Origin of the sequence: Bacillus sp. XT-2 (genome assembly GCF_025696525.1) — a bacterium.
GTDB lineage: Bacteria > Bacillota > Bacilli > Bacillales > Bacillaceae > Bacillus > Bacillus halotolerans.
Window position 1 is genome coordinate 574,044 of the sequence record NZ_JAHVOC010000001.1, and the last position, 57,671, is coordinate 631,714.

Consider the following 57,671-nt stretch of genomic DNA (forward strand, 5'->3'; position numbering starts at 1 on the left):
TATTCTTCTAAAATTGCAATTTTATTCACCTTTTGACTATGAGGATCGAAAGAAATTGTGACAAACACGCCGAATTCCTTTGAGCCTTCTCTCAGGGTTAAATGATATTGCTTCACAGCTTCGTCTTTTCTTTTGCGGTCCCAAACTTTTTGTTTAACCAGTACCTGTGCGAGAGGGTACCTTTTTTTTGCTTCTTTTACAGCAAGCTCTTCCCATTTTGACATGTGGCGGGCGGTTACAAGCGGCCCTTCTTCTGCTTGAGCGGCACTGGTGCCGAAACCGAGAAGAGACAGACAAATCACACATTGTTTGATCATAAGCCGTCACCCTTTCTTTGTTGTTTATTATTGCCAAATGTTAACCGGATATGCGTTTAATTTCTCACATAACAATCCCAAAAAAATTCTAAAAGTTTAAAAAGGTGAGCAATATTGAGTAAGACTATGCAATATGATGAAAACATTCTTTTAAACGAACAAAATGGCGGATTTTGGTGTTTTTAAATCCTTCGATCCTTAATTATACTCAGTTTGTGTGGTTCTTAAAAAAGAACGATTGTCACGTCAAGTTACAGTGTTTTACAGGGGGTAAGGTATGTTTCGATTGTTCCGCAATCAGCATAAGGCTAAGACAAAATTAAGAGTGCTGCTTGTTTTTCAGCTTTCAGCCATATTCAGTCTGACAGCCGCTATATGCTTACAATTTACCGGAGATACAAGCGCTGCTTTTTATGATATTGAAAACTTTGATGTTTCGCTTCAAACGTGTGAGAACTTTCAGCATACAGATAAAAACTGTCATTACGATAAACGGTGGGACCAAAGTGATTTACACGTGGTGAATCAAACAGATACAAAAGGTACTGTCTGTTCCCCTGTTCGTCTATTTGCCGAGCTGGAAAACAGAGGCGAGAAACTTAAGAAATCGAAATGGAAGTGGGAGCTTCATAAACTGGCAAACACCCGCAAACCGCTAAAAGACGGGAACGTAATAGATAAAGGATACGTTTCCACCCAAATAGGCGAATCACTTTACAAAATTGAAACAAAGAAAAAAGTGAAATCCGGCATTTATGTGTTTAAAGTATATAAACCGGCCGGCTATCCGGCGGACGGAAGCAAGTCTGAGTGGTCGGATCCAATGACAATTGTGAAGTGTGACGAAAAACCGACGACACCGAAAAAGGAAAGTCAGCCGGCTGTGAAAAAACAGCACAATCAAGCAGACAGTGACAGAAAAGACAAAACAGATAAAGAAAAAACAGCTGACAAAGCCGTAACTGAAGACAAAGAAAATCAACCAGTTCAGAAGGAAAGCGGGGAAGAGGATGAAGAAAGCATTAAAGCTGATCAGTAATATCCTTTACGTAATCATCTTTACTCTGATTATTGTGTTAACGCTAGTTGTCATTTCAACACGTTCATCCGGGGGAGAGCCGGCAGTGTTCGGATACACGCTGAAATCAGTACTGTCCGGCTCAATGGACCCTGAATTTAAAACGGGCTCATTAATTCTTGTTAAAGAAATCACGGATGTGAAAAAGCTCCAAAAGGGCGACGTGATCACATTTATGCAGGATGCAGACACAGCGGTGACCCATAGAATTATTGATATGAAAAAGCAAGGCGATCATTTGTTATTCCAAACAAAAGGGGATAATAACGCCGCAGCTGATTCTGCGCCTGTGTCGGATGAAAATGTCCGCGCGCAATATACAGGTTTTCAGCTTCCTTATGCCGGCTACATGCTTCATTTTGCCAGTCAGCCGATCGGCACTGCTATTTTACTGATTGTTCCCGGCGTTATGCTGCTGATCTACTCCTTTGTGACAATCAGCAGTGCGATCAGGGAGATTGAAAGAAAGACGAAAGCCTTGGAAACAGAGACAAAGGACAATACGATGTCCACTTAACATCAGTTGTAAACCTGGCAACAGGTTTCGATAATATAATCATTCAATAAAAGGGGAGTTTACCATGGGTATGAAAAAGAAATTGAGTTTAGGAGTTGCATCAGCAGCACTAGGGTTAGCTTTAGTAGGAGGAGGAACATGGGCAGCATTTAACGACATTAAATCAACGGATGCTACTTTTGCATCAGGCACGCTTGATTTAGCAGCGAAAGAAAATTCAGCCAGTGTCAACTTATCAAATCTAAAGCCGGGAGATAAATTGACGAAAGATTTCCAATTCGAAAATAACGGCTCACTTGCGATCAAAGAGGTATTAATGGCGCTGAGTTATGGAGAATTTAAAGCAAACGGGGGAAGTAATACATCCCCAGAAGATTTTCTCAGCCAATTTGAGGTTACATTATTGACAGTCGGCAAAGAGGGAGGCAATGGCTATCCGAAAAACATCATTTTAGATGATGCCAACCTTAAAGACTTATATTTAATGTCTTCTAAGAATGATGTTGCGGCGACTGAAAAAATTAAAAAACAAATTGATCCTAAATTCTTAAACGCAAGCGGAAAAGTCAATATAGCGACAATTGACGGTAAAACCGCTCCTGAATATGACGGTGTTCCAAAAACGCCGACTGATTTTGACCAGGTTAAAATGGAAATTCAATTTAAAGACGATAAAACAAAAGATGAAAAGGGACAAATGGTTCAAAATAAATATCAAGGCAACTCATTACAGCTTCAATTCTCATTTGAAGCAACACAGTGGAATGGCTTGACAATCAAAAAGGAACATACTGATAAAGACGGTTATATTAAAGAAAATGAAAAAGCGCATAGCGAGGATAAACATTAATAGAAAAAAGAGGTGGCTCAGTACATGCGTACTGAGCCATTCTTATGTTCATTGACAAAAGAGGAGTAAGTGCCTCTGCTCAGGCACTACTCCTCTTTTTGGGATTTTCTCCATTTTTGATAATCTAAAAATTCACGAAATTGTTTTTTCGATACCCCAGATGTCATCGCATCGCGAACCAATTTCTCCCATTCACTATCTAATTGACCATCGTATTCGGTTTCATGTTTTTCATCAAGCAAAGTATGAACCGAGACGTCCAGAACAGCGGAGACTTTTTCGAGAAATTGAATGGAGGGGTTCGTTTGTAGATTTCGTTCTATTGAGCTTAAATAAGACTTCGCTACCCCAGCTTTTTCTGCTAGTTCTGATAGTGAGTAGCCTTTTTCTTTACGGTATTGTTTAATACGCTGGCCAATCAATGTCATCACCTTCCTTGTGATATTATAGCACATTCAGAAAGGATTTATGGTATGACTTCTGGCTGCCGGACCAGGATGAGCAGACTTTTTGTTTAAAAGTAAATATTTGCGTATTTCCTCAGGGCTGATATTTGCTTCTCTGGCTTCCATCATTAATTCAACCCATTCTTGATCTAATTCGAAGTGCTCTTGTTTTGCATTTTTCATGCAGTTTCTCCTCCTAAAATACTTGTTTATGTATTTCAGCCAGTCCGGCCATGACCATTGTACGCCTTCTGTGGTCTCTGGAAGTCATTTGCCAATTGAATAGCCAGAATTTTTTTCCAATATACCTTTATTATAATAGCATTTTTCCAAAAAAAACGAGAACGATGTCGAATCTGAAAAAAGTTAGCTCGAAATATTATTTTGCAGAAAAAATAATCCGCCATTTTCGATCTGAACTGATATCTTTGGTTGATACAAGGCTTTTAACGCTTGTTTTTCAAGATGGTACTCTTCTGGTTTTTCTTCTGTATGCTCATAAAACTGATCAAGCAATTTCATATCGTTTTGCCACCTGTTTACCGCCTGCTCTGCCCAGTCTGACGGTTCTTGCATAGCGGCTTGGGTAATGTAGCTCTCCATCCGCTTAAGACCGCTTTCAGGTTTGATCATAGGCGATATGGTGAAACAATAGTCACATATTTGTGATGTCAATGAAAGCTGTACGAGCTTACTTTGAAAATCTTCAATCATGGTTCCAGAGACAAGGTGAAGACCTAGTGACAATAGCTTATCCTTTTTCATGTCGGACTGGTATGAAATCATGACATTTATACCAAGCCAAGGCTGAAGCGGAATTTTCGCTCCGGCTGATTCAATTTTCTCATACATTCTGGTAAATCTCCCATTTTGTTTAACTGCTTTAAATATTTGAAAAAGGCGTGGCGCCCCGAAGTAAATAAATTCGCCTTCTAGGTCTTTTGGAGTAGATTCCTTATCTGTAATGAACGTCATTTTCATCGGATTCGGGTCGCCGCCGGTCTTCTCACGCCAGTGCCAGTAAAAAGGCCGATTCATGATCTGTTTGTCCATTTCAACTGTAAGCTGAACCGTCATGTAACCGGGTCCTTGGTCGATGATCGGACAGCTGTTTGCCTGGAAAAAACGAAGCAGAAATTGGTGAACCTCTTGCTGTCTCACTTGTAAAACCTCCTTGCGGCTAAGAACCTCTTTTTTCAGCGGGCTGCTGTTTTTTATAAGACAAAAATGAGGTTAAGTTGTCCATTTTAATTTTCATTTCTTCTTCGGTTGCCGAATGGTACAAAATATCGTGCAGGTGCTCTTCAAAATTGTTGACTTGAATTTTTGTTAAAATGTCATCAAGCTCGCCGACCACTTTTTCAAATAAATGAATTTTTTCATATAAAAGCTTTAAAATATGCTCTTCCACTGTATGTTTGGTAGCCATGTTATAAATATGGACGTCACGCTCCTGCCCGAGCCTGTGGATTCTTCCGATTCTTTGTTCAAGCCGCATCGGATTCCATGGCAAATCATAGTTAATCATGTGATTGCAAAACTGCAGGTTGATCCCTTCGCCGCCTGCTTCAGTTGCAATCAGCACTTGAACCTTCCCGCGGAAAAGGTCCTTCATCCAGTCTTTTTTTCCGCGTTTAAATCCGCCTCTGAACGGCACAGAGCTGATGCCGTGTTGCTGAAGAAACCACTGCAGATAAATTTGAGTGGCACGGTATTCTGTAAAAATAATGACTTTATCGTCTATCTTTTTAATCAGATCGATGACTTGATTCGCTTTAGAATTTTGTGTCACTTGATTGATGCGGTCCATTAATATAGAAATGGTGTCTTCATCAATGGCTGGTGCCTGTTTTTCTTTTTGGTCGAGCATTTTTTTCAATGTCATGTACACAGCTTCCCTGCTTGAACAGCATTCTCTTTGGAGTGTCATAATGGAGAACATGCTGGCCGGTTTGTTAATGCTTTCTTTCAGGCGGGAAATCTCATCGTAAAGCGCCTGCTCTGATGGAGAAAATTCAATCGGCACTGTTTCGACGCGGCGCTGCTTCCAATTCAGCCCGGTGTCATGCCGCCTGTTGCGAATCATGACTTTATTCACTAGATCTTTTAAATGATCATGAGCTTCTAAGCTGGATTTCTTTTTAGAAAACATTTCTTGAAAGTGATTCTGATTGCCTAAATGACCAGGCTTTAATAATGAAACCAAATTGAATATTTCTTCAACACGGTTTTGGATTGGCGTCGCAGTCAGCAGCAGGCAGTATTTTTTCACAAGATTCCGGACAAATTCATAGTTCTTTGTTTTGCTATTTTTCAGCTTGTGGGCCTCATCAATAATGACGAGATCATATGGGATTGACAGCACAATTTCCCGGTGGGGCGAGCGCTTTGCGGTATCGATGGAGGACACGACGATATCGCACTGCTCCCACACATAGCTTTTCTTTTGTTCAACAGCCGGAATCAAAAATTTTTCCTGAAGCTCTTTCACCCACTGCGAAACAAGAGAAGCTGGCACAAGGATCAGAATTTTTTTGGCTAACCCGCGAATCATATATTCTTTTAGAATCAGTCCGGCTTCAACAGTTTTGCCGAGCCCCACTTCATCTGCTAAAATCGCTTTTCCGTTCATTTTTTCAACAACCTTCTGCGCAACCTCAAGCTGATGGGGAAGCGGCGTGAAGGAAGGGAGATATAATGGGGCCCGCAAGCCTTCAAATTCAGGAATCGCCAATGTTTCCTGGATTTCTGATGAAAGCTTGTACAGCTCCCAGTTTGACCACGGACCGTCGTTTTTCAGTCTTTCGGCAAATTCTTCAGGCCATTTTGTATCATATGTGATTTCTGCATTCATTGCTGTGAAACCCCTTTCATATTCTTCAATTTTTTAAATGAACAATATAAGAAAAATCCGCCCAAATTGCTGTTGCCCCGCATATAGTGATGATGGTAGGATATGAGTATGTATTTGATGTAAGATATTGCTATAGTATGTCCATAACAGCATGAAAATATGAGCGAATGACAGCAAGGGGAGAGACCTGACCGAGAAAACCGGGATACAGGCGCCGAAGGAGCAAACTGCGGAGTGAATCTCTCAGGCAAAAGAACTCTTGCTCGACGCAACTCTGGAGAGTGTTTGTGTGAAATGCGCAAGCCACCAAAGGGGACGTCTTTGCTATTGCAAAGTAAACTTTCAGGTGCCAGGACAGAGAACCTTCATTTAATATGAGGTGTTTCTCTGTCCTTTTTTGTATGTTTTTTTAGCTGCGCCGTTGAAAAAGGGGAGGAATTTGATGCTGAAAAGAACACCGTTATTTGAATTGTATAAGGAATATGGAGGGAAAACGATTGATTTCGGAGGCTGGGAGCTTCCTGTTCAATTTTCTTCAATCAAAAAAGAGCATGAGGCTGTCCGAACAGCAGCCGGGCTGTTTGATGTATCTCATATGGGGGAAGTCGAAATCACGGGGGATGACAGTCTGTCTTTTTTACAAAAGCTGATGACAAATGATGTATCCGCGTTAAAAACCGGCCGTGCGCAATATACCGCGATGTGCTATCCGGATGGCGGCACCGTTGATGATTTACTCATCTATCAAAAAGCTGAAAACCGCTATTTGCTTGTCATAAATGCTTCAAATATAGATAAAGATCTTGCTTGGCTCAAAGAACACGCAGCAGGAGATGTCCAGATTGACAATTTGTCAGATCAGATTGCGCTTTTGGCCGTGCAGGGCCCGAAGGCAGAAACAATCTTAAAAAATCTGACAGCTTCAGATGTGTCTGCTTTAAAACCATTTGCATTTATTGATGAAGCTGATATCAGCGGCTGCAAAGCACTCATTTCGCGAACCGGCTATACGGGTGAAGACGGGTTCGAAATTTACTGCCGCGCTAATGACGCAGTCCGAATTTGGAAACAGATCATTGAAGCGGGTGAAGAACACGGGCTTATGCCATGCGGGCTAGGGGCGCGTGATACGCTCAGATTTGAAGCGAAGCTCCCGCTCTATGGCCAGGAGCTGACTCGGGATATCACGCCGGTTGAAGCAGGTATAGGCTTTGCCGTAAAACACAAAAAAGAATCTGATTTTTTCGGGAAGTCTGTATTGAGTGAACAGAAAGAAAACGGGGCGAAACGAAAGCTCGTCGGTCTTGAAATGATTGAAAAAGGAATACCGAGACACGGATATGAAGTGTTTCAAAGCGGCAAGTCCGTCGGAAAGGTGACAACAGGCACCCAGTCACCGACATTGGGGAAAAACGTGGGCCTTGCCTTGGTTGATGCTGGAGCGAGTGAGATCGGAACTGTTGTAGAAGTGGAGATTCGCAAAAAATTAGTGAAAGCAAAGGTAGTTAAAACACCATTTTATAAACGCTAAAAATTTTTCTTTGGAGAGGGGTCAACACATGAAGCACCGCTATTTGCCCGCGACAGAAAAGGATAAACAGGAAATGCTTGATGCCATCGGCGCAAACACGATCGATGATTTATTCGCCGATATACCTGAGAACGTCAGATTCAAAAAAGAGTATCAATTCAAAAAGGCAAAATCAGAAACAGAATTAACAAAAGAACTGACAAAGCTGGCGTCTAAAAACTGTGATACCGTTCAATACGCATCTTTCTTAGGCGCCGGTGTATATGATCATTATCAGCCGGTTATTGTGGATCATGTCATTTCAAGGTCTGAGTTTTATACAGCTTATACACCATATCAGCCGGAAATTTCTCAAGGGGAGCTTCAGGCGATTTTCGAGTTTCAAACGATGATTTGTGAATTAACTGGCATGGATATCAGCAACTCTTCTATGTATGATGGCGGAACAGCCTTGGCGGAAGCTGCGATGCTTGCCTCCGGACATACGAAAAAGAAAAAAATTGTGGTGTCAACAACCGTGCACCCTGAATCGAGAGAAGTGCTGAAAACATATGCAAAAGGACAGTATATTGAAGTTGTTGAAGTCCCTGCCGCAAATGGAGTGACTGATCTTGATGCTTTGCGCGAAACCGTTTGTGACGATACGGCGGCAGTCATTGTGCAGTACCCGAACTTTTTTGGTCTGGTTGAGCCATTGAAGGATATTGAGCCGATCGCTCATCAGGGAAAATCCATGTTTATTGTCTCAGCCAATCCGCTTGCATTGGGACTTCTGACCCCGCCGGGCGCTTTTCAGGCCGATATTGTGGTTGGCGACGCACAGCCATTCGGGATTCCTTCCGCATACGGCGGACCCCATTGCGGATTTTTTGCCGTCACAAAAAAATTAATGAGAAAGGTGCCGGGCCGCCTCGTCGGACAAACGGAGGATGAAAACGGAAAAAGAGGTTTTGTGCTTACCTTGCAAGCCAGAGAGCAGCATATTCGCAGGGATAAGGCGACCTCAAACATCTGCTCGAACCAGGCATTAAACGCACTGGCCGCTTCCGTCGCCATGACGGCTCTCGGGAAAAACGGCGTAAAAGAAATCGCCCGCCAAAATCTCTTAAAAGCCAATTATGCTAAGCAAGAAGCGAAAAAAGCGGGGCTCACTGTGATGTTTGACGGGCCGATGTTTAACGAATTCATCATCAAACTTGATGAACCTGTGAAATCGGTAAACAAAAGATTGTTGACAAATGGAATCATCGGCGGCTACGATTTGGGTCTGACGTACCCGGAGCTTGACCGCCATATGCTTATTGCCGTAACAGAGCTGAGAACAAAAGAAGAAATTGACGCACTCATTCAGGAATTGGGGGATCGCCATGAATAATCAGGATCAGGCACTTATTTTTGAGCTTTCAAGAGAAGGCCGTGTCGGCTACAGTCTGCCGGAGCTTGACATACCGGAAATGGAAGTGGAGGACCTCTTGTCAGACAGCTATATCCGTGATGAGGACGCAGAGCTGCCGGAGGTTTCTGAGCTGGATATTATGCGGCATTACACAGCATTGTCCAGACGGAACCACGGGGTTGATTCGGGCTTTTACCCGCTCGGTTCCTGTACAATGAAATACAATCCGAAATTGAATGAAAAAATCGCGCGGATTCCCGGTTTTGCCGCGATTCATCCTCTTCAGGACGAAGACACAGTGCAAGGCGCTTTGGAGCTTTTATATGACTTAAGCAAGCATCTCGAAGAAATTACGGGAATGGATGAGGTCACGCTTCAGCCCGCGGCGGGTGCGCATGGCGAATGGACGGGACTGATGATGATCCGCGCTTATCATGAGGCGCGCGGAGATATGAAACGGACAAAGGTCATTGTCCCCGATTCAGCTCATGGGACAAATCCTGCGTCTGCAACAGTTGCCGGTTTTGAAACGGTGACGGTGAAATCGAATGAAAACGGGCTTGTTGATTTAGAGGATTTAAAAAGAGCGGTGAATGAAGAAACCGCAGCTCTTATGCTGACGAATCCGAATACACTCGGATTATTTGAGGAACAGATCACCGAGATGGCGGAAATCGTTCACCAAGCCGGAGGAAAGCTGTATTATGACGGCGCTAATTTAAATGCCGTGTTAAGTAAAGCGAGACCCGGTGATATGGGATTTGATGTGGTGCATCTTAATTTGCATAAAACCTTCACAGGGCCTCACGGCGGAGGCGGTCCGGGTTCAGGTCCGGTTGGCGTAAAAGAAGATCTGATTCCTTATCTGCCAAAACCCGTTTTAATCAAAAAAGAAGGGCGATTTACTTTTGACTATGACCGCCCTCACGCGATCGGCCGTGTTAAGCCTTATTACGGCAACTTCGGCATCAATGTCAGAGCGTATACGTACATCCGCTCTATGGGCCCGGACGGGTTAAAGGCCGTTACTGAAAACGCGGTGCTGAACGCCAACTATATGATGAGAAAGCTTGCCCCTTATTACGATCTGCCGTTTGACCGCCATTGCAAGCACGAATTTGTATTGTCAGGGAAACGCCAGAAAAAGCTTGGGGTGCGTACGCTGGATATTGCAAAACGGCTGCTCGATTTCGGCTATCATCCGCCTACAATTTATTTTCCGCTTAATGTTGAGGAGTGCATCATGATTGAGCCGACAGAGACAGAATCCAAGGAAACACTGGATGCATTTATTGATGCTATGATCCAAATTGCGAAAGAAGCAGAGGAAACTCCGGAGCTCGTACAGGAGGCTCCGCATACAACAATCGTCAAAAGAATGGATGAAACAAAAGCAGCCAGACAGCCTGTACTTAGATACGAGAAAAACGTAAGCAGCGAACTTGTAAAATAAAAAAACAGCTGTCTGATATCAGACAGCTGTTTTTTTAATTTTTGGCTTTGATTTTTCCGCCCCATTTTTTAAAGCCGCCCTTAAGGTTATAAATCTCAGTGCAGCCGTTTTTGCGCAGGGTTTGTGCCGCGCGTCCGCTGCGGACACTGTTCTGGCAGTACAGATAGACAGGCTTGTCCGGCCGGATTTCATTTTTTCTCTGTTTCAGCTGAGAAAGCGGAATGTTGCGGGCGCCTAAAATATGTCCGCCATCAAATTCATTCGGTTCACGAACGTCGATAAGCTGCGCTTTGCGGTAACCAGCGCGGAATTCTTCTTCCGAAAGTGTTTTCATAATTCGCTGCTGATAGACATATGAAGCAATCATATAGACGATAAACGCAGCAAAAATAATTAAAACGATCATATTAGACAATGTGATTCTACTCCTTTAACGTATAAAATCAAAACCCTGCTTCTTTAAACAAGGGCATAGAGACGTTTTCGACAAATACTATTATAGTAAAGCACGGCGTGATTGTCATCCATAATGGAACTAAAATATTTTTCATTTTCCCTGCAGTTTGTTAAACTGATTCTATTAAAACGGTAAGGAAGGTCTCAAAATGGAAAAAGAAACTTGGCGGTTTATAGACTCAGGAAATGCAAGCCCGGCTTTCAATATGGCGCTTGATGAAGCGCTTTTATATTGGCACAGTGAAAAGAAAATTCCTCCGGTCATCCGTTTTTACGGCTGGAATCCGGCGACGCTTTCTGTAGGTTATTTTCAAAATATTAAAAAGGAAATCAATTTTGAAGCAGTACATAAGTATAATCTTGGATTTGTCAGACGCCCGACCGGAGGAAGAGGGGTGCTCCACGATCAGGAATTGACATACAGCGTAATCGTTTCTGAGGATCATCCGGAAATGCCGGCGACTGTAACCGAGGCATATCGGGTTATTTCAGAAGGCATACTTCAAGGCTTTAGAAATCTTGGTCTGGACGCTTATTTTGCCATTCCGAGAACCGAAAAAGAAAAAGAAAGCTTAAAGAACCCGCGGTCATCCGTTTGTTTTGACGCGCCGTCCTGGTATGAGCTTGTTGTGGAGGGGCGCAAGGTGGCGGGAAGCGCGCAAACGAGACAAAAAGGCGTCATCCTTCAGCACGGCTCCATTCTGCTTGATTTGGATGAGGACAAGCTGTTTGATCTGTTTTTGTATCCGAGTGAAAGAGTCAGAGAGCGGATGCAGCGCAATTTTAAAAATAAAGCGGTTGCGATTAATGAACTCACCGATCACCCGGTGACGATGGACGATGCACGCAAGGCTTTTAAATCCGGATTTGAAACCGGCTTGAATATTCACTTGGAGCCGTACGAATTATCCCAGGAAGAGCTTAATTTTGTTCAGGACTTGGCAGAAACAAAATATGCTTCTGATGAATGGAATTATAAGCGGTAAAAAGGGCTTTTTGGCCTGCAGAGCATCCTTGTTTTTTCAAGTTCATTAGTGTAAACTTGTAATGATTTATAAAGTTAAGGTGCTTTTTGGGAGGGTTTCGATGACGACACCAAGTATGGAAGATTATATTGAACAGATTTATATGCTGATTGAAGAAAAAGGATATGCAAGGGTTTCTGATATCGCGGAAGCATTGGCAGTCCACCCCTCCTCTGTAACAAAAATGGTTCAAAAACTAGATAAAGACGAATATTTAATTTATGAAAAATATCGCGGTCTCGTGCTAACGTCTAAAGGAAAGAAAATAGGCAAACGGCTAGTATACAGACATGAATTGCTTGAGCAGTTTTTAAGAATCATTGGTGTTGATGAAGAGAAAATATATAACGATGTCGAAGGAATCGAGCATCATTTAAGCTGGAACAGCATTGATCGCATCGGTGATCTTGTTCAATATTTTGAAGAAGACGATGCGCGTAAAAAAGAGCTGAAATCAATCCAAAAGAAAACAGAACATCATAATCAGTAAAAAGGCGGGTCTCAAAGGAGGCCGCCTTTTTTTGATGAAATGCGCCCTGCTTCATTCATTGGTCTATTTCTTCGCGTTTTTTCTTAAAATGATAGTAAGCCATTGGATGGAGGGGGAGGGTATGGGATGTATATTGACGGTGTGTTTTCTGGCGGAGGGGTAAAAGGCGTGGCGCTTGCCGGCGCTTATGAAGCGCTTGAGGAAAAAGGCTTCCGCTTTGCACGGCTTGCCGGCACAAGCGCCGGCGCCGTTATTGCCGCTTTTATTGCATCAGGTTATTCAAGCAAGGAAATTCACGCTTTGATTGAAGAAGTGGACGGAGAGAGGCTGCTGGACCAGCGATACTCATTTCTCCCCTTAAAAATGCTCCAATGGGTGTCCATTTACTGGCGTTTGGGCTTGTTTAAAGGAGACACATTAGAAAAGTGGATCGCCGACCTTTTAAGAGCGAAAGGCGTACGCGTCTTTGGCGATTTGAAAAAAGGCTCTTTGCGGCTCATCGCTTCGGATCTGACAAACGGTACAATGATCGTGCTGCCGGACGACTTGGCCCGCTACGGGTTAAATCCGGATATGTTTCCGGTTGCCAGAGCGGTAAGAATGAGCTGCAGCATTCCCTATTTTTTTGAACCAATAAAATTAAAAACAGATACAGGAACTGCCACCGTAGTGGATGGGGGCGTTTTAAGCAATTTTCCCATATGGCTGTTTTCTAAAGAAAGAAAACGACCTGTTATCGGGGTGACGCTTGCGCCGAATGAAAGGGAGCGGCCGAAAAAAAATATCGGAAACGCTTTCGAACTGTTTGGCGCTCTGTTTGAAACGATGAAGGATGCGCATGACGCAAGACATATTGCGTCACGCTATGAGCAAAATATCATTTTTCTTCCGGTTGACAACGTGATGGCGACCGAATTTCATTTAACACAACAAAAAAAACTAGCTCTGATTGAGCTAGGTAAAAGTCGGACAGAGCAGTTTTTAAAGCAGTGGACCTATTAAAAAAGCGCTCTGTTTTTCTTTTTATTTTTTTTCCCTTCTATGACAGTCAGCTGCGTCTGGCTTTTTTTCTTGAGAATCATCGGCTTAGGTTTGCTGGCGCTCGGAACGCTTCGCAGATGGCTCACCCGTCCTTTATGCCCGGCGCGGTGCTTTGCTTTTTGTTCTTTCAGCCGGCGCTGCGATTGTTTGGCCGCTTTTTTAAAAGCCGCTCCTTCACTGCCAGTATTTCGCTTCATTACATATTTCACAATAAAATAAATAATGATACCTGCCAAGATGATGGTTATCGCCATTTTTGCCATTTCTCCGGGATTGGTTACCAGCACATAGAGGAAACCGAACGCTCCCAGCGCAATTAATACAGCAATAATAGGTTGTACACGATGATTCATAACTGTCCACCTCCGAAAGTAATAGCAGGGCAACGGATATTAGATGACGTTGTGAGAAGGCTGCTCTTTTTGTTCAGATCTTTCTTCGAGTCTGAGAAGCTCGTTAAAGCTTTCGATTGCAACTTCAACTTGGTCATCCTTAGGTTCTTTAGTCGTTAACAGCTGAAGCCAGAGGCCCGGGTACCCGAGACATTTCAAACCGGGAATATCACGCACTTTATTTGTCAGCTGCAGCACTTCAAAGGAAATCCCAAGTACAACCGGTATGAGAGCGACACGATCTATAACACGCAACCAAAGCGGATCTGTCGGAACAAGCAAGTATACAAACATACCGACAATAATGGTAAATAAAATAAAGCTGGACCCGCAGCGGTAATGAAGCCGTGATTGATTTTGAACGTTCTCTACAGTAATTGGCAAATTCTGTTCATAACAGTTTATGACCTTATGTTCGGCTCCATGATATTGAAACACTCTTTTAATCAGCGGCGTCATGGATAAAAAATAAATATAACCGAGCAGCAAAATCAATTTGAAGAGACTTTCAACTGCGATTTGCGCTGTGTCCGATGGAAAAACCGGTCTTGTCAGTTCAGCTAAGAAAACAGGAACCAATGTAAATACGAATTTACTGAACAAAAATGATAAGACGCCGATCACTGCAAGGCTGAGATACATTGACAGCCCCGAGGCTTTTTTTTCTTCCTTAAGCGTCTCGTCCTCAGACGGATCAAGTCCATAGCGTTCACTCGAGAAATTCAAATGCTTTGTGCCGTTAGCGCTCGCTTCAATAATAGCCGCGATCCCTCTTATAAATGGTATTTTTTTTACCATGTTCAGCTTCTGATTGTGTTTCCGGGGAAGCTTGAAGAAATCAATGCTTCCGTCTGTTCTTCGTATGGCCGTAACGTAATTGTGTTTTCCGCCAAACATAACGCCTTCCACAACCGCCTGCCCGCCGTAAGCGGGCGGAATTTTATGTTTTGACATATTCATCAACCTGCCTATTTCTTTAGGATTGCTAACTATTTCCTTTCACTCTATTGTACAGGAAACAGCGCGAAACCTCTAGATTGACGGGCTGAAAATTTGCCAGAGCCTTGCTTTTTCTACATGCAGTATACCCGTTATTTTCAAATTTTACTCGCTGCTGTCAAAATGTGTGAGCTTTTTTATTGACATTTCATTTTTTGGGCACACTTTAACAAGGAGGTGGCCGTTATGACAAGTGAAAAAAATACAGATCAAAACGAACAAACAAAAGAGGATCAGGGACCGCCTGTGCCAATGGGCGCCAGGGTAGCGGCGACGGGTTTTTGCGGAGGCGTATTATGGAGTTTCGTCGGTTATATCGCCTACTTATTTCATTTTTCCGAAATCAGCCCCAATATGATATTGCAGCCGTTTGTACTCGGAGAGTGGAAGAAACATGGTTTAGGAACGATTATCAGCATCATTGTGATTGGCATCATTTCGATTGGCGGGGCGTTTCTTTATTATCTTCTCTTGAAACGCTTGAAAACGATGTGGCCTGGTATGTTATACGGCTTGCTGCTTTGGCTGCTCGTGTTTTTTGTGTTTAATCCGATTTTCCAGGATGTGCGCGCTGTAACTGAATTGAAATCAGATACGATTATTACAACAATTTGTATCTATCTGCTTTACGGGCTGTTTGTCGGATATTCAATTTCATTTGAATATAATGAGCTGAACTCGGAAAAGCTGGCACGTGCGCTGGGAACACAGAGAGAATAGTGTATTATCCTTTTTTGTTATGATAAAATGTTCACGAGAAGTGAACATTTTTTACATGAGAAACCCTCGCGAAAAGGAGAGAGCCATGTGCCTCATTTTTTGATTTTGAACGGCCCGAATGTCAATCGGCTGGGGAAGCGTGAGCCGGATGTATTTGGGCGTCACACACTGACAGATATTGAAACAGATCTTTTTCAATTTGCTGAAGCCTTACATATTCAGCTTACTTTTTTCCAGTCTAATCATGAAGGCGATTTGATAGACGCCATACACGAGGCTGAGGAACAATATGACGGAATTGTTTTGAATCCGGGCGCGCTGAGCCATTACAGCTATGCAATCAGGGATGCTGTTTCAAGCATCAGCCCTCCTGTGGTTGAGGTGCATTTATCAAACTTATACGCCAGAGAAGAATTCAGGCATCAGTCAGTGATCGCTCCTGTTGCGAAAGGGCAGATTGTCGGCCTCGGATCTGAAGGCTACAAGCTTGCTGTTCGCTATTTATTAAGCCGGCAAGGGGGAGAATAAAGATGAAACTTGAGAAATTAAGAAACTTGTTCGAACAGCTGGGGATAGACGGAATGCTGATTACAAGCAGCATCAATTTGCGCTATATGACCGGTTTTACAGGGTCAGCGGGCTTAGCTGTCATATCCGGAGACAGGGCTGCGTTTATTACAGATTTCCGTTATACGGAGCAGGCGAAGGTTCAGGTAAAGGGCTTTGAAATCATTGAGCACGGCGGCAGCCTGATTCAAACCACTGCCGACACAATTGAAAAGTTCGGCATCAAACTCCTCGGTTTTGAACAAAACAGGATGACCTACGGCACATACGCGTCCTACAACGCGGTTGTCAGTGAGGCTGAATTAGTGCCTGTGGCTGAATCCGTGGAAAAGTTGCGCTTGATTAAGTCTAATGAAGAGATTAAGATATTAGAGGAAGCTGCGAAGATTGCAGATGATGCTTTCAGCCATATCTTGACGTTTATGAAACCCGGCATTTCTGAAATAGCTGTTGCCAATGAATTGGAGTTTTATATGAGAAGCCAAGGAGCGGACAGCTCTTCTTTTGATATGATTGTCGCCTCGGGCCTTCGGTCAAGCCTTCCCCATGGAGTGGCAAGTGACAAACTGATTGAAAGCGGGGATCTTGTTACGCTGGATTTTGGCGCTTACTATAAAGGATATTGTTCTGACATTACCCGAACGGTCGCTGTAGGCCAGCCTAGTGATCAATTGAAAGAAATTTATCAGGTCGTATTTGATGCTCAGGCACTCGGCGTCGAACATATTAAGCCGGGCATGACAGGCAAAGAGGCTGACGCCCTGACTAGGGATCATATCGCTGCAAAAGGCTACGGCGAGTACTTCGGCCATTCAACCGGGCATGGGCTCGGCATGGAAGTTCATGAGTCGCCGGGGCTGTCAGTCAGATCTTCAGCTATTCTTGAACCGGGCATGGTGGTTACAGTGGAGCCGGGCATTTACATACCAGAAACAGGCGGTGTCCGAATTGAAGATGACATCGTGATTACAGAAAACGGCAACCGGACAATTACCCATTCCCCAAAAGAACTCATTATTTTGTGATTGGAATATAGGAGGACATTAAACATGATTTCAGTAAACGATTTCCGTACAGGATTAACAATCGAAGTGGATGGCGGCATTTGGCGCGTCGTTGACTTCCAGCACGTAAAACCGGGTAAAGGTGCGGCATTTGTCCGTTCTAAACTTCGCAACCTGCGTACTGGCGCGATTCAGGAAAAAACATTCCGTGCTGGTGAAAAAGTGGCAAAAGCGCAAATCGAAACAAAAACAATGCAATACTTATATGCAAACGGAGACCAGCACGTATTCATGGATACAAGTTCTTATGAACAGCTTGAACTGAGTGAAACTCAAATTGAAGAGGAATTAAAATATCTGCTTGAAAATATGTCTGTACACATCATGATGTACCAAGATGAAACACTCGGTATCGAACTTCCGAACACGGTTGAGCTGAAAGTGGTAGAGACTGAACCTGGTATTAAAGGTGATACGGCATCAGGCGGTACAAAACCTGCGAAAACCGAAACTGGTCTTGTTGTAAACGTGCCGTTCTTTGTCAATGAAGGCGACACTCTTGTAGTCAACACATCAGATGGTTCTTACGTTTCAAGAGCGTAAGGAGAAAAAAGAGGCCTGTTCCCAATTGGGAGCAGGCTTTTTTTGTGCGCAAAAACAGAATCTTTCTTTTATACGAAAATGGCAAGACTACTTCCGACAGCTAGAGCATATCATATAAAAAAATGGGAGGTTGGGAGAGTGCTATGAAATTTTTTCTTGGAAATATCAATTCTACTGTTTTGACAATGGCCGGATTGCGAGTTTTATCCTCCATGATTGAGCTGACGGCCGCGATTGTGATGCTTGTGACAAATGATGTCCGCAAAGCGGTTGTGGTCAACAGCATTCTTGCTATTGTCGGTCCGCTGATTTTTATCATCACCATGACTGTGGGAATCTACCAAATTGCCGGGCAGCTGTCATATGCAAAACTGATCTTGATTTTTACGGGTGTCGTGTTGATTTTAGCGGGTGTCCACAAATAAAGAGAGGCTTGTCATAAAGTCTGCCTCACATCATACATTTTAAAGAAGCCGATCGGTAGAAAGGAGGAGACTCTGTTGAATGAAATTGCTGACGTTCTCCCTGAATCCATGAAAAACGCCCTTTCTGAAATACCGGAACATCAATGGCTGGAAATCGAAGAAATCAGAATTCGGGTTAACCGCCCTGTTGAACTGATACGAAAAGGACAACCTCTTTTTTTGTCCTATGCGGGCACGGCCGAGGATGCCCACCTGATCCTCAGCCGGCTGAGCAATTATAGTATGTATACGCTCGAAGAAGAGCTGAAGAAAGGGTATGTCACCATCAGGGGCGGCCACAGAGTCGGACTTGCAGGCAGAGTCATTACAGAAAACGGAGGGGTGAAGGGCCTCCGCGACATTGCGTCTTTTAATATACGAATTGCCCGGCAAAAGCTTGGAATTGCAGAACCGCTGCTGCCTTATCTGCATCAAAACGGCTGGCTGAATACATTGATTATCGGTCCGCCGCAAACCGGTAAAACAACGCTGCTTCGTGATCTTGCCAGACTTGCGAGCAGCGGCAAGAACCGCATTCCGCCCGTAAAGACAGGCATTGTCGATGAACGGTCGGAAATTGCCGGGTGCCTGCGCGGCATTCCGCAGCATCAATTCGGACAGAGAATTGACGTGTTAGATGCCTGTCCGAAGGCTGAGGGGCTGATGATGATGATCCGGTCAATGAGTCCCGAGGTGATAATTGTTGATGAAATCGGAAGAACGGAGGATACAGAAGCACTTCTCGAGGCGCTGCATGCCGGTGTTTCGGTCATCGTATCCGCGCATGGCTGGAGTATTTCTGATCTGATGAAGCGGCCTTCATTAAAGCGTCTGTGGGAAGAAAAAGCCTTTGACCGCTATTTGGAATTATCCAGAACGAAGGGGCCGGGCACGGTAAGCCGTATTTATGACAAAGACGGAAACGTGCTTTCTGGAACGAGGGACGTGAAAACATGCTGAAGCTGTTAGGCGCTGTATTCATTGTAGTTGCGACAACATGGACAGGTTTCGAGACGGCGAAAATTTATACAGAACGGCCAAGGCAAATCCGTCAGCTGCGTGCGGCGCTCCAATCTCTCGAGGCGGAAATTATGTACGGCCATACACCGCTTCACACCGCTTCGCAGCAGATCGCAAAACAGCTTGCACAGCCTGTTTCGGCTCTGTTTCTCAGTTTTAGCGAACAGCTGGAGAAAGGCAGTGATTCCGCTAAAACGGCATGGGAGCAAAGCTTAAAAAAAGTGTGGGACAACATGTCACTGAAAAAAGCCGAATATGATGTGCTGAAGCAGTTCGGCGAGACGCTTGGGATTCACGATCGAATCTCACAGCAAAAACATATCAAGCTGGCACTTACACACTTAGAGGCATCGGAAGCGGATGCTGAGCAGGCACAAGCGAAAAATGAAAAGATGATAAAAAGTTTAGGCTTTTTAGCGGGCTTGTTACTCATTCTTCTATTGATGTAAACGTGAGGGGAGCAAAAATAAAATGGGAGTAGACGTTAATGTCATTTTTCAAATCGCCGGAGTGGGAATCGTGGTCGCTTTTTTACACACGATTTTGGATCAGATGGGAAAAAAAGAATACGCCCAGTGGGTGACGCTGTTAGGTTTTATCTATATTTTATTTATGGTCGCCACCATTGTGGATGACCTCTTTAAAAAGATAAAAGCTGTGTTTTTATTTCAAGGATAGGGGGGCTTACAGATTGACATTGTTCAAATTGTAGGTTTAGGGCTGATCGCCACCTTCCTTTCTTTGATCGTAAAAGAACAAAAGCCGACATTTGCCTTTTTAATTGTCGTATTTGCCGGATGTGTTATTTTTCTCTATTTGGTAGATCAAATCTACGACATTATCAGAATGATTGAAAAAATAGCCGTTAACGCCAATGTCAACATGGTATATGTTGAAACGATTTTAAAGATTATCGGAATCGCCTATATTGCTGAATTCGGGGCGCAGCTCACCAAGGATGCCGGTCAAGGGGCCATCGCCTCGAAAATAGAATTGGCGGGGAAAATTCTGATTCTCGTTATGGCTGTTCCTATTTTAACCGTGATTATTGAAACGATTCTCGGACTTATACCTTCCATGTCATAACCGAAAGGAGGCGGCAGATTGAAGCGTTTTCGATGGGCGTTGGTTCTTGCGGTGCTGCTCGTATTCGGCTGCACAGAAATTGTACAAGCAGCAGACGACTCGGTCCAAACAGAAGAACATACCGAAACACCGGAGCAATTGGCTGAAAAAACGGCAGAGTCGCTTGAAACAGACAAGATCGGTGAATTTTGGAATGACATAATGACGGAGTACGGCGGGCTTCTGCCGGAAAGTCAAAAAGGAAGTTTGCTTGAGTTTATAAACGGCGATAAATCTTTTTCACCGCAAGAATGGCTGAAGGCTCTCTTTTCTTATTTGTTTCATGAAGTGCTTGCCAATGGAAAGCTTCTCGGCACGTTGATTTTGCTAACGATTTTTTGCGTCATTCTTCAGCTTCTGCAAAATGCATTTCAGCAAAGCACAGTCAGCAAGGTTGCCTACGCAATTGTTTATATGGTGCTGATTATCCTTGCACTGAACAGCTTTCATGTAGCGATCAATTATGCGACAGAGGCGATTCAGACGATGACCAGTTTTATTTTGGCTCTCATTCCTCTCCTGCTGGCGCTTTTGGCTTCCTCTGGAGGAGCTGTATCTGCGGCCTTCTTTCATCCTGTTATTCTCTTTCTAATGAATACGAGCGGTCTGCTGATTCAAAATATCGTCATGCCGCTGATTTTCTTATCAGCAATTCTGAGCATCGTCAGTACAATGACTGAACAATACAAAGTAACGCAGCTGTCCAATCTTCTCAGAAATATTGCCATCGGAGCGCTGGCAGTCTTTCTCACTGTGTTTCTCGGCGTCATTTCTGTGCAGGGTGCCTCGGCGGCAGTGACAGACGGCATTACGCTCAGGACGGCTAAGTTTATTACCGGCAACTTCATTCCTGTTCTTGGAAGAATGTTTACTGACGCAACGGATACGGTGATCAGCGCTTCCTTATTGCTGAAAAATACGGTAGGAATCCTAGGTGTCGCCATTTTGATTTGTATTGCGGCTTTCCCGGCAATCAAAGTGCTTTCTCTCGCTTTTATTTACAAGCTGGCAGCCGCGATTCTCCAGCCGCTCGGCGGCGGTCCGGTCATTACCTGTCTCGATGTCATCAGCAAAAGCGTCATTTATATTTTTGCGGCTCTCGCTATTGTGTCTCTCATGTTTTTTTTAAGCCTTACCGTCATTATTACTGCCGGAAACCTCACGATGATGATGAAATAAAGGAGGCTGACGGATGAGTTTTTTAACTGAATGGCTTACCAGCATCGTCTTATTTATCCTATTTGCAATCGTTATTGATATGCTGCTGCCGAGCTCCAGCATGCAAAAGTACGCAAAAATGGTAGTCAGCCTGCTGCTGATCGTCGTCATGCTTACTCCAATCTTTAAGCTTTTCAAAACAGACCCCGAAGTCATCTTTGAATACCTCACAAAAAACGGGCAATCGGAATCTGCCGAAATAAAAAATCAGATCAATTCAAAAAAAATAGAAATACAAGCTTCCCAGCGCGCATATATTTTAGAAGAAATGGCTGTCCAACTAAAAAAGAAAGCGGAGGAGATGTTCAGTCATGACGAATATAAAGTAGACCAAATCAAGATCACGGCAGGAGAAAAAGTAGATTCAGAAGAGGATATCAAAACAATCAGCGTGTATATGGCCCCGTCTTCTGAAAAAACGGTCCAAACGGTCGCGCCGATCGACATTAATACGGATCATGCATACGTCACGAAAGAAAAAGCGGAACAAAAAGAAGCTAAACAGATTGAGACAAAGCTTGCGGACATTTGGGAAATCGGCAGTGAGAAAATTACGGTTCATATGGAAGGCGGGGAGAGGATCGGCAATGAATAAAAACGGATTATGGAACGTATTGAAAAAGCAGTTTCTTCCGGGGCAATCGAAGGACGGCGAAAAACCGAAGCTGACCAAATATCATTACTTTCTGTTCGTTTTTGTTCTCGGCGTCTCCTTTATGCTTGTCAGCCAGCTCTTTTCTTCACCGGAGAAAACGGAAAACGCCCAGACCATAACAGCACCGGCATCAGCTGATGCGGCGGACAGCAAAGAGAAAACAGCTGAAGTGTTTAAAGCCTCTAAATCTGATGATCCTAAAAACTCTATTGGCGATTATGAAAAAGAATATGAAAACCAGCTGAAGGAAATTCTTGAAACCATTATCGGCGTGGAGGATGTCTCGGTTGTGGTCAATGTAGACGCAACGTCACTGAAGGTTTATGAAAAAAACAAATCAAGCAAAAATACAACAACTGAGGAAACAGACAAAGAAGGCGGAACTAGAAGTGTGACGGATCAAACATCAGAGGAAGAAATCGTCATGATCAGGAATGGGGATAAAGAAACCCCTGTTGTCGTTCAAACGAAAAAACCTGATATACGCGGTGTACTCGTTGTTGCTCAAGGAGTGGACAACGTTCAAATAAAACAAACCATTATTGAAGCGGTGACACGGGTCCTGGATGTTCCAAGCCACCGGGTTGCGGTTGCCCCTAAAAAAATAAAGGAGGATTCATAAATGCTCAAAAAACAAACCGTTTGGCTGTTAACAATGCTCAGTCTTGTTGTGGTGTTAAGTGTTTATTATATCATGTCACCGGAAAGTAAAAACGCGGTGCAGATGCAAAGTGAAAAAAGCCCGTCAGACAGCGGTGAGGTAGCAACTGAAAAAACACCTGCCAAGGAAGACACAAAGGAAAAAAACGGTGCTGAAACAGAGAAAGAAGACGGAACAAAGGGTACGAAAGATTCTTCATCAGACAAAGAAACTTCCGCTGAAGCGAGTGAAAAAGGAACAGTTGTGACCGAAACCGCCGATGATGATCTCTTCACAACGTACCGCCTTGATTTAGAGGATGCCAGAAGCAAGGAAAGGGAAGAACTGAATGCGATCGTATCCAGCGACGATGCAACAGCAAAGGAAAAGAGCGAAGCATATGATAAAATGACAGCCCTCAGTGAAGCGGAAGGAACAGAAAAACAGCTTGAAACACTGATTAAAACACAAGGCTATGAAGATGCCCTCGTAAATGCGGAAGGAGACAAAATCAACATCACGGTCAAGTCTGACAAACACTCCAAATCTAAAGCTACAGCCATCATAGACCTTGTTGCCAAAGAAATTAAAACGATGAAAGACGTTGCTGTCACATTTGAGCCTTCCAAATAGTTAATGAACAACCGCCCGCCGAAACGCGGGCTTTTTGCATGCCAATCATATTAGAGTTGAATTCAAAAGTCCGCTCCTGTAAGATAAACATAGTATGTACTTTTAGTAGTAACCTATAAAAAAGAAATTTCAATACATAGGAGTGCGATGGAATGTTAAACATTAAAGAAATCCATGAGCTGATTAAAACAATTGACGAATCTTCAATTGATGAATTCGTATATGAAAATGAAGGTGTTTCCCTAAAACTGAAAAAACACGAAGCGGGTACTGTGCAAGTGATGCAGCAAGCACCGGCAGCACCTGTACAAGCAGCGGCTCCGCAAACGGCACAGCCTCAAGCGCAGCAAGCAGCGCCGGCACCTGCACAAGAGGCGCCGAAACAAGATGAAAACCTGCATCAAATCAAATCGCCGATGGTGGGAACATTTTATGCTTCTTCATCACCGGAAGCCGGTCCTTATGTAACTGCAGGCTCTAAAGTAAATGAAAACACAGTTGTCTGCATTGTGGAAGCAATGAAGCTATTCAACGAAATCGAAGCGGAAGTAAAAGGCGAAATCGTTGAAGTATTAGTTGAAAACGGCCAGTTGGTTGAGTATGGACAACCTCTATTTCTTGTAAAAGCAGAGTAAGGAGACTTAACATGATAAAAAAGCTATTGATCGCCAACAGAGGAGAAATTGCTGTCAGAATCATCAGAGCCTGCAAAGAGCTCGGCATTGAGACTGTCGCTGTTTATTCAGAAGCTGATAAAGATGCCCTGCATGTGCAAATGGCTGATGAGGCTTTTTGTATCGGACCGAAAGCATCAAAAGACAGCTATCTAAACGTTACAAATATCGTAAGTGTCGCCAAGCTTACCGGCACAGATGCTATCCATCCGGGATACGGATTTTTAGCTGAAAACGCCGACTTCGCGGAATTATGTGAAGAAGTGAATGTCACGTTTGTCGGACCTAGCGCTGAGGCCATTTCAAAAATGGGAACAAAAGACGTTGCGCGGGAGACGATGAAACAGGCGGGCGTGCCGATCGTTCCAGGTTCACAAGGAATTATAGAAAATGTGGAAGAAGCGGTTTCGCTGGCTAATGAAATTGGGTATCCTGTAATTATAAAAGCCACCGCAGGCGGAGGCGGAAAAGGAATCAGGGTTGCGCGCACCGAAGAGGAATTGATTAACGGCATTAAGATTACTCAGCAGGAAGCTGCAACTGCATTTGGAAATCCTGGAGTTTACATCGAAAAATACATAGAGGATTTTCGTCATGTTGAGATCCAAGTGCTTGCCGATAATTATGGAAATACCATTCATTTGGGCGAACGCGACTGCTCGATTCAAAGACGCCTTCAAAAGCTTTTGGAAGAGTCACCATCTCCTGCGCTTGATTCAGAAATCAGAGAGCAGATGGGTGAAGCAGCGGTTAAGGCTGCAAAAGCAGTTGGCTACACAGGCGCGGGCACAGTTGAATTTATTTATGACTACAGAGAACAGCGCTACTACTTCATGGAAATGAACACAAGAATTCAAGTAGAGCACCCGGTCACAGAAATGGTGACAGGAACAGACCTGATTAAGGAACAAATCAGAGTCGCATCAGGAATGGAACTCAGCCTCAAGCAAGAAGATGTTGTATTTGAAGGCTGGGCCATCGAATGCCGAATTAATGCGGAAAACCCAAGCAAAAACTTCATGCCGTCACCTGGTGAAATTAAAATGTATCTGCCGCCGGGCGGTTTAGGTGTCCGTGTAGATTCAGCCGCGTATCCGGGCTATACCATCCCTCCGTACTACGACAGCATGATTGCGAAAGTAATCACATACGGAAAAACGAGAGATGAAGCGGTTGCCCGCATGAAGCGCGCATTAAGCGAATTCGTCATCGAAGGCATAGAAACAACAATCCCGTTCCACATCAAACTGCTTGAACACGAAACATTTGTCAGCGGAGAGTTTAATACGAAGTTTTTAGAAACATATGATGTAATGGGCTCATAATTTTTACGGAGGTGAATTGAATGAAAGACAACAGCTTGCTTAAAATGGATCATGAAGACACGCATTTAGGTAAGGTTGAGATCGCGCCGGAAGTCATTGAGGTGATTGCCGGTATCGCAGCTTCAGAAGTTGACGGTGTTGCTGAAATGCGCGGGAACTTTGCGACAGGCGTCGTCGAGCGCTTCGGCAAAGTAAACCACGGCAAAGGCGTAAAAGTCGACTTGGCGGATGACGGAATTACGATTGATGTCTACTGTGTTGTCGCATTCGGCGTTTCCATTCCGAAAGTCGCAGCGGCCGTTCAGGAAAACATTCGTCAAACCTTATTAAATATGACGTCTCTTTCAATTAACGAGATCAATATTCACATCGTCGGCATTCAATTTGACACAAAAGCCCAGGAAGTCGAAATCGACGAAGAAATGTAAATGGCTTAACAGAAAACCAAGGGGAGGGCGGCCCTTTGGTTTTTTTACACGTTACCCTTTATTTCAAAGCATGAAGAAAGCCGGCTCGAGGCAGCCGAGTTTCTTCATGATCGTGAAATCCGAATGATCATATGAAGGTGTGTAAAAATATTCGGTAATAGGGTCGAAAAACCTTGATTTCAATATGCGGATACGAAAAAAATATGTTATGATCTCTTTATGGCTTAACGACAAGCGGATAAAGAGGATCAAAGGAGAAAGAAAATGAAAAGAAGAACAGCAAGAGAAAAAGCTTTGCAGGTACTATTTCAAATTGATGTCAGCGATATTGCAGTGAATGAAGCCATTGAACACGCATTAGATGAAGAAAAGACAGATCCTTTCTTTGAAAAGCTTGTATACGGTGTACTTGAACACCAGGTTCAGCTGGATGAAATGATTTCGAAACATCTGGTGAATTGGAAGCTTGACCGGATTGCCAATGTTGACCGTGCTATTTTGCGTCTGGCAGCATACGAAATGGCATATGCCGAAGACATTCCGGTAAATGTCTCCATGAACGAAGCGATTGAGCTGGCGAAACGGTTTGGTGATGACAAAGCGACAAAATTTGTAAACGGGGTTCTTTCTAACATTAAATCTGATATTGAACAATCATAGGAGGAAAGAAAATGACTGCAACAATCATCGACGGAAAAGAAACGGCAAAAGAAAAACGCGAACAATTGGCAAAAGAGGTAGAAGAGCTTAAAAAGCAAGGCGTCACTCCCGGCCTGGCGGTTATTTTGATTGGAGATGACCCAGCTTCTCATTCTTACGTGCGGGGAAAGAAAAAAGCAGCAGAAACAATGGGCATGAATTTTAAGCTTGATCAATTCGACAGCAGCCTCACAGAAGCTGAACTGCTTTCGATTATTGACAAATACAATGAAGACCCTGAGTTTCACGGAATTCTCGTTCAGCTTCCGCTTCCAGACCATATTTCTGAAAAAGCGGTGATTGAACGTATTTCTCCTGATAAGGATGTAGACGGTTTTCATCCGTTAAATGTAGGGAAAATGCTGCTTGGCGAAGATACATTTCTTCCTTGCACGCCGCACGGAATTGTTGAGCTTTTGAAGAAAACCAATATTGACCTTTCCGGTAAAGAGGTTGTTGTAGTCGGCCGAAGCAATATTGTCGGTAAACCTGTCGGCCAGCTTTTATTAAATGAAAACGCGACAGTGACATACTGTCATTCAAGAACAAAAGATATATCTGAACATACGAAAAAAGCGGACATCCTGGTGGTGGCGGTCGGTAAAGCCAACTTCATCACTGCTGACCAGATGAAGGAAGGCGCCATCGTTATTGACGTCGGCGTTAACCGTTTGGAAAGCGGAAAGCTTTGCGGAGACGTTGAGTTTGAAGGTGCGAAGGAAAAAGCATCCTTTATTACACCTGTTCCGGGCGGAGTCGGTCCTATGACCATCACGATGCTTGCGCATAATACTGTTAAATCTGCGAAACGTACGTTATCATAGATCTTTGGAGATATTCAGAGACAGGCTAAAACCCTGCCTCTGGATAATGAGCACGATACCCGCTTCTTCAGGCTCCTTAAGCCAGAGCGGGTTTTCTTTAGTTATGGTGCAGGAATGCTTACGAGAGGAGTTTGAGACATGGGTGAAACAGCGTATGTTACTGTCTCAGCGCTGACAAAGTATATAAAACGAAAATTCGATGTAGATCCTCACCTTGAAAATATTTGGATTAAAGGCGAATTATCGAATGTAAAGATACACACGAGAGGCCATATTTACTTCACGTTAAAAGACGAAAACGCCCGGATGCAGTCGGTCATGTTCGCCAGACAGAGCGAGCGTCTTCCTTTTAAACCTGAAAACGGTATGAAAGTGCTGGTGAGAGGCGGAATTTCCGTATACGAACCGAGCGGAAACTATCAATTATATGCAAAAGAAATGCAGCCTGACGGGGTCGGAGCGCTTTATTTAGCGTATGAAGAATTAAAAAAGAAGCTAGCCGGAGAAGGTTTATTTGACGAACGCTACAAAAAACAAATCCCCGCATTTCCAGCCACAATCGGGGTTGTGACATCACCCACAGGTGCTGCTGTCAGAGATGTCATTACAACTCTAAAAAGAAGATATCCCCTTGTAAAAGTCATTGTTCTTCCAGCGCTCGTTCAGGGTGAAAATGCGAGCAGATCAATCGTTAGGCGCATTGAAGAGGCGAATGAAAAACAGGCGTGCGACGTATTAATTGTCGGAAGAGGCGGCGGATCGATTGAGGAACTGTGGGCGTTTAACGAAGAAATCGTAGCGCGTGCGATCTTTGCTTCCAACATACCGATCATTTCGGCAGTCGGGCATGAGACGGATTTTACCATCAGTGATTTTGTTGCGGATATCAGAGCGGCGACACCTACAGGAGCAGCTGAGATTGCAGTGCCCCATACCACTGATTTAATTGAACGGACGAAAACGGCGGAAGTCAGAATGACAAGAGCGATGCAGCAGCATCTCATCCAAAAAAAAGAACGGGTTCAAACACTTCAATCCTCATATGCATTTCGCTTTCCTAAGCGGCTGTTTGAGCAAAAAGAGCAGCAGTTTGACCTTGCATACCAGCAGTTTCAAGCTCAGCTTACCGCGCTGTTGGACCGGAAAAGCAGACAGCTTGAGCGCGAAACATACAGATTAGAGGCGCTGCATCCCCATGAACAGCTGAAACAGGCGAGAAAACGGTATGAGGATCAGACGAATCAGCTGAAAAAAAATATGAATATCCAAATGAAGCAGCTGCATTCTCAGTTTCAAACCGTTCTTGGCAAGCTGAACGCGCTAAGTCCCCTTCAAATTATGGAAAGAGGATACAGCTTGGCTTATAAAGAAGATGAACTCATAAAAAGCGTCAGTCAGATAGAAGAGAAAGACCAGCTTGAGGTAAAGCTGAAGGATGGCGTGCTGACCTGTGAAGTATTAAATAAGAGAGGGGAAGAAAAATGACAGACATGAAAAAAAATGAAAGCATGACGTTTGAAGAAGCGATGAAAGGCTTAGAAAGCATTGTATCAAAGCTTGAAGAAGGCGATGTGCCTCTGGAGCAAGCAATTAACTACTTTCAAGAAGGAATGGCTCTTTCAAAAATGTGCCATGAAAAGCTTCAAAAAGTAGAAAAGCAAATGGACTTCATTTTAAAAGAAGACGGCGAACTGGCACCTTTTAGTGTTCAGGAGGAAGACGAAGGTGACAAATAAATTAGCTAGCTTTCTGGCGGAGCGTAAAAAAGCGGTTGAAAAACAGCTCTTTGTATATACAGAAAACCTTAATATCCCGGATTCATTAAAAAAATCTATGCTGTATTCCCTTGAGGCCGGAGGGAAACGGCTGCGGCCTCTCATCGTGCTGACGGTTTTGAATGCGTACGGAAAAAGTGAAAAAGACGGTATCCCAGTCGGGTGCGCTGTTGAAATGATTCACACGTATTCATTAATTCATGATGATCTGCCTTGCATGGATGATGATGATCTGCGCCGCGGAAAGCCGACAAACCATAAAGTATTTGGTGAAGCCACGGCTGTTTTAGCGGGAGACGGGCTGCTTACGGAAAGCTTTAAGCTGATTACATCATATGTGTCAGACGAAGTATCCGCAGAAAAGCGGCTTCGTCTTGTGAATGAACTGATTTCAGCAGCGGGAACCGAGGGCATGGTCGGGGGGCAGATCGCCGATATGGAAGCAGAAAACCGTCAGGTCACGCTTGAAGAACTTGAATCCATTCATGAACGGAAAACAGCCAAACTGCTCGGTTTTGGCGTCATCGCCGGCGCTATTTTGGCGGATGCGCCTGAGGAAGAAATTGAAACATTGCGCGTCTTCAGCAGCCACATTGGAATCGGTTTTCAAATCAGAGACGACATTTTAGATGTAGAAGGCAGTGAAGAGAAAATCGGCAAACGTGTCGGCTCGGATACAACGAACGACAAATCGACTTATCCGTCACTTCTGTCACTGGAAGGGGCCAAAAAGAAATTGGACGGTCACATAAAAGAAGCAAAGCGCTTGATCGACGGGCTCTCTCTTCAAAAAGACCTTTTGTATGAGCTTTGTGATTTAATTGCGGCAAGAGACCACTAAAACGATCCTTATTTGAAGCGGCTGCACGACATATGGTAAAATGTAAGCAGTTTCGATGAAAATCAAAAGGAAGAGCGCGTTTGTCTTTTTTTATGCCTGAGAAATGATCTGAGTTCAGCTCGGCATTTAAGACATATATCAATGCAGAAATTCATGCTGAAAGTGAGTTGATCCGCTTTGGATCTTTTATCAATACAGGACCCGTCGTTTTTAAAAAACATGTCCATTGATGAATTAGAGAAATTAAGTGATGAAATCCGTCAGTTTCTGATTACGACTTTATCGGCTTCTGGCGGTCACATTGGCCCTAATTTGGGTGTCGTTGAGCTTACCGTTGCATTGCATAAGGAATTTAACAGCCCGAAAGACAAGTTTTTGTGGGATGTAGGCCATCAGTCTTATGTCCATAAGCTGCTGACGGGACGGGGAAAAGAATTTGAGACCCTTCGTCAGTATAAAGGGCTTTGCGGATTCCCGAAGCGGAGCGAAAGCGAACATGACGTATGGGAAACCGGTCACAGTTCAACTTCCTTGTCAGGTGCGATGGGGATGGCGGCCGCTCGCGATATTAAAGGAACGGATGAGTTTATCATTCCGATTATCGGTGATGGTGCGCTGACCGGCGGAATGGCGCTTGAAGCGCTGAACCATATCGGTGACGAGAAAAAAGACATGATTGTTATCCTCAACGATAATGAAATGAGTATCGCTCCGAATGTCGGTGCTATTCATTCCATGCTCGGACGGCTGCGAACAGCCGGGAAATACCAATGGGTGAAAGATGAACTTGAATACCTGTTTAAGAAGATTCCGGCTGTTGGGGGCAAGCTTGCCGCCACGGCAGAACGTGTCAAAGACAGCCTGAAGTATATGCTTGTCTCAGGCATGTTTTTCGAGGAACTCGGATTTACTTATTTAGGCCCTGTGGACGGACACTCTTATCATGAGCTGATTGAGAATCTTCAATACGCTAAAAAAACAAAAGGCCCTGTCCTGCTGCATGTGATCACCAAAAAAGGAAAAGGGTACAAACCTGCTGAAACCGATACGACCGGTACGTGGCACGGAACCGGCCCATATAAAATTAATACAGGTGACTTTGTAAAACCAAAAGCCGCAGCGCCTGCATGGAGCAGCCTTGTCAGCGGCACAGTACAGCGAATGGCACGTGAGGACGGGCGAATCGTGGCGATAACACCGGCAATGCCTGTCGGTTCGAAGCTTGAAGGCTTTGCGCAGGAATTTCCTGACCGAATGTTCGATGTCGGAATTGCAGAGCAGCATGCCGCTACAATGGCAGCCGCTATGGCATTACAAGGGATGAAGCCGTTTCTTGCTATCTATTCAACGTTCCTGCAGCGTGCATATGACCAGGTTGTTCATGACATCTGCCGTCAAAACGCCAATGTGTTTATCGGAATTGACCGTGCCGGATTAGTCGGTGCAGATGGCGAGACGCATCAAGGCGTATTTGATATCGCATTTATGCGCCACATTCCAAATATGGTCTTAATGATGCCAAAGGATGAAAATGAAGGGCAGCATATGGTTCATACAGCGCTCAGCTATGACGACGGTCCGATCGCCATGCGTTTTCCGCGCGGAAACGGCCTCGGCGTCAAAATGGATGAACAGCTTAAAACGATCCCAATCGGCACGTGGGAGGTGCTGCGTCCGGGTAGCGACGCGGTCATCTTAACATTTGGAACAACAATTGAAATGGCGCTTGAAGCTGCTGAAGAGCTGCAAAAAGAAGGCCTTTCCGTACGCGTCGTCAACGCGCGATTCATTAAGCCGATTGATGAAAAGATGATGAAGGATATACTAAATGAAGGCTTGCCGATTCTAACGATTGAAGAAGCGGTCTTAGAAGGCGGATTCGGAAGCGCGGTTTTAGAATTCGCTCATGATCAGGGAATGTATCATACGCCGATCGACAGAATGGGCATACCGGATCGATTTATAGAACATGGTAGCGTAACGGCGCTTCTTGAAGAAATAGGATTAACGAAACAGCAGGTGGCAGACCGAATTCGATTGCTGGCACCGCCGAAGACACATAAAGGAATTGGATCATGACGGCTAAGAAAGAACGATTAGATGTATTACTAGTGGAAAAAGGGCTTGCGGAAACGCGGGAAAAAGCGAAACGGGCCATTATGGCAGGGATCGTGTATTCGAATGAAAACCGCTTGGACAAGCCTGGAGAAAAAATTGACCGCGAGCTTCCGTTGACCATCAAAGGAAACCCGCTGAAATATGTGAGCAGAGGCGGCTTAAAGCTTGAAAAAGCGCTGAAAGAATTTCCTGTCTCTGTTCAGGACAAAATTATGATTGATATCGGTTCCTCCACCGGCGGCTTTACAGACTGTGCTCTGCAAAACGGCGCAAAACAGTCGTACGCGGTGGATGTAGGCTATAATCAGCTTGCGTGGAAGCTAAGACAGGACGAACGCGTCGTCGTGATGGAACGCACGAATTTCCGTTATGCGACTCCGGCAGACTTCACAAAAGGCATGCCGGAGTTTGCTACGATTGATGTATCCTTTATTTCACTTCGGCTGATCCTGCCCGTTTTAAAAACATTGCTTGTACCGGGCAGCGATTGTATTGCGCTTGTCAAGCCTCAGTTTGAAGCAGGCCGGGAATCTGTCGGCAAAAAAGGCATTGTCAGAGATCCGAAGGTGCATGCGGATGTTCTGCGGCGTATGATCAGTTTTTCGGCTGGCGAGGGCTATATCTGCAAAGGCCTGTCATTTTCTCCAATTACGGGAGGAGACGGAAATATTGAATTTCTCCTTCATTTGCACTGGCTGGGAGAAGGTCAAGAAGGTGCAGGTTTGCCTGAGGAGGAAATCAGCCGTATAGTGGAAGAAGCACATAAGACGTTAAAAGAAAAAAAAGCAGATGTACCGGAATAATAGGGCGCTATTATTCCTTTTTTCTGCATTCATGTACTTTTTGCGGAGAATCATATACCATATAAGAACAGATAAGCTGGAAATAGAGGTGCTTACATGAACAAAGGCCAGAGGCATATCAAAATCAGAGAAATCATTACAAGCAATGAAATCGAAACCCAAGATGAATTGGTCGACATGCTGAAGCAGGATGGATACAAGGTGACACAAGCCACGGTTTCACGTGATATTAAAGAGCTTCACCTTGTGAAGGTGCCGACAAATAACGGCTCATATAAATACAGTCTACCGGCGGACCAGCGTTTCAATCCGCTGTCTAAGCTGAAACGGTCACTGATGGATGCTTTTGTGAAAATAGACTCAGCAAGCCATATGATTGTGCTGAAAACCATGCCGGGCAATGCCCAGGCAATCGGAGCGCTTATGGACAATCTGGACTGGGACGAAATTATGGGGACCATTTGCGGAGATGACACCATTTTAATTATTTGCCGGACTCCTGAAGATACCGACGGCGTAAAAAGCCGGCTCCTAGAGCTGCTGTAAAGGAAATCTAACAAAGATAAGAGGTGTAATGCTGTTTGTTAGCTGAATTATCGATTAAAAACTTTGCCATTATTGAGGAACTGACGGTTTCTTTTGAACGCGGGCTTACGGTTTTAACAGGAGAAACCGGAGCCGGCAAATCCATCATCATAGATGCCATTTCACTTTTGGTCGGTGGCCGCGGTTCATCTGAATTTGTCAGATATGGAGAAACAAAAGCCGAGCTTGAAGGGCTGTTTCTGTTAGATAGCGGCCATCCCGTTTTTGACGTTTGTGCTGAACAGGGGATTGACGTTTCAGATGAAATGATCGTCATGAGAAGGGATATCAGCACGAACGGAAAAAGCGTATGCCGGGTTAATGGCAAACTTGTAACGATTGCGTCGCTTAGAGAAATCGGCAGGCTTTTATTAGATATTCACGGGCAGCACGATAACCAGCTGTTAATGGAGGACGAAAACCATCTTCAGCTTTTGGACAAGTTTGCGGGAGCCGAAGTGGAAAGCGCACTTCAAGCGTATCAGGAAGGCTATCAGCGATATATGAAGCTGCTTAAAAAGTTGAAGCAGCTTTCTGAAAGTGAGCAGGAAATGGCACACCGGCTTGATCTGATTCAATTTCAGCTGGAAGAAATCGAATCAGCAAAGCTTGAACTGAACGAAGATGAGCAGCTGCAAGAAGAGCGCCAGCAAATTTCGAATTTTGAGAAAATATTTGAATCACTGCAAAATGCTTATAACGCGCTGCGCAGCGAGCAGGGCGGTCTGGACTGGGTCGGAATGGCGTCGTCTCAGCTTGAAGATTTATCCGATATTAACGAACCGCTGCAAAAACTTTCTGAGAGTGTTTCGAACTCCTACTACCTTTTAGAGGACGCTACATTTCAGATGAGAAATATGCTGGATGAGCTTGAATATGACCCGGAGCGCTTGAATTTTATTGAGACGCGTCTTAATGAGATCAAGCAGCTGAAGCGGAAATACGGGGCAACCGTTGAGGATATTTTAGAATATGCTTCTAAAATTGAAGAAGAGATTGATCAAATTGAAAACAGAGACAGCCATCTGCAAAGCCTGAAGCAGGAGCTGGATTCGGTTGGTAAAGATGTTGCAGTGGAAGCGGCAAACGTTTCCCGAATCCGAAAAACGTGGGCGAAAAAGCTGGCTGAGGAAATCCATCGTGAACTGAAAAGCTTATATATGGAAAAGTCGACTTTCGATACGGAGTTTAAGGTCAGAACGGCGACCCGCGGTGAGGAAGCGCCGGTCGTAAACGGACAGCCTGTTCAGCTCACTGAACAAGGGATTGATCTGGTGAAGTTTTTAATTTCCACCAATACGGGCGAGCCGCTGAAATCTCTTTCTAAAGTCGCTTCCGGCGGAGAGCTGTCGAGGGTCATGCTTGCCATTAAAAGCATTTTTTCCTCACAGCAGGACGTTACCTCGATTATATTTGACGAGGTAGATACAGGCGTAAGCGGCAGGGTCGCTCAGGCTATTGCTGAAAAGATTCACAAAGTATCGATGGGATCACAAGTGCTATGCATTACGCACCTGCCTCAGGTAGCAGCCATGGCCGATACCCATCTTTACATTGCGAAAGAATTAAAAGACGGAAGAACGACGACGCGTGTAAAGCCGCTGACTAAACAAGAGAAGGTGACGGAAATCGGACGCATGATAGCAGGAGTCGAAGTCACAGACTTGACGAAACGCCATGCGAAAGAGCTGTTAAAACAAGCGGATCAAGTCAAAACAACTGGGTAAGCTGCGCGATATGCGCAGCTTATTTTTTTGTATACACATCCATTCGTTCATCAGTATATCCAATGTTTTTCTTTATAAGACAGTTATAAATAAGGGCTGAGAAGGCAAAAGTAATGATGTAGCAGCAATTCATAAAGAAGGTGTGGGGTAGGAGCGAGGAGAGTGAAGTAGTGAATGCCGGATAACATCAGAAAAGCAATAGGTTTAATTCTCCTTGTTTCGTTATTAAGTGTAGGTTTATGCAAACCATTAAAAGAGTATTTACTGATTCCAACGCAAATGAGAGTATTTGAAACCCAAACACAAGCCATTGAAACGAGTTTATCGGTAAACGCCCAGGAAAAATCATCAGAAGCGTTTACAGTTGAGAAAGACCCGCATGAAATCAAAGTCACAGGAAAAAAGTCAGGCCAGTCAGAATTAGTATATGATCTTGCCGGATTTCCAATCAAAAAAACAAAAGTGCAAGTTCTTCCGGATTTAAAAGTCATACCGGGCGGGCAATCCATCGGTGTCAAACTTCATTCCGTGGGAGTCCTTGTCGTCGGATTTCATCAAATTAACACAAGCGAAGGGAAAAAATCCCCTGGTGAATCGGCAGGTATTACAGCAGGCGACATTATTATTGAGATGAATGGACAGAAAATTGAAAAAATGAATGATGTTGCCCCGTTTATTCAAAAGGCGGGAAACACCGGAGAGTCACTTGATTTGCTGATCAAACGTGATAAACAGAAGATCAAAACAAAGCTGATTCCTCAAAAGGATGAAGCTGAAGGCAAATACCGAATCGGTTTATATATCAGGGATTCTGCCGCGGGCATCGGCACGATGACTTTTTATGAGCCGAAAACAAAAAAATACGGAGCGCTTGGCCACGTGATCTCCGATATGGATACGAAAAAACCAATCGTCGTGGAAGATGGAGAAATTGTCAAATCGACTGTGACATCAATTGAAAAAGGGACAGGCGGAAATCCTGGAGAAAAACTGGCGCGATTTTCCTCTGAACGCAAAACGATCGGGGACATTAACAGAAACAGCCCATTTGGAATCTTCGGCACGTTACATCAGCCGATTAAAAACAAAATATCAGATAAGGCGCTGCCGGTTGCCTTTTCAAATGAAGTGAAAAAAGGGCCTGCGGAAATCTTAACGGTTATTGATGATGATAAAGTAGAAAAATTTGATATCGAAATCGTCAGCACGACACCGCAAAAATTTCCGGCTACAAAAGGAATGGTCTTAAAAATTACCGATCCGAGACTGCTGAAGGAAACAGGCGGCATTGTACAAGGCATGAGCGGGAGCCCAATCATTCAAAATGGAAAGGTCGTCGGCGCTGTCACCCATGTGTTTGTCAACGACCCGACAAGCGGTTACGGTGTGCATATTGAATGGATGCTGTCTGAAGCAGGAATCGATATTTACGGAAAAGAAAAAGCAAGCTGACTGCCGGATCTCCGGCAGTTTTTTTGCTTTTCTCCCTCTTCACTTCTCATCATACATACGTTAAAATGAACAAAAGAAGATTTTTCGACAAATTCACGTTTCCTTATTTGTCAAATTTCATTTTTAGTCGAAAAATAGAGAAAAACATAGAATAACGAAGATATGCCACTATTATTGTTAGTTATGATTTTTTTTAGAGGGTATATAGCGGTTTTGTCGAATGTAAACATGTAGCAAGGTGGAATCCTGTTAACTACATTTGGGGAGGAAGAAACGTGGAGAAAATTAAAGTTTGTGTTGCCGACGATAATCGAGAGCTGGTAAGCCTGTTGAGTGAATATATAGAAGGACAGGAAGACATGGAAGTCATCGGAGTTGCGTATAACGGACAGGAATGCCTGTCGCTATTTAAAGAAAAAGATCCGGATGTGCTCGTCTTGGATATTATTATGCCGCATTTGGACGGACTTGCTGTTTTAGAGCGACTGAGAGAATCCGATCTGAAAAAACAGCCAAACGTCATCATGCTGACAGCCTTCGGGCAGGAAGATGTCACGAAAAAGGCCGTCGATTTAGGAGCGTCCTACTTTATTCTCAAACCGTTTGATATGGAAAACCTTGTCGGCCATATTCGCCAGGTCAGCGGAAATGCCAGCAGTGTGACGCATCGCGCGCCGTCATCACAAAGCAGCATTATACGCAGCAGCCAGCCTGAACCAAAAAGGAAAAATCTCGACGCGAGCATCACAAGCATTATCCATGAAATCGGCGTCCCTGCACATATTAAAGGCTATCTCTATCTGCGTGAAGCGATCTCAATGGTGTACAACGACATCGAACTGCTCGGCAGTATTACAAAAGTCCTCTATCCGGACATCGCCAAAAAATTCAACACAACCGCTAGCCGTGTAGAAAGAGCGATCCGCCACGCGATTGAAGTGGCATGGAGCAGAGGGAATATTGATTCCATTTCCTCATTGTTCGGCTATACAGTCAGCATGACGAAGGCAAAACCTACAAATTCAGAGTTCATTGCGATGGTTGCGGATAAGCTGAGATTAGAGCATAAGGCTTCTTAAGCATGATCAGCAAAAGCACTTAAATCAAACGTCTTTTATTTATTGGTTTCCGCTGATAAATAGGAGGCGTTTTGTTTTTGGATAAATCTGTTATAATGAATGCGGTAGATGGGTGAATATTTGTTTATACGCTTGGAGTGATCGAAAATGTGTGAAAAGTACGGGCTGCTGATGGCTATATTTATCCTTTCGCTTTGTGTCAATTCAAACATCATCGTGGAGTCACACAAAATAGGTATGCTGATTGACTTCATTTCATTTGCTGCAATGGTCGTATGTATATTCGTTGGTTGGACCATGAGAAACAGAAAGTCAAAAACGGATTGAAACCTTTTCCGCTGTATGTTCGTAGCAAAAAGAGCAATTGAGGTATAAAGGAGACATATCATGAAAAGGAGAAAAAAGAAAAACAGAAAACGTGACGGACTGCTGTTCGATTTTCTAACCGAAGGAATTGGTCAGCTTCTCATTTTGCCATTTAAATATGTGCACAAACTATTCGATTGACGAAAAGGACCCTTTCCTAAGGGTCTTTTTTTATCAAAAAGACTGCCGAAACATTCCGGCAGTCACATCAAATTAATCTTTATAAGGAACCCATCCAGGTGTGTTCACAATCGCTTGCCATAGCGGCTCAGGCAAGTGATATTTTTCTTTGTCTGTCCCTTTTATCACAGTTTCAATTTGTTTTTCGCGTCCTTCTTTTACTTTTACAGCCCAATCAGGATCAACTAAAATTTCACGCCCCATCGCCACTAGCGGAATACCGTTTTCAATCACAGCAAGCGCGTCATCAGCAGAATGGATGGAACCAACAGCAATCAGAGGCACCTTGTGTCCGACACGTTCATTCAATAAGTCCATGCGCGTACGTGTCGGGTCTGCCCCGCGGCGCGCTTTGGAGTTGACGTCCATCAATGAAATATGGAGGTAATCCAGTTCTTTTTCTACTAAGGCATCAACAAGCGTGAAGGTTTCTGTCATTGTCAGCCCCGGTGTATCTGGCTCTTCCGGAGACAGGCGGTAGCCGACTAAAAATGCACCTTTCGCGTGATCGGCAATTGCTTGTTTCACCTCATCCACAATAGCAAGCGGGAAGGCTAATCGTTTCTCATCGCTTCCTCCCCAGCGGTCTGTGCGCTGATTTGTTTTTGGGGAATAAAACTGCTGAATTAAGTAGCCGTTTGCACCGTGAATTTCGACACCGTCAAAGCCGGCTTCAATGGCGCGTCTTGTCGCTTCTCCAAAAGCTTTCACAATGTTTTCAACCTCTGCTTCTGTCAAGGCGCGGGCCATTTGTTTGCCGTTATCAGACACATCGCTTGGCGCGACAACATCCTGATTCGGAACGAGCTCAGCAGGGCATTCAATTCCGCCGTGATGAATTTGCACAATCGCTTTTGACCCTTGTGCTTGAATGGCTTGCGCTAATCTTTTTAGCCCGGCAATATGTGAGTCGTCATGGATGGCTGGCTGTCCGGGAAATGCTTTTCCATCAGGTGTGACGTTTGCGCATGCTGTAATCACCATTCCCATTTCTTTTGAACGGGGGATGATATAGTCCAGCTCCGCTTCAGAAATCGTACCGTCCTCATTGGAAGAATAATGGGTCATTGGGGCAACCGCGATCCGGTTGTCAATCGTAACGCCGCTTCGGAATGTAAATGATTCAAAGAGCGGTTTGTACTTTGGATTCATAAGATCATCTTCTTTCGTTTGGATTCGCACATATTCTAGCCTATATGTAAAATTTGATGCAATCAATCTGCTTCACCGGCTGAATATCTTGAGTGCCGAATGTGGTTTTCTTCGCTCTTTTTCGGGGCTTTTGTAGCCGCCTTTGATTTGATGGCCAATGGAGCAAGTGATGACCGCCGCGGCTAGCAGCAGAACGAATTTTTTCATGAGCTGTAACTTCTTTCTGTAAAGTAAATATTCTTTAAAAGCTTACGCCTGCCCAACCCTTCCGTCAAACCATCTGCTCACCGTATTCATCAATTTTTTTTAAAATGAATATAAAGTTGCTTCTTTCAGCTAATTTTTTCTAAAATGCTGCTCTTTTAGAGACATCCTCATAGACAGATCCGCTTGCTTTCTTTCTAACAACAGGAAATCAGCAGGTCAGATAGCCCTTTTGAAAATCATGGAAACGTTGTGCCGGCTTTTGTGCAAGCTTTACAAATCCGCCATTCTGGTCAAAGATAAAAGCCAAACATCAGGAAGAGGTGATCATGTGAAACAAGCTGGTCTATTTCTGTTTACTGTACTGCTGCTTTCCGGATGCAGTATTGCAAGCGCGGATGAATCAGCCCCGAGGTTTACAGAAGAGGGCAAATACATCGGCTCGGCCGATCCTCATACAATCGCTGTTTCCCTTAACGGAGAAGAAACCATGATACAAGTTCCAAGAGACAAGCGCGATGATTGTGAGGATCTGCCAGATCACACAAATGTCCAGGTGAAATATATAAAAAAAGAGAACGGAACCTTACAGCTGGAAGATATTCAGCAAAAGAATTCGTAATGACAGACCGGAGGGAGAAACGTTTGAGAATGTTATGGAGGAGTTTAGCGATATGCGGATTGGCTTTTATGCTCGCACCCTGTGCGCAAGCGGCAGAGCCGGTAGCAGGGAAGACGGTATATATTGATGCCGGCCATGGCGGCAAAGACAGCGGGGCAGTCGGAAACGGGCTCTTAGAGAAAAATATTAATTTGGCTGTCTCACGTCATGTTGTGGACAAGCTGAAAGCGGAAGGAGCAAATCCTGTCGCTACAAGGACAGATGATCATTTTCTGACCTTGGAGGAAAGGGTGGCAAAAGCAAGTGCAAACCATGCCGATCTTTTTGTCAGTATTCATGTGAATTCAGGCGTTTCCTCTGCTTCAGGCACGGAAACGTACTTTCAGTCTGATTATGAAGCGGAAAACAGTCAGCGGCTTGCATCGGATATTCAGTCAGAGCTGGTATCATCCTTGCAAACAAGAGACAGGGGTGTGAAAGAATCGGATTTTTATGTCATTACATATTCAAAAATGCCGAGTGTGCTGGCTGAGCTTGGATTTATTACAAACAGCTCTGATGCGGACAAGCTTGGGAGTGAAGTATATCAGGAAAAAGCTGCAGACGCGATTGTCGCGGGGATCGATTCTTATTACGCGCAATAGTCTGAGTACAAGAAACCTTAATTCTAGAGTGACAAGGCCAAAATCAGTATAATGGAGAAAACGGGCAACTTTAGGCTTGAGGTGAAACAATGACAAAGATTTTTGCGCATCGGGGGGCATCAGGTCATTATCCCGAAAATACAATGATTGCATTTGAAAAAGGGATTGAAAACGGAGCGGATGGTATCGAGCTTGATGTTCAGCTGACAAAAGACGGACGTATTGCCGTTATTCATGATGAAAGGCTCGACCGGACGACATCCTTAAAAGGTTTCGTAAAGGACACGGTGTACGATGTCTTGAAATCCGCGGATGCGGCTGCCGGTCATCATCAAACAGTCGGCGATGTAAGGGTGCCGCTGCTTGAAGACGTGCTCTCGTGGGCTGAAAAAAAGGATTTTCTGATTAACATTGAATTGAAAAATAGCGTGATCCGCTATGAAGGAATGGAAGAAAAAGTGCTTGAGGCAGTAAAGCGATTTAAAATAGAAGAAAGAACGATTCTGTCCGCATTTAATCATGAAAGCTTAGCGTTATGCGGTCGGCTGGCACCCCATATTGAGCGGGCGGTACTAACCTCAGATGTGCTATATCAGGCTGATCAATATGTAAAATCCATTCCGGCAGCCGGCTACCACCCAAAGCTGCATAGCCCGGCGGTAACGGATGAAATGCTGGAGCAAATGCGGAACAGTTCGATTAAGGTAAGGCCTTTTACAGTCAATCGGCTAGACGATATGGAGTATTTGATGAAAATGAGAGCAGACGGCATTTTCACAGATTTTCCTGAGCGGGCTGCTGCCATCGCTAAGAAATTGAATAGAAGAAATTAGTTTTCAAGAAGGCTGCCGGTGCAGCCTTCTTTTTCATTCATTCATACCTGTTTCAAAGCATACATTCATAGAAGACACCCAGAAATGTAAGCGCTGTCTATCTTTTGATTTGAGGTGACACTATGAGGAAAACAGTTATTGTAAGTGCTGCGAGAACCCCGTTTGGTAAATTTGGCGGGGCATTAAAAGAAGTAAAAGCTGCTGAACTCGGGGGCGCTGCTATGAAAGAGGCGTTAAAGCGTGCCGGAGTCTCTGGAGATCAGGCGGAAGGCGCGGTCATGGGTATGGTTGTCCAAGCCGGTGCGGGCCAGATACCTTCCCGGCAAGCTGCCCGTATAGCCGGATTGCCTTGGAGTGTGCCATCGGAAACGCTGAATAAAGTTTGCGCCTCCGGCCTCCGCGCTGTCACTCTATGTGACCAAATGATTCGGGCGCATGATGCGGACATTCTTGTTGCCGGAGGCATGGAGAGCATGAGCAATATTCCGTATGCTGTTCCCGCTGGCCGCTGGGGCGCGCGGATGGGTAACGGTGAGCTAAGGGATTTAATGGTTTATGACGGATTAATGTGCGCTTTTGATGAAGTGCACATGGCCGTTCACGGAAATACGGCGGCCAAGGAATATGGAATTTCACGTAAAGAGCAGGATGAATGGGCCCTTCGAAGCCATAAGCGGTCGGCCGAGGCGGCTGATGAAGGAAAGTTTGATGAAGAAATTGTTCCTGTCAGCTGGCTTGGCCGGAAAGGAAAAACAAACATTGTTGACAAAGATGAAGCGATTCGCCGCGATACCACTCTCGATCAGCTTGCGAAACTATCTCCGATATACTCGAGTGACGGATCCATTACAGCCGGCAATGCGCCGGGAGTCAACGACGGAGCGGGTGCATTTGTATTAATGTCTGAGGAAAAAGCCGCTGAACTTGGAAAGCCTCCTCTTGCAACCATTCTTGGTTTTTCAACAGCCGGAATGCAAGCGCATGAGCTTGCGGCTGCTCCGGGATACGCAATAAACAAGCTGCTGAAAAAGACCGGCTTTACCTTACAGGATATTGACCTTTTTGAAGTCAATGAAGCATTTGCTTCTGTTGTATTAACATGTGAAAAAATCGTCGGGTTTGATCTTGAAAAAGTAAACGTGAATGGCGGAGCGATTGCGCTGGGCCACCCGATCGGCGCTAGCGGTGCGAGAATTTTGATGACACTTGTGTACGAATTAAAGCGCCGGGGAGGCGGACTGGGTATTGCTGCTATTTGCAGCGGGGCGGCTCAGGGAGACGCTGTCTTGGTTCAAGTTCATTAAAACATTGACGGAGAAGGGGATTTGAATGGAAATCAAACATATCATGGTAGCCGGCGCCGGACAAATGGGAAGCGGAATTGCCCAAACAGCGGCTGAAGCCGGCTTTTATGTGCGGCTGTATGATTTAAATCCTGAGGCAGCGGAAACGGGGGTTCAGCACATAAAAAAGCATTTGACCCGCGATGCTGAAAAAGGAAGAAAGACGGAAGCAGAAGTGAAGGCTGTTATCAGCCGTATTTCGCTTTCCCCGGCGCTGGAGGAGGCGCAGCATGCGGATGTTGTGATTGAAGCAATTGCAGAAAGCATGACGGCAAAAACTAAATTGTTCAAAAACCTTGATCATATTTGCCCGGCTCATACGCTTTTGGCCAGCAATACATCCTCCTTGCCTATAACAGAAATTGCAGCTGTCACAAACCGTCCTGAACATGTCATTGGCATGCATTTTATGAACCCCGTTCCTGTGATGAAACTGGTTGAAGTCATTCGCGGCCTGGCGACATCAGATGAAACTGCGTCAGCCATTATTGCATTAGCGGAAAAAATGGGGAAAACGCCGGTCAAAGTCAATGATTTTCCCGGATTTGTCTCCAACCGTGTGCTTCTCCCAATGATTAATGAAGCCATCTATTGTCTTTATGAGGGGGTAGCTGAGCCAAACGCAATAGACCAGGTCATGAAACTTGGCATGAATCACCCGATGGGTCCGCTTAAATTAGCTGATTTTATCGGGCTGGACACGTGTTTGTCGATAATGGAAGTCCTTCACTCCGGGCTTGGAGACTCCAAGTACCGTCCTTGCCCGCTGCTTCGTAAGTACGTCAAAGCAGGGTGGCTCGGCAAAAAGAGCGGACGCGGCTTTTATCATTACGGCGAGGAGAAGAATACCTGAAGTCAATTCCAATCCGGGGGTGGCCGAGTTGCATTTAACCCAAGAGCAAGTCATGATGCGAAAGATGGTGCGTGATTTTGCCCGAAAAGAAATTGCTCCTGCTGCGGAGGTCATGGAGAAAACAGATGAATTTCCATTTCAGCTAATGAAGAAAATGGGTGAACACGGCTTGATGGGAATACCAGTGCCGGAACAATATGGCGGCGCTGGAGCGGACGTTGTTTCTTATATTTTGGCCATTCATGAGATTTCTAAAATCAGCGCGGCGGTCGGTGTCATTCTTTCGGTTCATTCCTCAGTGGGCACAAATCCGATTTTGTACTTCGGAAACGAAGAGCAAAAAGTGAAATATATACCGAAACTCGCCTCAGGCAACTACTTGGGTGCATTTGCGCTGACTGAGCCTTACTCTGGATCGGATGCCGGGAGCCTTCGCACCACAGCAATCAAAAAGAACGGCAAATATATTTTAAACGGATCGAAAATTTTCATAACAAACGGCGGTGCTGCTGACCTCTATATTACGTTTGCTTTAACTGCTCCAGGCCAAAACAGGAGCGGGATTTCGGCTTTTATCGTTGAAAAGAACACACCGGGTTTTACAGTCGGCAAAAAAGAAAGAAAGCTGGGGCTTCACGGGTCCAATACAACAGAGCTGATATTTGAAAATGCGGAAGTGCCGGAAGAGAATTTGCTGGGCGAAGAGGGCGATGGATTTAAAATTGCGATGGCGAATCTGAATGTGGGGCGCATCGGCATTGCAGCACAAGCGCTGGGAATCGCAGAGGCTGCCCTAGAATATGCGGTTGCTTACGCGAAACAGCGTGTCCAATTCAACAGGCCTATCGCAGCCAATCAAGGCATATCGTTTAAGCTCGCCGATATGGCGACAAGAGCAGAGGCGGCAAGGCACCTTGTCTATCATGCGGCAGATCTCCATAACCGCGGCCTGGCCTGCGGAAAGGAAGCGTCCATGGCTAAACAATTTGCTTCCGATTCAGCGGTGAAGGCTGCCCTTGAGGCAGTCCAGATTTATGGAGGATATGGTTATATGAAGGATTATCCGGTCGAACGGCTGCTTAGGGATGCAAAGGTAACACAAATTTATGAAGGTACAAATGAAATTCAAAGACTCATTATTTCCAAGCACCTGCTTGGCGCAATCTGACAGATAATAACGCAAAGCGGAGGTTGAGAATATGGATGGTAAACAGCATTTTTCTCCAGGTCTGGATGGGGTCGTCGCGGCAGAAACGGATATTTCTTATCTTGACACACAGTACAGCCAGATATTGATTCGAGGCTATGATTTAATTGATCTTTCAAAAACCAAAAGCTATCTAGAACTGGTGCATCTATTGCTGGAGGGGAGGCTGCCGGATGAAAATGAAACGGAAACGGTCAAAAGGAAGGTCAACAGCGCTTCAAACCTGACGGCTGACATTGTCCGTCTTCTTGAGCTGCTGCCTGAACATACTCATCCGATGGATTGTCTGCGAACCGGGGTATCGGCTCTTGCCGGCTACGACCGCCAAATTGACGATCGGTCGCCTTCTGCAAACAAGGAGCGCGCCTATCAGCTTTTAGGGAAAATGCCTGCGCTCACAGCAAGCAGCTATAGAAAGATAAATAAAGGAAAACCGATTCCCCCGCTTCAGTACCTTTCCTACAGCGCGAATTTCTTATACATGATGACAGGGAAAATACCGTCCGCATTGGAAGAGCGGATCTTTGACCGTTCACTCATTCTGTACAGTGAGCATGAGATGCCGAATTCAACCTTTACGGCCAGGGTGATTGCTTCAACACAATCGGATCTTTATGGCGCATTGACAGGAGCTGTAGCTTCTTTGAAGGGGAATCTTCATGGAGGCGCAAACGAAGCGGTCATGTATATGCTTTTGGAGGCTAAAACAAAGCCTGATTTTGAACAAATCCTGTTATCAAAACTGAGAAAAAAAGAAAAAATCATGGGCTTCGGCCACCGAGTGTACATGAAAAAAATGGACCCGAGAGCGCTAATGATGAAAGAAGCGCTTCAGCAATTATGCGATCGAACCGGAGATCACCGTTTATACGAAATGTGTGAAGCAGGGGAGCAGCTGATGGAGCGGGAAAAAGGGCTTTATCCGAATTTGGATTATTACGCCGCCCCGGTGTATTGGATGCTTGGCATACCAATTCCGTTGTATACACCTGTCTTTTTCAGTGCGAGAACGGCAGGCTTATGCGCACATGTGATTGAACAGCATACCAATAACCGCTTGTTCCGCCCGCGTGTCCGCTATACCGGCCCGCGATATGAGAACAAATTCAAATCATGAAAGGAATTGGTCGAATGCTGAAAACGGATCATGTCATTGAAGAAATAACAGACTATGTGCTTGAGAAAGAGATTACGAGTTCAGAAGCGTTTACAACGGCAGGTCACGTTTTGCTGGATACACTCGGCTGCGGGATTTTAGCGCTCCGCTATCCCGAATGCACCAAGCTGCTCGGCCCGATTGTGCCAGGAACCAGTGTGCCAAACGGAAGCAGAGTGCCGGGAACGTCATATGTTCTTGATCCTGTACGGGCAGCATTTAACATAGGGTGTATGATCCGCTGGCTTGATTACAACGATACATGGCTTGCGGCGGAGTGGGGGCATCCGTCAGATAACTTGGGGGGCATTCTTGCGGCGGCTGATTATGTATCAAGAGTGAGGCTGTCTGAAGGAAAAGAGCCATTAACGGTTCGCGACGTCCTTGAAGCGATGATCAAGGCTCACGAAATTCAAGGTGTGCTGGCTTTAGAAAACAGCTTAAACCGTGTCGGGCTTGACCATGTATTGTTTGTCAAGGTGGCAACGACGGCTGTAGCCGGAAAGCTGCTGGGCGGAGGAAGGGAAGAAATCAATCATGCGCTTTCGAATGCTTGGATTGACAATGCAGCCTTGCGGACATACCGGCATGCGCCTAATACAGGCTCGCGCAAATCGTGGGCCGCAGGAGATGCGACCAGCAGGGGCGTTCATCTCGCACTGATGGCATTAAAAGGGGAAATGGGTTACCCGACAGCTTTGACAGCTCCGGGCTGGGGCTTTCAAGACGTATTATTCAACAAGAAAGAGATCAAGATCGCCCGCCCGCTTGACGCTTATGTCATGGAACATGTGTTGTTCAAAGTCTCTTATCCTGCGGAATTCCACGCCCAGACAGCGGCAGAGTGTGCCGTCATTCTTCATCCGCAGGTCAAAGACCGTATCGATGAAATTGACCGTGTTGTTATCAGAACGCATGAATCAGCTATTCGCATCATTGATAAAAAAGGCCCGCTGCATAATCCCGCGGATCGCGATCATTGTCTGCAATACATCACAGCGATTGGTTTAATATTCGGTGATATCACTGCACAGCATTATGAGGCTGATACGGCAAGTGATCCAAGAATAGATAAACTTCGAGAAAAAATGGAAGTGACTGAAAACAAAGCATATACGGAAGATTATCTCAAACCAGATAAACGCTCCATTTCAAATGCCGTTCAGATTTATTTTAAAGACGGAACGAGTACAGAGATGGTTGAATGTGAATTTCCGCTGGGCCATCGTTTTCGAAGAGGCGAGGCTGTGCCAAAATTGTTAGAAAAGTTTTCTGCGAATCTCAAAACCCATTTTTCTGAGAAGCAGCAAAAACATATTTACAAGCGCTGCACCAGCTCTGAAACATTACAAACGATGCGTGTAAACGATTTTGTCGATATGTTCTGTATGTGAAAGGAGGATTCATATCTTGGCTTGGATCGTCAATAAGCAATCGTCCCAAGAAGAGCTTGCTGAACGCTTCCGCAAGCTGATGTGTGCGCCGGAAATATTGCAAATTCCCGGTGTTCATGACGGGATGGCCGCCTTGCTTGCGAAGGAGGCCGGTTTTTCTGCCTTATACTTATCGGGTGCGGCTTATACGGCCAGCAGGGGGCTGCCTGATCTCGGAATTGTTACGTCGGCAGAAATGGCCGAACGGGCAAAAGATCTTGTCCGCGCAGCAGACCTGCCTTTGCTCGTTGATATCGATACGGGCTTTGGCGGGGTATTAAACGCTGCCCGCACCGCCCGCGAGATGCTGGAAGCAAGGGTGGCAGCTGTGCAAATAGAGGACCAGCAGCTTCCGAAAAAATGCGGGCATTTGAATGGCAAACAGCTTGTCCCGGCTCAGGAATTGGCGCAAAAAATAAAAGCCATTAAACAAGCGGCACCATCACTTGTGATTGTCGCCCGTACAGATGCAAGAGCGCAGGAAGGACTTGAATCCGCAATAAAACGCGCTTTGGCATACATTGAGGCGGGAGCGGACGCAATATTCCCTGAAGCGCTTCAAACAGAAAACGAATTTCGCCAGTTTGCTGAACAGATCCCTGTCCCGCTTCTTGCCAATATGACTGAGTTTGGGAAAACCCCGTATTATCATGCAGATGAATTTGCTGCTATGGGGTTTCAGATGGTGATCTATCCGGTCACCTCGCTCAGAGCTGCGGCAAAGGCTTATGAACGGATGTTTAGCTTGATAAGGGAGCGCGGATCGCAAAAAGAAGGGCTTGATGATATGCAGACGCGTAAGGAGCTGTATGAAACGATTTCTTATTATGATTATGAAGCGCTGGACAAAACGATTGCCAAGACCGTCTTGCCTGATAAATAATGCGAACAAAAAAGCCGGAGCATTCTCCGGCTTTTTTACATCTTTTGTTTTCTGAATCGCGGACTGACTTGATTGCGTTTTCTGTCTCTGTACAAGATGAACCCGGCCAGCACATACAGGCCGAAAACGAAAAAGATTAATCCTGATAAACCTTGGAGCCAAAGAGAAGAAAATGGCTTTACCGTATGGCCGAAAAGCATATCTCTCATCAGTTTAATGCCTAAAGCAGAAATGGCGCCGGGGAGCACTAAAATCAAAAGCGCAAGAAGTCGGCTCATGTTCAGAAAACCCCTTTATTTTTCATTTCCTTTATTGTCCAGCGGAAAAAATATTTTGTCAAGAGAAGAAAACGTGGTAACATAGGGTTGTGCAAATTATTGCAACGGAAAAAACAGGTATGCAAATTTTTTCATACAAAGGGGTATCGGGATGCAGAAGGTACTGATCGTAGGTGCCGGTAAAAGGGGAACGGCGTTATTACAAATTCTCATTAAAACAGCCATCATAGACATTATTGCCGTGGTTGACAAAAACCCCGAAGCGCCGGGATTAAAAGAAGCAAAACATTATGGAATTGCCGTTTCATCTGATTGGAAACCATACATACAACAAAAGCCGGATATCGTCATTCATACAACGGGTGATCAAGCTGTACTTGACGAACTCCTTCAGGAAAAACATGAGCAGACCATTGTTATGCCGGGAAAGATGGCTTACATTGTGTTTCAGCTTATGGAAGAAAAACAGCAGCTGATTCAAATGCTAAAAGAACAAACATACAAACATGACCGAATCTTTAATTCCACCCACGACGGAATGATTTTTATTGATATCAATGAAGAGATCATTCTGTTTAATCATATGGCTGAAAATATGGTGGGAAAACAACGTGAGGAAGTCATTGGACGCCCGATCAAAGAAGTCATCCCGAGCACAAAGATGCCTCGGATTTTAAAAACGAGAGAGCCTGAATACAATCAAAAACAGCTCTTGGGTGAAAATTTGCAAATTGTAACAACAAGGCTGCCGATCATTGATGAAGGCGGACGTCTGCTCGGAGCACTCAGTGTATTTAAGGATATTACAGATGCAGTCGAGCTGGCGGAGGAAGTGACAAATTTAAAACAGGTGCGCACGATGCTGGAGGCGATTATACAATCCTCCGACGAGGCGATTTCTGTCGTTGATGAAAACGGCATTGGCCTGTTGATCAATAAAGCATACACAAAAATGACTGGGCTTTCTGAAAAAGAAGTCATCGGCAAGCCGGCGAGCACTGATATTTCTGAAGGGGAAAGCATGCATTTAAAGGTGCTTGAGACAAGACGCCCAGTGCGCGGCGTCAGAATGAAGGTCGGCCCGAATAAAAAAGAGGTCATCGTCAATGTAGCGCCGGTGATTGTGGATGGCATTTTAAAAGGCAGTGTCGGAGTGATCCATGACGTGTCAGAAATTAAAATGCTGACCGCGGAGCTTAACAGGGCCAGGCAGATTATCCGCACGCTCGAAGCGAAATATACCTTTGACGATATTATCGGCAAAAGTGAGCAAATACTGGTTGCGCTTGAGCAGGCGAAGCTTGGAGCGAAAACGCCGGCAACGATTTTGCTGCGCGGAGAATCGGGCACGGGCAAAGAGCTGTTTGCCCATGCCATCCATAACGAAAGCGACAGGAAATACAATAAATTCATCCGCGTAAATTGCGCCGCTCTTTCAGAAAATCTTCTGGAATCAGAACTGTTTGGCTACGAGGAAGGCGCGTTTTCGGGAGCGAAGCGCGGCGGCAAGAAGGGCTTATTTGAAGAAGCCAATAACGGCAGCATTTTCTTAGACGAAATCGGCGAGCTGACGCAAAATATGCAGGCGAAACTGCTGCGCGTCCTTCAAGAAAAAGAGATCGTCAGAGTGGGAGGCACGAAGGCAATCCCTGTTAATGTGAGAATTATTGCAGCCACAAATGTAAATATCGAAAAAGCAATGGCGGATGGGACGTTCCGTGAAGATCTGTATTACCGCATCAATCGCTATCCCATCTCTATCCCCCCTTTGCGTCAGCGGATTGAAGACATTGAAGCGCTCAGTGAAAGGCTCATTCAAAAAATTAACCGCGATTACGGCCGGAATGTAAAGGGACTGACCCAGCAGGCTTTGCGGGCATTGTCGGCTTACCATTGGCCGGGGAATGTCCGCGAGCTGGAAAATGTCCTTGGACGAGCAATGATTTTTCTGAAGCCGCACATGGAATGGATTGAAAAAGAGCATTTGCCTGTATTTGAAATAGAACAAAAAGAAAGCAGCGCAGAACAGGTAGCCGGGTTTGACTTTCCTGACATCGAAGGCGAAAAGCTGTCTAAGGCCGTTGAAAAATTTGAAGCGCACTTGATTCAGCAAACGCTGGAAAAGCATCATTTTAACCGTACGAAAACAGCGAAAGCCCTCGGCGTCAGCATTCGAAATTTATATTACAAAATGGATAAATACGGCCTTGCAAATGAAGGCATGCAATAATTTGCAGAATAAGCGCAAACGTCTGCACGAATCTTTCTTCGCATCCATCATGACAGCATCGCACCGAGCTGGCATAGAACTTGCATAATAAAAAGCGGAGTCGAGACAAGAAAGGTGGTAACTGATGAAGCTGAAAGATTTGATCGGCAAAGCGTCGATGTACAAAAACAAGACCATTGCGGTTGCTCATGCTGAGGATGAGGAAGTGATCCGGGCTGTGAAACTGGCAGCCGAGCATTTGTCCGTCCGTTTTTTATTAGTGGGCGACAGCAAAAAACTGAACGACCTGACATCCTCCATGCAAGGGCATCAAGTGGAAATCATTCATGCCAATACGCCGGAGGAATCGGCGAAGCTAGCGGTTCGCGCTGTTCATCAAAAAAAAGCAGACGTCTTAATGAAAGGGAATGTGCCGACTTCTGTTTTGCTTAAAGCGGTATTAAACAAACAGGAAGGGCTGCGGAAATCCCGTGTCCTTTCTCATGTGGCCGTGTTTGATATTCCTGACTTTGAGAGACTGATGTTTGTGACAGATTCGGCTATGAATATTGCCCCTTCGCTGGAGGAGCTTCAGCAGATTCTTCAAAATGCTGTTCATGTCGCGCGTGCAGTAGGGAACAATATGCCAAAAGCGGCTGCCCTTGCAGCGGTAGAAACGGTAAATCCGAAGATGGAAGCGACGGTCAATGCAGCTGCTCTCGCCCAAATGTGCAAAAGAGGGCAGATTAAAGGGTGCATTGTAGATGGACCGCTTGCCTTGGATAACGCAGTATCGCAAATTGCCGCGGCTCAGAAAAAGATTTCGGGAGACGTAGCGGGCAGCGCCGATATCCTTCTTGTCCCTTCGATTGAAGCGGGAAATATTTTATATAAATCACTGATTTATTTTGCGAAAGCACACGTGGCGGCTGTCATTACGGGGGCCAAAGCGCCGATTGCATTAACGAGCAGAGCGGATTCCGCTGAAAACAAACTGTATTCGATCGCGCTGGCATTATGCGCATCTGAAGAATACACACTTTAGGAGGAACTGATATGGAACTTTTTAAATATATGGAGCAATACGATTATGAGCAATTGGTTTTCTGCCAAGACGAACAATCAGGATTAAAGGCAATTATCGCAATTCATGATACAACACTGGGACCAGCGCTCGGCGGAACGAGAATGTGGACGTATGAAAATGAAGAAGCTGCGATTGAAGACGCACTGAGACTTGCAAGAGGCATGACCTATAAAAACGCGGCGGCAGGCTTAAACCTGGGTGGCGGAAAAACGGTTATCATCGGCGATCCGCGCAAGGATAAAAATGAAGAAATGTTCCGCGCGTTCGGCCGTTATATTCAAGGGCTTAACGGCAGATATATTACGGCTGAGGATGTCGGCACAACGGTTGAGGATATGGATATCATTCATGATGAAACAGATTTTGTCACAGGTATTTCCCCAGCATTCGGCTCTTCAGGAAATCCGTCTCCTGTTACTGCTTACGGGGTGTATAAAGGCATGAAGGCTGCCGCTAAAGCTGCATTCGGCACGGACTCTCTTGAAGGAAAAACCATCGCTGTACAGGGTGTTGGCAACGTGGCTTACAATCTATGCCGCCACCTTCATGAAGAAGGAGCAAGCTTAATCGTTACGGATATCAACAAGCAATCAGTTGAACGTGCGGTACAAGATTTTGGCGCTCGTGCGGTTGATCCAGAAGATATTTATTCTCAGAACTGCGATATTTATGCGCCGTGTGCTCTTGGTGCAACCATCAATGACGATACTATTAAGCAGCTGAAAGCTAAAGTGATTGCAGGCGCGGCTAACAATCAGCTGAAAGAAACTCGCCACGGCGATCAAATTCACGAAATGGGCATTGTTTACGCACCGGACTACGTCATCAACGCGGGCGGCGTTATCAACGTTGCGGATGAGCTTTATGGCTATAATGCGGAACGTGCACTGAAAAAGGTTGAGGGCATTTACGCTAACATTGAACGTGTCCTTGACATTTCCCAGCGTGACGGCATTCCGACGTATTTAGCGGCTGACCGCTTGGCTGAAGAACGAATTGAACGCAATCGCCGCTCAAGAAGCCAGTTTTTGCAAAACGGCCACCATATATTAAGCAGACGCTAAGAAATTGATCTGGAGGTTTTGAAATGCTACATGATGAAAAACGCATTCTCACCATTAATCCAGGCTCAACTTCAACGAAAATCGGTGTTTTTCATAATGAACGCAGTATTTTTGAAAAAACACTGAGACACGACATAGAAGAGCTGCAGCAGTTCGACCATATTATTGACCAGTATGAGTTTCGAAAAAAGCATATCCTCGAATCGCTTCATGAACAGGGCATCAATATTTCAAAATTTGATGCTGTCTGTGCCAGAGGGGGTCTTCTCCGTCCGATAGAAGGCGGGACATATGAAGTGAATGACGATATGATTGAGGACTTGAAAAGCGGTTATGCAGGACAGCATGCCTCCAATTTAGGAGGCATTATCGCAAGAGAAATTGCTGATGGCCTCAACATTCCATCTTATATTGTAGACCCTGTTGTAGTTGACGAAATGTCAGAGCTCGCTAAAATATCAGGCATGCCGGAAATTGAACGGAAAAGCATTTTTCATGCTTTAAACCAAAAAGCTGTCGCCCGTAAGGCGGCAGACTCTCTTGGCAAACGATATGAGAATATGAAAATGATCATTACTCATTTGGGCGGCGGCATTACAATAGGTGTACATGACCGGGGCCGGGTGGTGGACGTCAACAACGGCCTTCACGGAGAGGGACCGTTCAGTCCTGAACGCGCAGGAACAGTGCCTGCGGGGGATCTCGTCGATTTATGCTTTTCAGGAGAATATACAAAAGAAGAAATGATGAAAAAACTGGTGGGAACCGGCGGGCTCTCCGGTTATCTCGGTACAAATGACGCTGTGAAAGTAGAACAAATGATTCAGGAGGGCGATGAAAAAGCCCGCTTAATTTTTGACGCCATGGCGTATCAGGTAGCGAAGGAAATCGGAGCAGCAAGCGCCGTTTTAAAAGGCGAAGTCGAGGCCATTGTTCTGACAGGAGGTCTGGCTTACGGCAAAAGCTTTGTTTCCAGCATCAGATCATACATAGATTGGATTTCGGACGTTTTAGTATATCCGGGAGAAAACGAACTGCAATCTCTGGCACAAGGGGCGCTCAGGGTATTGCAGGGCGAAGAGCAATCCAAACAATATCGCATTGAATAGACAGACAGGAGTGAGTCAGATGGCAACTGAGTATGATGTAGTCATTCTGGGCGGCGGTACAGGCGGTTATGTCGCGGCGATCAGAGCGGCGCAGCTCGGCTTAAAAACAGCCGTTGTAGAAAAAGAAAAGCTCGGTGGAACATGCCTGCATAAAGGCTGTATTCCGAGTAAAGCGCTGCTGAGAAGCGCGGAAGTGTACCGGACAGCCCGTGAAGCCGATCAATTCGGAGTCGAAACGTCCGGCGTTTCCCTCAACTTTGAAAAGGTACAGCACCGTAAGCAGGCTGTTGTTGATAAGCTTGCAGCAGGCGTCAATCATTTAATGAAAAAAGGAAAAATTGACGTGTATGACGGATATGGGCGCATCCTCGGACCGTCTATTTTCTCTCCGCTGCCGGGAACGATTTCTGTTGAACGGGGAAATGGCGAAGAAAATGACATGCTGATCCCGAAGCAGGTCATTATAGCTACAGGTTCAAGGCCGAGAATGCTTCCGGGTCTGGAAGCGGACGGAGAGTTTGTTTTGACCTCGGATGAAGCGCTCCAAATGGAGGAGCTTCCAAAATCGATGATCATCGTCGGCGGAGGGGTCATTGGAATCGAATGGGCATCCATGCTTCATGACTTTGGCGTAAACGTAACGGTTATCGAATATGCGGACCGGATATTGCCGACTGAAGACCAGGACATTTCAAAAGAAATGCAAAGCCTTCTTACGAAAAAAGGAATTCAGTTTGTCACAGGAGCTAAAGTGCTGCCTGATACGTTGAAAAAATCATCAGGCGAAATCAGCATACAGGCGCAAAAAGACGGAGAAACCGTTACCTACTCTGCTGAAAAAATGCTCGTTTCCATCGGCAGACAGGCAAATATCGAAGGAATCGGTATAGAAAACACCGATATCGTCACTGAAAACGGCGTCATTTCAGTAAATGAAAGCTGCCAAACGAAGGAATCTCATATTTATGCAATCGGAGACGTAATCGGTGGCCTTCAGTTAGCTCATGTTGCATCGCATGAAGGAATCATTGCCGTTGAGCATTTTGCGGGTCTCAATCCGCATCCGCTTGATCCAACACTTGTACCGAAGTGCATTTACTCAAGCCCTGAAGCTGCCAGTGTCGGCTTAACAGAAGATGAGGCAATAGCGAATGGGCATAATGTCAAGATCGGCAAGTTCCCATTTATGGCAATTGGAAAAGCGCTTGTATATGGAGAAAGCGACGGATTTGTAAAAATCGTGGCGGACCGTGAAACGGATGATATTCTCGGCGTGCATATGATAGGCCCGCATGTCACTGACATGATATCAGAAGCAGGTCTTGCAAAAGTGCTGGATGCGACGCCATGGGAGGTCGGACAAACGATCCACCCGCACCCGACGCTGTCTGAAGCGATTGGAGAAGCAGCGCTTGCTGCAGATGGCAAAGCCATTCATTTTTAAAAGCATAAAGGAGGCGCTCGAATGAGTACAAACCGACATCAAGCATTAGGGCTGACTGATCAGGAAGCCGTTGATATGTATAGAACGATGCTGTTAGCTAGAAAAATCGATGAAAGAATGTGGCTGTTAAACCGCTCTGGTAAAATCCCGTTTGTTATCTCTTGTCAAGGACAGGAAGCAGCACAAGTAGGAGCAGCTTTCGCCCTTGACCGTGAAACGGATTATGTGCTGCCTTACTATAGAGACATGGGTGTCGTGCTTGCGTTTGGCATGACTGCGAAGGACTTAATGATGTCCGGGTTTGCCAAAGCAGCAGATCCAAACTCAGGAGGCCGCCAAATGCCGGGGCATTTCGGTCAAAAGGAAAACCGGATCGTGACGGGGTCTTCTCCGGTAACAACGCAAGTGCCGCATGCGGTCGGCATTGCGCTGGCTGGACGAATGGAGAAAAAAGACATTGCGGCTTTTGTCACATTTGGAGAAGGATCTTCAAACCAAGGCGATTTCCATGAAGGGGCAAACTTTGCCGCTGTTCATAAGCTTCCGGTTATTTTTATGTGTGAAAACAACAAATACGCGATTTCGGTCCCTTACGATAAGCAAGTAGCATGTGAAAATATTTCAGATCGTGCCGTAGGCTATGGAATGCCTGGCGTAACGGTGAATGGAAACGATCCGCTCGAAGTTTATCAAGCGGTGAAAGAAGCGCGTGAACGGGCGCGAAGAGGAGAAGGCCCTACCTTAATTGAGACGATTTCTTACCGCCTGACACCGCATTCCAGCGATGACGACGACAGCAGCTACAGAGGCCGTGAAGAAGTAGAGGAAGCGAAAAAAAGTGATCCCCTATTTACTTATCAAGCCTACTTAAAGGAAATAGGCCTGCTGACCGAAGAGATAGAACAAACCATGCTGGACGAAATCATGGCAATCATAAACGAGGCGACAGATGAAGCGGAGAACGCTCCTTATGCAGCTCCTGAGTCAGCGCTCGATTATGTGTATGCGAAGTAGGGAGGAAGTACAAATGTCAGTAATGTCATATATTGATGCGATCAATTTGGCAATGAAAGAAGAAATGGAACGAGATTCACGTGTCTTCGTTCTTGGGGAAGATGTAGGAAAAAAAGGCGGGGTATTTAAAGCCACAGCCGGTCTGTACGAACAATTTGGAGAAGAGCGTGTCATGGATACGCCGCTTGCTGAATCAGCGATCGCCGGAGTCGGTATCGGAGCGGCTATGTACGGCATGAGGCCGATTGCCGAAATGCAGTTTGCTGATTTTATTATGCCGGCGGTAAACCAGATTATTTCTGAGGCTGCTAAAATCCGCTACCGCAGCAACAATGACTGGAGCTGCCCGATCGTTGTCAGAGCGCCGTACGGTGGCGGCGTGCACGGAGCGCTTTATCATTCTCAATCAGTCGAAGCGATTTTCGCCAATCAGCCCGGACTGAAAATTGTGATGCCTTCAACGCCATATGACGCGAAAGGACTCTTAAAAGCCGCAGTTCGTGATGAAGACCCGGTGCTGTTTTTTGAGCACAAGCGCGCGTATCGTCTGATCAAAGGAGAGGTTCCGGCAGATGATTATGTACTTCCTATCGGCAAGGCTGATGTAAAAAGGGAAGGCGACGACATCACGGTGATCACATACGGGCTTTGTGTCCACTTTGCTTTACAGGCGGCAGAACGTCTCGAAAAAGACGGCATTTCTGTACATGTGGTGGATTTAAGAACGGTATACCCGCTTGATCAAGAAGCGATCATCGAAGCGGCA

63 protein-coding genes and 1 riboswitch (2 of these 64 cut by a window edge) are annotated in these 57,671 nt (G+C 45.1%); of the genes, 52 read left to right on the top strand and 11 right to left on the bottom strand.

The features are described from left to right. Positions 1–317 carry the 5' portion of a YqzG/YhdC family protein gene (locus tag KXD37_RS03105; RefSeq protein ID WP_024122040.1) on the bottom strand. 7 nt of this gene lie to the left of the window's left edge, so only the first 317 of its 324 coding nucleotides appear in the window; its start codon is at positions 315–317; its stop codon lies off the left edge, out of view. Between the two features lie 277 nt (positions 318–594). On the opposite strand from KXD37_RS03105, the gene tapA reads away from it, so the two are divergent. The 3 genes from tapA (at position 595) to tasA (ending at position 2,762) form a co-directional block, all read left to right on the top strand. Beyond that, positions 595–1,356 carry an amyloid fiber anchoring/assembly protein TapA gene (gene tapA / locus KXD37_RS03110; RefSeq protein ID WP_106020093.1) on the top strand — a complete coding sequence of 254 codons (762 nt, stop codon included), beginning with the start codon at positions 595–597 and terminating at the stop codon, positions 1,354–1,356. Further along, positions 1,328–1,912 (top strand): signal peptidase I SipW, encoded by a 585-nt coding sequence (gene sipW / locus KXD37_RS03115; protein WP_105955579.1) that lies wholly within the window; start codon positions 1,328–1,330, stop codon positions 1,910–1,912. Before tapA ends, sipW begins: the two co-directional genes overlap by 29 nt. Positions 1,913–1,976: 64 nt before the next feature. After that, positions 1,977–2,762, top strand: coding sequence for a biofilm matrix protein TasA (gene tasA, locus KXD37_RS03120; protein ID WP_106020091.1), 786 nt, complete (start codon positions 1,977–1,979; stop codon positions 2,760–2,762). An 86-nt stretch (positions 2,763–2,848) separates the two neighbouring features. Here the strand turns inward: tasA and sinR are convergent, their stop codons facing one another. The 4 genes from sinR to KXD37_RS03140 all read right to left on the bottom strand — a co-directional run bounded on the left by sinR (position 2,849) and on the right by KXD37_RS03140 (position 6,062). After that, on the bottom strand, positions 2,849–3,184 hold the full coding sequence (sinR, locus tag KXD37_RS03125; RefSeq protein WP_003226345.1) for a transcriptional regulator SinR: 336 nt from the start codon (positions 3,182–3,184) through the stop codon (positions 2,849–2,851). 33 nt (positions 3,185–3,217) lie between these two features. Beyond that, positions 3,218–3,391, bottom strand: a complete 174-nt coding sequence (gene sinI, locus KXD37_RS03130) for an anti-repressor SinI (RefSeq protein ID WP_024122036.1) — start codon at positions 3,389–3,391, stop codon at positions 3,218–3,220. A 183-nt stretch (positions 3,392–3,574) separates the two neighbouring features. Beyond that, positions 3,575–4,369, bottom strand: a complete 795-nt coding sequence (locus KXD37_RS03135; RefSeq protein ID WP_127696773.1) for a YqhG family protein — start codon at positions 4,367–4,369, stop codon at positions 3,575–3,577. A 19-nt stretch (positions 4,370–4,388) separates the two neighbouring features. Beyond that, entirely contained in the window at positions 4,389–6,062 is a 1,674-nt protein-coding gene (locus KXD37_RS03140; RefSeq protein ID WP_127696774.1) for a DEAD/DEAH box helicase, read from the bottom strand. 167 nt (positions 6,063–6,229) lie between these two features. Beyond that, positions 6,230–6,331, top strand: a riboswitch (glycine riboswitch). 173 nt (positions 6,332–6,504) lie between these two features. Here KXD37_RS03140 and gcvT point away from each other — a divergent pair. From gcvT to gcvPB, 3 genes are read left to right on the top strand one after another with little or no spacing between them, the layout of a single operon-like run. Further along, the gene (gene gcvT, locus KXD37_RS03145; RefSeq protein WP_151175141.1) at positions 6,505–7,593 is read left to right on the top strand and encodes a glycine cleavage system aminomethyltransferase GcvT; all 1,089 of its coding nucleotides are present in this window, start codon (positions 6,505–6,507) and stop codon (positions 7,591–7,593) included. A gap of 28 nt (positions 7,594–7,621) precedes the next feature. Then, entirely contained in the window at positions 7,622–8,968 is a 1,347-nt protein-coding gene (gene gcvPA / locus KXD37_RS03150; protein ID WP_103672264.1) for an aminomethyl-transferring glycine dehydrogenase subunit GcvPA, read from the top strand. Continuing rightward, a complete protein-coding gene (gene gcvPB / locus KXD37_RS03155; RefSeq protein ID WP_095713266.1) occupies positions 8,961–10,442 on the top strand; it encodes an aminomethyl-transferring glycine dehydrogenase subunit GcvPB in 1,482 nt (493 codons plus the stop codon). The genes gcvPA and gcvPB overlap by 8 nt, the downstream gene beginning before the upstream one ends. Before the next feature lie 34 nt (positions 10,443–10,476). On the opposite strand, the gene KXD37_RS03160 is transcribed toward gcvPB, so the two are convergent. Continuing rightward, positions 10,477–10,857, bottom strand: coding sequence for a rhodanese-like domain-containing protein (locus KXD37_RS03160; RefSeq protein ID WP_024122030.1), 381 nt, complete (start codon positions 10,855–10,857; stop codon positions 10,477–10,479). A gap of 190 nt (positions 10,858–11,047) precedes the next feature. On the opposite strand from KXD37_RS03160, the gene lipM reads away from it, so the two are divergent. From lipM to KXD37_RS03175, 3 genes are all read left to right on the top strand, one after another. Then, on the top strand, positions 11,048–11,884 hold the full coding sequence (gene lipM / locus KXD37_RS03165; RefSeq protein WP_024122029.1) for an octanoyltransferase LipM: 837 nt from the start codon (positions 11,048–11,050) through the stop codon (positions 11,882–11,884). A 100-nt stretch (positions 11,885–11,984) separates the two neighbouring features. Beyond that, positions 11,985–12,413 carry a transcriptional regulator MntR gene (gene mntR / locus KXD37_RS03170; RefSeq protein ID WP_010334908.1) on the top strand — a complete coding sequence of 143 codons (429 nt, stop codon included), beginning with the start codon at positions 11,985–11,987 and terminating at the stop codon, positions 12,411–12,413. Between the two features lie 126 nt (positions 12,414–12,539). Continuing rightward, on the top strand, positions 12,540–13,415 hold the full coding sequence (locus KXD37_RS03175; protein ID WP_127696776.1) for a patatin-like phospholipase family protein: 876 nt from the start codon (positions 12,540–12,542) through the stop codon (positions 13,413–13,415). Here the strand turns inward: KXD37_RS03175 and KXD37_RS03180 are convergent. Beyond that, positions 13,412–13,807 (bottom strand): SA1362 family protein, encoded by a 396-nt coding sequence (locus tag KXD37_RS03180; RefSeq protein ID WP_263463234.1) that lies wholly within the window; start codon positions 13,805–13,807, stop codon positions 13,412–13,414. The genes KXD37_RS03175 and KXD37_RS03180 overlap by 4 nt on opposite strands. A 39-nt stretch (positions 13,808–13,846) precedes the next feature. Beyond that, positions 13,847–14,800, bottom strand: a complete 954-nt coding sequence (locus tag KXD37_RS03185; protein ID WP_255003458.1) for a DUF1385 domain-containing protein — start codon at positions 14,798–14,800, stop codon at positions 13,847–13,849. A gap of 231 nt (positions 14,801–15,031) precedes the next feature. On the opposite strand from KXD37_RS03185, the gene KXD37_RS03190 reads away from it, so the two are divergent. From KXD37_RS03190 to spo0A, 27 genes are all read left to right on the top strand, one after another. Further along, positions 15,032–15,565, top strand: coding sequence for a YqhR family membrane protein (locus KXD37_RS03190; protein ID WP_024122025.1), 534 nt, complete (start codon positions 15,032–15,034; stop codon positions 15,563–15,565). 87 nt (positions 15,566–15,652) lie between these two features. Beyond that, positions 15,653–16,093: a type II 3-dehydroquinate dehydratase gene (aroQ, locus tag KXD37_RS03195; protein ID WP_024122024.1), complete on the top strand. Its 441-nt coding sequence runs from the start codon at positions 15,653–15,655 to the stop codon at positions 16,091–16,093. A 2-nt stretch (positions 16,094–16,095) separates the two neighbouring features. Beyond that, positions 16,096–17,157: an aminopeptidase PapA gene (papA, locus tag KXD37_RS03200; RefSeq protein WP_263463235.1), complete on the top strand. Its 1,062-nt coding sequence runs from the start codon at positions 16,096–16,098 to the stop codon at positions 17,155–17,157. A 24-nt stretch (positions 17,158–17,181) separates the two neighbouring features. Beyond that, positions 17,182–17,739: an elongation factor P gene (efp, locus tag KXD37_RS03205; RefSeq protein WP_024122022.1), complete on the top strand. Its 558-nt coding sequence runs from the start codon at positions 17,182–17,184 to the stop codon at positions 17,737–17,739. A 143-nt stretch (positions 17,740–17,882) separates the two neighbouring features. After that, the gene (locus KXD37_RS03210; protein ID WP_010334901.1) at positions 17,883–18,164 is read left to right on the top strand and encodes a YqhV family protein; all 282 of its coding nucleotides are present in this window, start codon (positions 17,883–17,885) and stop codon (positions 18,162–18,164) included. A 75-nt stretch (positions 18,165–18,239) separates the two neighbouring features. Next, the gene (gene spoIIIAA / locus KXD37_RS03215) at positions 18,240–19,163 is read left to right on the top strand and encodes a stage III sporulation protein AA (protein WP_044154635.1); all 924 of its coding nucleotides are present in this window, start codon (positions 18,240–18,242) and stop codon (positions 19,161–19,163) included. Further along, a complete protein-coding gene (gene spoIIIAB, locus KXD37_RS03220) occupies positions 19,157–19,672 on the top strand; it encodes a stage III sporulation protein SpoIIIAB (protein ID WP_263463236.1) in 516 nt (171 codons plus the stop codon). Before spoIIIAA ends, spoIIIAB begins: the two co-directional genes overlap by 7 nt. 22 nt (positions 19,673–19,694) lie before the next feature. Continuing rightward, positions 19,695–19,901, top strand: a complete 207-nt coding sequence (gene spoIIIAC, locus KXD37_RS03225; RefSeq protein WP_003153142.1) for a stage III sporulation protein AC — start codon at positions 19,695–19,697, stop codon at positions 19,899–19,901. Between the two features lie 12 nt (positions 19,902–19,913). Then, positions 19,914–20,309 carry a stage III sporulation protein AD gene (gene spoIIIAD / locus KXD37_RS03230; protein WP_081638335.1) on the top strand — a complete coding sequence of 132 codons (396 nt, stop codon included), beginning with the start codon at positions 19,914–19,916 and terminating at the stop codon, positions 20,307–20,309. 18 nt (positions 20,310–20,327) lie between these two features. Continuing rightward, a complete protein-coding gene (gene spoIIIAE / locus KXD37_RS03235; protein WP_069487194.1) occupies positions 20,328–21,527 on the top strand; it encodes a stage III sporulation protein AE in 1,200 nt (399 codons plus the stop codon). 13 nt (positions 21,528–21,540) lie between these two features. Continuing rightward, the gene (gene spoIIIAF / locus KXD37_RS03240; protein ID WP_044154638.1) at positions 21,541–22,161 is read left to right on the top strand and encodes a stage III sporulation protein AF; all 621 of its coding nucleotides are present in this window, start codon (positions 21,541–21,543) and stop codon (positions 22,159–22,161) included. Next, a complete protein-coding gene (gene spoIIIAG / locus KXD37_RS03245; protein WP_101861026.1) occupies positions 22,154–22,843 on the top strand; it encodes a stage III sporulation protein AG in 690 nt (229 codons plus the stop codon). Before spoIIIAF ends, spoIIIAG begins: the two co-directional genes overlap by 8 nt. Further along, on the top strand, positions 22,844–23,494 hold the full coding sequence (gene spoIIIAH, locus KXD37_RS03250) for a stage III sporulation ratchet engulfment protein SpoIIIAH (RefSeq protein WP_024122016.1): 651 nt from the start codon (positions 22,844–22,846) through the stop codon (positions 23,492–23,494). A 152-nt stretch (positions 23,495–23,646) separates the two neighbouring features. Beyond that, a complete protein-coding gene (accB, locus tag KXD37_RS03255) occupies positions 23,647–24,129 on the top strand; it encodes an acetyl-CoA carboxylase biotin carboxyl carrier protein (protein WP_024122015.1) in 483 nt (160 codons plus the stop codon). Positions 24,130–24,140: 11 nt separating this feature from the next. Next, the gene (gene accC, locus KXD37_RS03260) at positions 24,141–25,493 is read left to right on the top strand and encodes an acetyl-CoA carboxylase biotin carboxylase subunit (RefSeq protein WP_010334892.1); all 1,353 of its coding nucleotides are present in this window, start codon (positions 24,141–24,143) and stop codon (positions 25,491–25,493) included. Positions 25,494–25,513: 20 nt separating this feature from the next. After that, complete coding sequence (gene yqhY / locus KXD37_RS03265; protein WP_010334891.1) at positions 25,514–25,921, top strand: fatty acid biosynthesis protein YqhY; 408 nt, start codon at positions 25,514–25,516, stop codon at positions 25,919–25,921. Positions 25,922–26,185: 264 nt separating this feature from the next. Continuing rightward, on the top strand, positions 26,186–26,581 hold the full coding sequence (gene nusB, locus KXD37_RS03270; protein ID WP_254517736.1) for a transcription antitermination factor NusB: 396 nt from the start codon (positions 26,186–26,188) through the stop codon (positions 26,579–26,581). Positions 26,582–26,592: 11 nt separating this feature from the next. Next, a complete protein-coding gene (gene folD, locus KXD37_RS03275; RefSeq protein WP_024122012.1) occupies positions 26,593–27,444 on the top strand; it encodes a bifunctional methylenetetrahydrofolate dehydrogenase/methenyltetrahydrofolate cyclohydrolase FolD in 852 nt (283 codons plus the stop codon). 138 nt (positions 27,445–27,582) lie between these two features. Then, positions 27,583–28,929, top strand: coding sequence for an exodeoxyribonuclease VII large subunit (xseA, locus tag KXD37_RS03280; RefSeq protein ID WP_024122011.1), 1,347 nt, complete (start codon positions 27,583–27,585; stop codon positions 28,927–28,929). Further along, on the top strand, positions 28,926–29,180 hold the full coding sequence (locus tag KXD37_RS03285) for an exodeoxyribonuclease VII small subunit (protein WP_024122010.1): 255 nt from the start codon (positions 28,926–28,928) through the stop codon (positions 29,178–29,180). Before xseA ends, KXD37_RS03285 begins: the two co-directional genes overlap by 4 nt. Then, positions 29,170–30,060 (top strand): polyprenyl synthetase family protein, encoded by an 891-nt coding sequence (locus KXD37_RS03290; RefSeq protein WP_254517734.1) that lies wholly within the window; start codon positions 29,170–29,172, stop codon positions 30,058–30,060. The genes KXD37_RS03285 and KXD37_RS03290 overlap by 11 nt, the downstream gene beginning before the upstream one ends. Positions 30,061–30,237: 177 nt before the next feature. Then, complete coding sequence (gene dxs, locus KXD37_RS03295; protein WP_024122007.1) at positions 30,238–32,139, top strand: 1-deoxy-D-xylulose-5-phosphate synthase; 1,902 nt, start codon at positions 30,238–30,240, stop codon at positions 32,137–32,139. Continuing rightward, complete coding sequence (locus tag KXD37_RS03300; RefSeq protein WP_255003440.1) at positions 32,136–32,981, top strand: TlyA family RNA methyltransferase; 846 nt, start codon at positions 32,136–32,138, stop codon at positions 32,979–32,981. Before dxs ends, KXD37_RS03300 begins: the two co-directional genes overlap by 4 nt. Positions 32,982–33,077: 96 nt before the next feature. Beyond that, positions 33,078–33,527 carry an arginine repressor ArgR gene (argR, locus tag KXD37_RS03305; protein ID WP_010334883.1) on the top strand — a complete coding sequence of 150 codons (450 nt, stop codon included), beginning with the start codon at positions 33,078–33,080 and terminating at the stop codon, positions 33,525–33,527. 35 nt (positions 33,528–33,562) lie between these two features. Then, positions 33,563–35,293, top strand: coding sequence for a DNA repair protein RecN (gene recN / locus KXD37_RS03310; RefSeq protein WP_069487198.1), 1,731 nt, complete (start codon positions 33,563–33,565; stop codon positions 35,291–35,293). A 174-nt stretch (positions 35,294–35,467) separates the two neighbouring features. Then, positions 35,468–36,745: a SpoIVB peptidase gene (spoIVB, locus tag KXD37_RS03315; protein WP_024122004.1), complete on the top strand. Its 1,278-nt coding sequence runs from the start codon at positions 35,468–35,470 to the stop codon at positions 36,743–36,745. A gap of 275 nt (positions 36,746–37,020) precedes the next feature. Continuing rightward, entirely contained in the window at positions 37,021–37,824 is an 804-nt protein-coding gene (spo0A, locus tag KXD37_RS03320) for a sporulation transcription factor Spo0A (RefSeq protein WP_010334880.1), read from the top strand. 579 nt (positions 37,825–38,403) lie between these two features. Here spo0A and KXD37_RS03325 read toward each other — a convergent pair. Together KXD37_RS03325 and KXD37_RS03330 are read right to left on the bottom strand one after the other, a co-directional pair. Further along, complete coding sequence (locus tag KXD37_RS03325) at positions 38,404–39,522, bottom strand: NADH-dependent flavin oxidoreductase (protein WP_127696780.1); 1,119 nt, start codon at positions 39,520–39,522, stop codon at positions 38,404–38,406. A 72-nt stretch (positions 39,523–39,594) separates the two neighbouring features. Further along, positions 39,595–39,729, bottom strand: coding sequence for a hypothetical protein (locus KXD37_RS03330; protein WP_024122000.1), 135 nt, complete (start codon positions 39,727–39,729; stop codon positions 39,595–39,597). 328 nt (positions 39,730–40,057) lie between these two features. On the opposite strand from KXD37_RS03330, the gene KXD37_RS03335 reads away from it, so the two are divergent. From KXD37_RS03335 to prpB, 9 genes are all read left to right on the top strand, one after another. Beyond that, a complete protein-coding gene (locus tag KXD37_RS03335) occupies positions 40,058–40,348 on the top strand; it encodes a hypothetical protein (protein WP_024121999.1) in 291 nt (96 codons plus the stop codon). Positions 40,349–40,371: 23 nt separating this feature from the next. Continuing rightward, positions 40,372–40,992 (top strand): N-acetylmuramoyl-L-alanine amidase, encoded by a 621-nt coding sequence (locus KXD37_RS03340; protein WP_254517731.1) that lies wholly within the window; start codon positions 40,372–40,374, stop codon positions 40,990–40,992. Between the two features lie 89 nt (positions 40,993–41,081). Then, entirely contained in the window at positions 41,082–41,825 is a 744-nt protein-coding gene (locus KXD37_RS03345) for a glycerophosphodiester phosphodiesterase (protein ID WP_263463237.1), read from the top strand. 122 nt (positions 41,826–41,947) lie between these two features. After that, positions 41,948–43,129, top strand: coding sequence for an acetyl-CoA C-acetyltransferase (locus tag KXD37_RS03350; protein WP_101861016.1), 1,182 nt, complete (start codon positions 41,948–41,950; stop codon positions 43,127–43,129). Positions 43,130–43,154: 25 nt separating this feature from the next. Further along, positions 43,155–44,021, top strand: coding sequence for a 3-hydroxybutyryl-CoA dehydrogenase (locus KXD37_RS03355; RefSeq protein WP_254517725.1), 867 nt, complete (start codon positions 43,155–43,157; stop codon positions 44,019–44,021). Between the two features lie 28 nt (positions 44,022–44,049). Further along, positions 44,050–45,189, top strand: a complete 1,140-nt coding sequence (locus tag KXD37_RS03360) for an acyl-CoA dehydrogenase (RefSeq protein ID WP_024121994.1) — start codon at positions 44,050–44,052, stop codon at positions 45,187–45,189. A 31-nt stretch (positions 45,190–45,220) separates the two neighbouring features. Next, on the top strand, positions 45,221–46,345 hold the full coding sequence (mmgD, locus tag KXD37_RS03365; RefSeq protein WP_254517723.1) for a citrate synthase: 1,125 nt from the start codon (positions 45,221–45,223) through the stop codon (positions 46,343–46,345). Between the two features lie 14 nt (positions 46,346–46,359). Beyond that, positions 46,360–47,778 carry a bifunctional 2-methylcitrate dehydratase/aconitate hydratase gene (locus KXD37_RS03370; RefSeq protein ID WP_188323124.1) on the top strand — a complete coding sequence of 473 codons (1,419 nt, stop codon included), beginning with the start codon at positions 46,360–46,362 and terminating at the stop codon, positions 47,776–47,778. A gap of 16 nt (positions 47,779–47,794) precedes the next feature. After that, positions 47,795–48,700 carry a methylisocitrate lyase gene (gene prpB, locus KXD37_RS03375; protein ID WP_127696783.1) on the top strand — a complete coding sequence of 302 codons (906 nt, stop codon included), beginning with the start codon at positions 47,795–47,797 and terminating at the stop codon, positions 48,698–48,700. Between the two features lie 35 nt (positions 48,701–48,735). Here the strand turns inward: prpB and KXD37_RS03380 are convergent, their stop codons facing one another. Next, positions 48,736–48,978: a DUF2627 domain-containing protein gene (locus KXD37_RS03380; RefSeq protein WP_024121990.1), complete on the bottom strand. Its 243-nt coding sequence runs from the start codon at positions 48,976–48,978 to the stop codon at positions 48,736–48,738. A 151-nt stretch (positions 48,979–49,129) separates the two neighbouring features. Between KXD37_RS03380 and KXD37_RS03385 the strand changes: the two genes are divergently transcribed. From KXD37_RS03385 to bfmBAB, 7 genes are all read left to right on the top strand, one after another. Further along, positions 49,130–51,208 (top strand): sigma-54 interaction domain-containing protein, encoded by a 2,079-nt coding sequence (locus KXD37_RS03385; RefSeq protein WP_127696784.1) that lies wholly within the window; start codon positions 49,130–49,132, stop codon positions 51,206–51,208. Between the two features lie 124 nt (positions 51,209–51,332). Further along, positions 51,333–52,232 carry a phosphate butyryltransferase gene (gene yqiS / locus KXD37_RS03390; RefSeq protein WP_059293634.1) on the top strand — a complete coding sequence of 300 codons (900 nt, stop codon included), beginning with the start codon at positions 51,333–51,335 and terminating at the stop codon, positions 52,230–52,232. Positions 52,233–52,243: 11 nt separating this feature from the next. After that, a complete protein-coding gene (gene bcd, locus KXD37_RS03395; RefSeq protein ID WP_024121987.1) occupies positions 52,244–53,338 on the top strand; it encodes a branched-chain amino acid dehydrogenase in 1,095 nt (364 codons plus the stop codon). Positions 53,339–53,361: 23 nt separating this feature from the next. Then, complete coding sequence (gene buk / locus KXD37_RS03400; RefSeq protein WP_024121986.1) at positions 53,362–54,447, top strand: butyrate kinase; 1,086 nt, start codon at positions 53,362–53,364, stop codon at positions 54,445–54,447. A 19-nt stretch (positions 54,448–54,466) separates the two neighbouring features. Further along, entirely contained in the window at positions 54,467–55,891 is a 1,425-nt protein-coding gene (gene lpdA / locus KXD37_RS03405) for a dihydrolipoyl dehydrogenase (protein ID WP_106022131.1), read from the top strand. A gap of 21 nt (positions 55,892–55,912) precedes the next feature. Then, complete coding sequence (gene bfmBAA, locus KXD37_RS03410; RefSeq protein ID WP_024121984.1) at positions 55,913–56,905, top strand: 3-methyl-2-oxobutanoate dehydrogenase subunit alpha; 993 nt, start codon at positions 55,913–55,915, stop codon at positions 56,903–56,905. Positions 56,906–56,918: 13 nt separating this feature from the next. Beyond that, a protein-coding gene (bfmBAB, locus tag KXD37_RS03415) for a 3-methyl-2-oxobutanoate dehydrogenase subunit beta (RefSeq protein ID WP_103672249.1) crosses the window boundary here: on the top strand, positions 56,919–57,671 show its 5' portion. The gene runs 231 nt beyond the window's last position; only the first 753 of its 984 coding nucleotides appear in the window; its start codon is at positions 56,919–56,921; its stop codon lies beyond the right edge, outside the window.

Bases quoted from the DNA above. Each gene is read 5' to 3' on its own strand.
- mntR (WP_010334908.1), top strand. From the start codon at position 11,985: ATGACGACACCAAGTATGGAAGATTATATTGAACAGATTTATATGCTG.
- bfmBAA (WP_024121984.1), top strand. From the start codon at position 55,913: ATGAGTACAAACCGACATCAAGCATTAGGGCTGACTGATCAGGAAGCC.
- KXD37_RS03180 (WP_263463234.1), bottom strand. From the start codon at position 13,807: ATGAATCATCGTGTACAACCTATTATTGCTGTATTAATTGCGCTGGGA.
- accB (WP_024122015.1), top strand. From the start codon at position 23,647: ATGTTAAACATTAAAGAAATCCATGAGCTGATTAAAACAATTGACGAA.
- KXD37_RS03350 (WP_101861016.1), top strand. From the start codon at position 41,948: ATGAGGAAAACAGTTATTGTAAGTGCTGCGAGAACCCCGTTTGGTAAA.
- buk (WP_024121986.1), top strand. From the start codon at position 53,362: ATGCTACATGATGAAAAACGCATTCTCACCATTAATCCAGGCTCAACT.
- KXD37_RS03355 (WP_254517725.1), top strand. From the start codon at position 43,155: ATGGAAATCAAACATATCATGGTAGCCGGCGCCGGACAAATGGGAAGC.
- KXD37_RS03370 (WP_188323124.1), top strand. From the start codon at position 46,360: ATGCTGAAAACGGATCATGTCATTGAAGAAATAACAGACTATGTGCTT.
- bcd (WP_024121987.1), top strand. From the start codon at position 52,244: ATGGAACTTTTTAAATATATGGAGCAATACGATTATGAGCAATTGGTT.
- gcvT (WP_151175141.1), top strand. From the start codon at position 6,505: ATGCTGAAAAGAACACCGTTATTTGAATTGTATAAGGAATATGGAGGG.
- sinI (WP_024122036.1), bottom strand. From the start codon at position 3,391: ATGAAAAATGCAAAACAAGAGCACTTCGAATTAGATCAAGAATGGGTT.
- KXD37_RS03380 (WP_024121990.1), bottom strand. From the start codon at position 48,978: ATGAGCCGACTTCTTGCGCTTTTGATTTTAGTGCTCCCCGGCGCCATT.
- KXD37_RS03175 (WP_127696776.1), top strand. From the start codon at position 12,540: ATGTATATTGACGGTGTGTTTTCTGGCGGAGGGGTAAAAGGCGTGGCG.
- spoIIIAB (WP_263463236.1), top strand. From the start codon at position 19,157: ATGCTGAAGCTGTTAGGCGCTGTATTCATTGTAGTTGCGACAACATGG.
- KXD37_RS03185 (WP_255003458.1), bottom strand. From the start codon at position 14,800: ATGTCAAAACATAAAATTCCGCCCGCTTACGGCGGGCAGGCGGTTGTG.
- xseA (WP_024122011.1), top strand. From the start codon at position 27,583: ATGGGTGAAACAGCGTATGTTACTGTCTCAGCGCTGACAAAGTATATA.
- nusB (WP_254517736.1), top strand. From the start codon at position 26,186: ATGAAAAGAAGAACAGCAAGAGAAAAAGCTTTGCAGGTACTATTTCAA.
- argR (WP_010334883.1), top strand. From the start codon at position 33,078: ATGAACAAAGGCCAGAGGCATATCAAAATCAGAGAAATCATTACAAGC.
- spoIIIAF (WP_044154638.1), top strand. From the start codon at position 21,541: ATGAGTTTTTTAACTGAATGGCTTACCAGCATCGTCTTATTTATCCTA.
- sipW (WP_105955579.1), top strand. From the start codon at position 1,328: ATGAAGAAAGCATTAAAGCTGATCAGTAATATCCTTTACGTAATCATC.
- KXD37_RS03285 (WP_024122010.1), top strand. From the start codon at position 28,926: ATGACAGACATGAAAAAAAATGAAAGCATGACGTTTGAAGAAGCGATG.
- mmgD (WP_254517723.1), top strand. From the start codon at position 45,221: ATGGATGGTAAACAGCATTTTTCTCCAGGTCTGGATGGGGTCGTCGCG.
- papA (WP_263463235.1), top strand. From the start codon at position 16,096: ATGAAACTTGAGAAATTAAGAAACTTGTTCGAACAGCTGGGGATAGAC.
- efp (WP_024122022.1), top strand. From the start codon at position 17,182: ATGATTTCAGTAAACGATTTCCGTACAGGATTAACAATCGAAGTGGAT.
- tasA (WP_106020091.1), top strand. From the start codon at position 1,977: ATGGGTATGAAAAAGAAATTGAGTTTAGGAGTTGCATCAGCAGCACTA.
- gcvPB (WP_095713266.1), top strand. From the start codon at position 8,961: ATGAATAATCAGGATCAGGCACTTATTTTTGAGCTTTCAAGAGAAGGC.
- tapA (WP_106020093.1), top strand. From the start codon at position 595: ATGTTTCGATTGTTCCGCAATCAGCATAAGGCTAAGACAAAATTAAGA.
- folD (WP_024122012.1), top strand. From the start codon at position 26,593: ATGACTGCAACAATCATCGACGGAAAAGAAACGGCAAAAGAAAAACGC.
- KXD37_RS03345 (WP_263463237.1), top strand. From the start codon at position 41,082: ATGACAAAGATTTTTGCGCATCGGGGGGCATCAGGTCATTATCCCGAA.
- yqiS (WP_059293634.1), top strand. From the start codon at position 51,333: ATGAAGCTGAAAGATTTGATCGGCAAAGCGTCGATGTACAAAAACAAG.
- lipM (WP_024122029.1), top strand. From the start codon at position 11,048: ATGGAAAAAGAAACTTGGCGGTTTATAGACTCAGGAAATGCAAGCCCG.
- accC (WP_010334892.1), top strand. From the start codon at position 24,141: ATGATAAAAAAGCTATTGATCGCCAACAGAGGAGAAATTGCTGTCAGA.
- gcvPA (WP_103672264.1), top strand. From the start codon at position 7,622: ATGAAGCACCGCTATTTGCCCGCGACAGAAAAGGATAAACAGGAAATG.
- KXD37_RS03330 (WP_024122000.1), bottom strand. From the start codon at position 39,729: ATGAAAAAATTCGTTCTGCTGCTAGCCGCGGCGGTCATCACTTGCTCC.
- lpdA (WP_106022131.1), top strand. From the start codon at position 54,467: ATGGCAACTGAGTATGATGTAGTCATTCTGGGCGGCGGTACAGGCGGT.
- KXD37_RS03300 (WP_255003440.1), top strand. From the start codon at position 32,136: ATGACGGCTAAGAAAGAACGATTAGATGTATTACTAGTGGAAAAAGGG.
- spoIVB (WP_024122004.1), top strand. From the start codon at position 35,468: ATGCCGGATAACATCAGAAAAGCAATAGGTTTAATTCTCCTTGTTTCG.
- KXD37_RS03190 (WP_024122025.1), top strand. From the start codon at position 15,032: ATGACAAGTGAAAAAAATACAGATCAAAACGAACAAACAAAAGAGGAT.
- KXD37_RS03210 (WP_010334901.1), top strand. From the start codon at position 17,883: ATGAAATTTTTTCTTGGAAATATCAATTCTACTGTTTTGACAATGGCC.
- yqhY (WP_010334891.1), top strand. From the start codon at position 25,514: ATGAAAGACAACAGCTTGCTTAAAATGGATCATGAAGACACGCATTTA.
- spoIIIAC (WP_003153142.1), top strand. From the start codon at position 19,695: ATGGGAGTAGACGTTAATGTCATTTTTCAAATCGCCGGAGTGGGAATC.
- spoIIIAG (WP_101861026.1), top strand. From the start codon at position 22,154: ATGAATAAAAACGGATTATGGAACGTATTGAAAAAGCAGTTTCTTCCG.
- KXD37_RS03385 (WP_127696784.1), top strand. From the start codon at position 49,130: ATGCAGAAGGTACTGATCGTAGGTGCCGGTAAAAGGGGAACGGCGTTA.
- KXD37_RS03325 (WP_127696780.1), bottom strand. From the start codon at position 39,522: ATGAATCCAAAGTACAAACCGCTCTTTGAATCATTTACATTCCGAAGC.
- spoIIIAH (WP_024122016.1), top strand. From the start codon at position 22,844: ATGCTCAAAAAACAAACCGTTTGGCTGTTAACAATGCTCAGTCTTGTT.
- KXD37_RS03140 (WP_127696774.1), bottom strand. From the start codon at position 6,062: ATGAATGCAGAAATCACATATGATACAAAATGGCCTGAAGAATTTGCC.